Annotated in this window: 60 protein-coding genes (2 of these 60 running past the window's edge); 30 read left to right on the forward strand and 30 right to left on the reverse strand. The window is 55.8% G+C overall.

The window, feature by feature from the left end; translation table 11 throughout:
• The 6 genes from AC0L7R_RS17100 to AC0L7R_RS17125 form a co-directional block, all read left to right on the forward strand.
• Positions 1-350 carry the 3' portion of a substrate-binding domain-containing protein gene (locus AC0L7R_RS17100; RefSeq protein WP_473658053.1) on the forward strand. It extends 589 nt beyond the left edge of the window, so only the last 350 of its 939 coding nucleotides appear in the window; its start codon lies off the left edge, out of view; it ends in the stop codon at positions 348-350.
• A 100-nt stretch (positions 351-450) separates the two neighbouring features.
• Positions 451-1,533 (forward strand): ABC transporter permease subunit, encoded by a 1,083-nt coding sequence (locus AC0L7R_RS17105; protein ID WP_473658054.1) that lies wholly within the window; start codon positions 451-453, stop codon positions 1,531-1,533.
• Positions 1,534-1,551: 18 nt separating this feature from the next.
• Positions 1,552-2,325: an ATP-binding cassette domain-containing protein gene (locus AC0L7R_RS17110; RefSeq protein ID WP_247128598.1), complete on the forward strand. Its 774-nt coding sequence runs from the start codon at positions 1,552-1,554 to the stop codon at positions 2,323-2,325.
• Complete coding sequence (locus AC0L7R_RS17115; RefSeq protein ID WP_247128599.1) at positions 2,325-2,546, forward strand: hypothetical protein; 222 nt, start codon at positions 2,325-2,327, stop codon at positions 2,544-2,546. The genes AC0L7R_RS17110 and AC0L7R_RS17115 overlap by 1 nt, the downstream gene beginning before the upstream one ends.
• Positions 2,547-2,566: 20 nt before the next feature.
• Positions 2,567-3,568: a substrate-binding domain-containing protein gene (locus tag AC0L7R_RS17120; RefSeq protein ID WP_473658056.1), complete on the forward strand. Its 1,002-nt coding sequence runs from the start codon at positions 2,567-2,569 to the stop codon at positions 3,566-3,568.
• Between the two features lie 89 nt (positions 3,569-3,657).
• Positions 3,658-3,918 carry a hypothetical protein gene (locus tag AC0L7R_RS17125; RefSeq protein WP_473658057.1) on the forward strand — a complete coding sequence of 87 codons (261 nt, stop codon included), beginning with the start codon at positions 3,658-3,660 and terminating at the stop codon, positions 3,916-3,918.
• Positions 3,919-4,018: 100 nt separating this feature from the next.
• Here AC0L7R_RS17125 and AC0L7R_RS17130 read toward each other — a convergent pair whose 3' ends face one another.
• The 3 genes from AC0L7R_RS17130 to AC0L7R_RS17140 all read right to left on the reverse strand — a co-directional run bounded on the left by AC0L7R_RS17130 (position 4,019) and on the right by AC0L7R_RS17140 (position 7,263).
• Positions 4,019-5,176 carry a Gfo/Idh/MocA family protein gene (locus AC0L7R_RS17130; RefSeq protein WP_473658058.1) on the reverse strand — a complete coding sequence of 386 codons (1,158 nt, stop codon included), beginning with the start codon at positions 5,174-5,176 and terminating at the stop codon, positions 4,019-4,021.
• Between the two features lie 78 nt (positions 5,177-5,254).
• Positions 5,255-6,145 carry a TIM barrel protein gene (locus tag AC0L7R_RS17135; RefSeq protein ID WP_473658059.1) on the reverse strand — a complete coding sequence of 297 codons (891 nt, stop codon included), beginning with the start codon at positions 6,143-6,145 and terminating at the stop codon, positions 5,255-5,257.
• Positions 6,146-6,159: 14 nt separating this feature from the next.
• Entirely contained in the window at positions 6,160-7,263 is a 1,104-nt protein-coding gene (locus tag AC0L7R_RS17140; RefSeq protein WP_473658060.1) for a Gfo/Idh/MocA family protein, read from the reverse strand.
• An 83-nt stretch (positions 7,264-7,346) separates the two neighbouring features.
• Between AC0L7R_RS17140 and iolD the strand changes: the two genes are divergently transcribed.
• The 8 genes from iolD to AC0L7R_RS17180 all read left to right on the forward strand — a co-directional run bounded on the left by iolD (position 7,347) and on the right by AC0L7R_RS17180 (position 16,116).
• Complete coding sequence (gene iolD / locus AC0L7R_RS17145; RefSeq protein ID WP_473658061.1) at positions 7,347-9,209, forward strand: 3D-(3,5/4)-trihydroxycyclohexane-1,2-dione acylhydrolase (decyclizing); 1,863 nt, start codon at positions 7,347-7,349, stop codon at positions 9,207-9,209.
• A complete protein-coding gene (locus tag AC0L7R_RS17150; RefSeq protein ID WP_473658062.1) occupies positions 9,209-10,048 on the forward strand; it encodes a phytanoyl-CoA dioxygenase family protein in 840 nt (279 codons plus the stop codon). Before iolD ends, AC0L7R_RS17150 begins: the two co-directional genes overlap by 1 nt.
• Positions 10,045-11,043, forward strand: a complete 999-nt coding sequence (gene iolC / locus AC0L7R_RS17155; protein WP_473658063.1) for a 5-dehydro-2-deoxygluconokinase — start codon at positions 10,045-10,047, stop codon at positions 11,041-11,043. The genes AC0L7R_RS17150 and iolC overlap by 4 nt, the downstream gene beginning before the upstream one ends.
• 3 nt (positions 11,044-11,046) lie before the next feature.
• Positions 11,047-11,889 (forward strand): 5-deoxy-glucuronate isomerase, encoded by an 843-nt coding sequence (locus AC0L7R_RS17160; protein WP_473658064.1) that lies wholly within the window; start codon positions 11,047-11,049, stop codon positions 11,887-11,889.
• Between the two features lie 87 nt (positions 11,890-11,976).
• Positions 11,977-12,819, forward strand: coding sequence for a class II fructose-bisphosphate aldolase (locus AC0L7R_RS17165; protein WP_473658065.1), 843 nt, complete (start codon positions 11,977-11,979; stop codon positions 12,817-12,819).
• A gap of 4 nt (positions 12,820-12,823) precedes the next feature.
• Positions 12,824-13,810, forward strand: a complete 987-nt coding sequence (iolG, locus tag AC0L7R_RS17170; RefSeq protein ID WP_473658067.1) for an inositol 2-dehydrogenase — start codon at positions 12,824-12,826, stop codon at positions 13,808-13,810.
• Positions 13,811-13,879: 69 nt separating this feature from the next.
• Entirely contained in the window at positions 13,880-14,602 is a 723-nt protein-coding gene (locus AC0L7R_RS17175; protein WP_473658068.1) for a sterol desaturase family protein, read from the forward strand.
• 110 nt (positions 14,603-14,712) lie between these two features.
• Positions 14,713-16,116 (forward strand): protein kinase domain-containing protein, encoded by a 1,404-nt coding sequence (locus tag AC0L7R_RS17180; protein ID WP_473658069.1) that lies wholly within the window; start codon positions 14,713-14,715, stop codon positions 16,114-16,116.
• Between the two features lie 12 nt (positions 16,117-16,128).
• On the opposite strand, the gene AC0L7R_RS17185 is transcribed toward AC0L7R_RS17180, so the two are convergent.
• The 4 genes from AC0L7R_RS17185 to AC0L7R_RS17200 all read right to left on the reverse strand — a co-directional run bounded on the left by AC0L7R_RS17185 (position 16,129) and on the right by AC0L7R_RS17200 (position 20,293).
• Positions 16,129-16,908 (reverse strand): IclR family transcriptional regulator, encoded by a 780-nt coding sequence (locus AC0L7R_RS17185; protein WP_348394138.1) that lies wholly within the window; start codon positions 16,906-16,908, stop codon positions 16,129-16,131.
• Between the two features lie 14 nt (positions 16,909-16,922).
• Positions 16,923-18,278, reverse strand: a complete 1,356-nt coding sequence (locus AC0L7R_RS17190) for a TRAP transporter large permease (protein ID WP_247128614.1) — start codon at positions 18,276-18,278, stop codon at positions 16,923-16,925.
• On the reverse strand, positions 18,278-18,946 hold the full coding sequence (locus tag AC0L7R_RS17195; RefSeq protein WP_247128615.1) for a TRAP transporter small permease: 669 nt from the start codon (positions 18,944-18,946) through the stop codon (positions 18,278-18,280). Before AC0L7R_RS17195 ends, AC0L7R_RS17190 begins: the two co-directional genes overlap by 1 nt.
• Positions 18,947-19,060: 114 nt before the next feature.
• On the reverse strand, positions 19,061-20,293 hold the full coding sequence (locus AC0L7R_RS17200) for a TRAP transporter substrate-binding protein (protein WP_247128616.1): 1,233 nt from the start codon (positions 20,291-20,293) through the stop codon (positions 19,061-19,063).
• A 116-nt stretch (positions 20,294-20,409) separates the two neighbouring features.
• On the opposite strand from AC0L7R_RS17200, the gene AC0L7R_RS17205 reads away from it, so the two are divergent.
• Positions 20,410-22,005, forward strand: coding sequence for a choline dehydrogenase (locus AC0L7R_RS17205; RefSeq protein WP_473658071.1), 1,596 nt, complete (start codon positions 20,410-20,412; stop codon positions 22,003-22,005).
• Between the two features lie 90 nt (positions 22,006-22,095).
• Here the strand turns inward: AC0L7R_RS17205 and AC0L7R_RS17210 are convergent, their stop codons facing one another.
• Positions 22,096-22,713 carry a TetR family transcriptional regulator gene (locus AC0L7R_RS17210; protein ID WP_473658073.1) on the reverse strand — a complete coding sequence of 206 codons (618 nt, stop codon included), beginning with the start codon at positions 22,711-22,713 and terminating at the stop codon, positions 22,096-22,098.
• A gap of 70 nt (positions 22,714-22,783) precedes the next feature.
• Between AC0L7R_RS17210 and AC0L7R_RS17215 the strand changes: the two genes are divergently transcribed.
• The 3 genes from AC0L7R_RS17215 to AC0L7R_RS17225 are packed head-to-tail and all read left to right on the forward strand — an operon-like array spanning position 22,784 to position 24,302.
• Positions 22,784-23,320 carry a redoxin domain-containing protein gene (locus AC0L7R_RS17215; RefSeq protein WP_473658075.1) on the forward strand — a complete coding sequence of 179 codons (537 nt, stop codon included), beginning with the start codon at positions 22,784-22,786 and terminating at the stop codon, positions 23,318-23,320.
• Between the two features lie 56 nt (positions 23,321-23,376).
• Complete coding sequence (locus AC0L7R_RS17220; RefSeq protein WP_473658076.1) at positions 23,377-23,844, forward strand: nuclear transport factor 2 family protein; 468 nt, start codon at positions 23,377-23,379, stop codon at positions 23,842-23,844.
• Between the two features lie 50 nt (positions 23,845-23,894).
• Positions 23,895-24,302 carry a hypothetical protein gene (locus tag AC0L7R_RS17225; protein ID WP_473658077.1) on the forward strand — a complete coding sequence of 136 codons (408 nt, stop codon included), beginning with the start codon at positions 23,895-23,897 and terminating at the stop codon, positions 24,300-24,302.
• Positions 24,303-24,396: 94 nt separating this feature from the next.
• Here AC0L7R_RS17225 and AC0L7R_RS17230 read toward each other — a convergent pair whose 3' ends face one another.
• The gene (locus AC0L7R_RS17230; RefSeq protein WP_247128622.1) at positions 24,397-24,855 is read right to left on the reverse strand and encodes an Lrp/AsnC family transcriptional regulator; all 459 of its coding nucleotides are present in this window, start codon (positions 24,853-24,855) and stop codon (positions 24,397-24,399) included.
• 137 nt (positions 24,856-24,992) lie between these two features.
• Between AC0L7R_RS17230 and ald the strand changes: the two genes are divergently transcribed.
• A complete protein-coding gene (gene ald / locus AC0L7R_RS17235; RefSeq protein ID WP_473658079.1) occupies positions 24,993-26,111 on the forward strand; it encodes an alanine dehydrogenase in 1,119 nt (372 codons plus the stop codon).
• A 55-nt stretch (positions 26,112-26,166) separates the two neighbouring features.
• Here the strand turns inward: ald and mscL are convergent, their stop codons facing one another.
• Positions 26,167-26,580, reverse strand: a complete 414-nt coding sequence (gene mscL, locus AC0L7R_RS17240; RefSeq protein WP_473658080.1) for a large conductance mechanosensitive channel protein MscL — start codon at positions 26,578-26,580, stop codon at positions 26,167-26,169.
• A gap of 157 nt (positions 26,581-26,737) precedes the next feature.
• Between mscL and AC0L7R_RS17245 the strand changes: the two genes are divergently transcribed.
• Positions 26,738-27,436 carry a glutathione S-transferase N-terminal domain-containing protein gene (locus tag AC0L7R_RS17245; RefSeq protein ID WP_473658081.1) on the forward strand — a complete coding sequence of 233 codons (699 nt, stop codon included), beginning with the start codon at positions 26,738-26,740 and terminating at the stop codon, positions 27,434-27,436.
• Here AC0L7R_RS17245 and AC0L7R_RS17250 read toward each other — a convergent pair.
• From AC0L7R_RS17250 to speB, 8 genes are all read right to left on the reverse strand, one after another.
• On the reverse strand, positions 27,433-27,876 hold the full coding sequence (locus AC0L7R_RS17250) for a YtoQ family protein (RefSeq protein WP_348107910.1): 444 nt from the start codon (positions 27,874-27,876) through the stop codon (positions 27,433-27,435). The genes AC0L7R_RS17245 and AC0L7R_RS17250 overlap by 4 nt on opposite strands.
• A 71-nt stretch (positions 27,877-27,947) precedes the next feature.
• The gene (pheT, locus tag AC0L7R_RS17255; RefSeq protein WP_473658082.1) at positions 27,948-30,341 is read right to left on the reverse strand and encodes a phenylalanine--tRNA ligase subunit beta; all 2,394 of its coding nucleotides are present in this window, start codon (positions 30,339-30,341) and stop codon (positions 27,948-27,950) included.
• A 69-nt stretch (positions 30,342-30,410) separates the two neighbouring features.
• Positions 30,411-31,226: a CE1 family esterase gene (locus AC0L7R_RS17260; RefSeq protein WP_473658084.1), complete on the reverse strand. Its 816-nt coding sequence runs from the start codon at positions 31,224-31,226 to the stop codon at positions 30,411-30,413.
• 150 nt (positions 31,227-31,376) lie between these two features.
• Positions 31,377-31,802, reverse strand: a complete 426-nt coding sequence (locus AC0L7R_RS17265; RefSeq protein WP_473658086.1) for an ASCH domain-containing protein — start codon at positions 31,800-31,802, stop codon at positions 31,377-31,379.
• Positions 31,795-32,085 carry a YrhK family protein gene (locus AC0L7R_RS17270; RefSeq protein ID WP_473658087.1) on the reverse strand — a complete coding sequence of 97 codons (291 nt, stop codon included), beginning with the start codon at positions 32,083-32,085 and terminating at the stop codon, positions 31,795-31,797. Before AC0L7R_RS17270 ends, AC0L7R_RS17265 begins: the two co-directional genes overlap by 8 nt.
• A 45-nt stretch (positions 32,086-32,130) precedes the next feature.
• Entirely contained in the window at positions 32,131-32,313 is a 183-nt protein-coding gene (locus AC0L7R_RS17275) for a hypothetical protein (RefSeq protein ID WP_473658089.1), read from the reverse strand.
• 377 nt (positions 32,314-32,690) lie between these two features.
• On the reverse strand, positions 32,691-33,764 hold the full coding sequence (gene pheS, locus AC0L7R_RS17280; RefSeq protein WP_473658090.1) for a phenylalanine--tRNA ligase subunit alpha: 1,074 nt from the start codon (positions 33,762-33,764) through the stop codon (positions 32,691-32,693).
• 174 nt (positions 33,765-33,938) lie between these two features.
• Positions 33,939-34,895 (reverse strand): agmatinase, encoded by a 957-nt coding sequence (speB, locus tag AC0L7R_RS17285; protein ID WP_473658091.1) that lies wholly within the window; start codon positions 34,893-34,895, stop codon positions 33,939-33,941.
• 260 nt (positions 34,896-35,155) lie between these two features.
• Here speB and AC0L7R_RS17290 point away from each other — a divergent pair, with 260 nt between their 5' ends.
• The 3 genes from AC0L7R_RS17290 (at position 35,156) to AC0L7R_RS17300 (ending at position 37,850) form a co-directional block, all read left to right on the forward strand.
• Positions 35,156-35,797, forward strand: coding sequence for a hypothetical protein (locus AC0L7R_RS17290; RefSeq protein WP_348107900.1), 642 nt, complete (start codon positions 35,156-35,158; stop codon positions 35,795-35,797).
• A 262-nt stretch (positions 35,798-36,059) separates the two neighbouring features.
• Complete coding sequence (locus AC0L7R_RS17295; RefSeq protein ID WP_473658092.1) at positions 36,060-36,803, forward strand: HupA family protein; 744 nt, start codon at positions 36,060-36,062, stop codon at positions 36,801-36,803.
• A 279-nt stretch (positions 36,804-37,082) separates the two neighbouring features.
• On the forward strand, positions 37,083-37,850 hold the full coding sequence (locus tag AC0L7R_RS17300; RefSeq protein WP_473658093.1) for a HupA family protein: 768 nt from the start codon (positions 37,083-37,085) through the stop codon (positions 37,848-37,850).
• Between the two features lie 56 nt (positions 37,851-37,906).
• Here AC0L7R_RS17300 and rplT read toward each other — a convergent pair whose 3' ends face one another.
• The 4 genes from rplT to pyk form a co-directional block, all read right to left on the reverse strand.
• Positions 37,907-38,269, reverse strand: a complete 363-nt coding sequence (rplT, locus tag AC0L7R_RS17305; RefSeq protein WP_247128634.1) for a 50S ribosomal protein L20 — start codon at positions 38,267-38,269, stop codon at positions 37,907-37,909.
• 17 nt (positions 38,270-38,286) lie between these two features.
• Complete coding sequence (gene rpmI, locus AC0L7R_RS17310) at positions 38,287-38,487, reverse strand: 50S ribosomal protein L35 (protein ID WP_247128635.1); 201 nt, start codon at positions 38,485-38,487, stop codon at positions 38,287-38,289.
• A 140-nt stretch (positions 38,488-38,627) separates the two neighbouring features.
• Positions 38,628-38,852 carry a hypothetical protein gene (locus AC0L7R_RS17315; RefSeq protein ID WP_247128636.1) on the reverse strand — a complete coding sequence of 75 codons (225 nt, stop codon included), beginning with the start codon at positions 38,850-38,852 and terminating at the stop codon, positions 38,628-38,630.
• 35 nt (positions 38,853-38,887) lie between these two features.
• Positions 38,888-40,336, reverse strand: coding sequence for a pyruvate kinase (gene pyk, locus AC0L7R_RS17320; protein WP_247128637.1), 1,449 nt, complete (start codon positions 40,334-40,336; stop codon positions 38,888-38,890).
• 124 nt (positions 40,337-40,460) lie between these two features.
• Here pyk and AC0L7R_RS17325 point away from each other — a divergent pair, with 124 nt between their 5' ends.
• The 3 genes from AC0L7R_RS17325 (at position 40,461) to AC0L7R_RS17335 (ending at position 43,107) form a co-directional block, all read left to right on the forward strand.
• Positions 40,461-41,198: an N-formylglutamate amidohydrolase gene (locus AC0L7R_RS17325; protein WP_473658095.1), complete on the forward strand. Its 738-nt coding sequence runs from the start codon at positions 40,461-40,463 to the stop codon at positions 41,196-41,198.
• Positions 41,199-41,210: 12 nt separating this feature from the next.
• Positions 41,211-41,510 carry a DUF1244 domain-containing protein gene (locus AC0L7R_RS17330; protein ID WP_473658096.1) on the forward strand — a complete coding sequence of 100 codons (300 nt, stop codon included), beginning with the start codon at positions 41,211-41,213 and terminating at the stop codon, positions 41,508-41,510.
• 169 nt (positions 41,511-41,679) lie between these two features.
• A complete protein-coding gene (locus AC0L7R_RS17335; RefSeq protein ID WP_473658098.1) occupies positions 41,680-43,107 on the forward strand; it encodes a calcium-binding protein in 1,428 nt (475 codons plus the stop codon).
• 66 nt (positions 43,108-43,173) lie between these two features.
• Here AC0L7R_RS17335 and AC0L7R_RS17340 read toward each other — a convergent pair whose 3' ends face one another.
• From AC0L7R_RS17340 to AC0L7R_RS17360, 5 genes are all read right to left on the reverse strand, one after another.
• The gene (locus tag AC0L7R_RS17340) at positions 43,174-44,034 is read right to left on the reverse strand and encodes a D-amino-acid transaminase (protein ID WP_473658099.1); all 861 of its coding nucleotides are present in this window, start codon (positions 44,032-44,034) and stop codon (positions 43,174-43,176) included.
• A 4-nt stretch (positions 44,035-44,038) separates the two neighbouring features.
• The gene (gene dgcA, locus AC0L7R_RS17345) at positions 44,039-45,004 is read right to left on the reverse strand and encodes an N-acetyl-D-Glu racemase DgcA (protein ID WP_473658100.1); all 966 of its coding nucleotides are present in this window, start codon (positions 45,002-45,004) and stop codon (positions 44,039-44,041) included.
• Positions 45,005-45,098: 94 nt separating this feature from the next.
• Positions 45,099-46,100, reverse strand: a complete 1,002-nt coding sequence (gene dgcN, locus AC0L7R_RS17350; protein WP_473658101.1) for an N-acetyltransferase DgcN — start codon at positions 46,098-46,100, stop codon at positions 45,099-45,101.
• Positions 46,101-46,353: 253 nt separating this feature from the next.
• Entirely contained in the window at positions 46,354-47,667 is a 1,314-nt protein-coding gene (locus tag AC0L7R_RS17355; RefSeq protein ID WP_473658102.1) for an ammonium transporter, read from the reverse strand.
• A gap of 13 nt (positions 47,668-47,680) precedes the next feature.
• Positions 47,681-48,019 carry a P-II family nitrogen regulator gene (locus AC0L7R_RS17360; RefSeq protein ID WP_247128645.1) on the reverse strand — a complete coding sequence of 113 codons (339 nt, stop codon included), beginning with the start codon at positions 48,017-48,019 and terminating at the stop codon, positions 47,681-47,683.
• A gap of 263 nt (positions 48,020-48,282) precedes the next feature.
• On the opposite strand from AC0L7R_RS17360, the gene AC0L7R_RS17365 reads away from it, so the two are divergent.
• Positions 48,283-50,463, forward strand: a complete 2,181-nt coding sequence (locus AC0L7R_RS17365) for a transglycosylase domain-containing protein (RefSeq protein WP_473658103.1) — start codon at positions 48,283-48,285, stop codon at positions 50,461-50,463.
• A 9-nt stretch (positions 50,464-50,472) separates the two neighbouring features.
• On the opposite strand, the gene AC0L7R_RS17370 is transcribed toward AC0L7R_RS17365, so the two are convergent.
• From AC0L7R_RS17370 to AC0L7R_RS17380, 3 genes are read right to left on the reverse strand one after another with little or no spacing between them, the layout of a single operon-like run.
• Entirely contained in the window at positions 50,473-50,820 is a 348-nt protein-coding gene (locus tag AC0L7R_RS17370) for a hypothetical protein (protein WP_473658104.1), read from the reverse strand.
• Positions 50,820-51,407: an ABC transporter substrate-binding protein gene (locus AC0L7R_RS17375; protein WP_473658106.1), complete on the reverse strand. Its 588-nt coding sequence runs from the start codon at positions 51,405-51,407 to the stop codon at positions 50,820-50,822. The genes AC0L7R_RS17370 and AC0L7R_RS17375 overlap by 1 nt, the downstream gene beginning before the upstream one ends.
• Entirely contained in the window at positions 51,407-52,129 is a 723-nt protein-coding gene (locus tag AC0L7R_RS17380) for an MlaA family lipoprotein (protein WP_473658108.1), read from the reverse strand. The genes AC0L7R_RS17375 and AC0L7R_RS17380 overlap by 1 nt, the downstream gene beginning before the upstream one ends.
• Positions 52,130-52,284: 155 nt before the next feature.
• Here AC0L7R_RS17380 and AC0L7R_RS17385 point away from each other — a divergent pair, with 155 nt between their 5' ends.
• The 3 genes from AC0L7R_RS17385 to AC0L7R_RS17395 all read left to right on the forward strand — a co-directional run.
• Positions 52,285-54,024 (forward strand): type I secretion system permease/ATPase, encoded by a 1,740-nt coding sequence (locus tag AC0L7R_RS17385; RefSeq protein WP_473658109.1) that lies wholly within the window; start codon positions 52,285-52,287, stop codon positions 54,022-54,024.
• Positions 54,021-55,328 carry an HlyD family type I secretion periplasmic adaptor subunit gene (locus AC0L7R_RS17390; RefSeq protein WP_473658111.1) on the forward strand — a complete coding sequence of 436 codons (1,308 nt, stop codon included), beginning with the start codon at positions 54,021-54,023 and terminating at the stop codon, positions 55,326-55,328. The genes AC0L7R_RS17385 and AC0L7R_RS17390 overlap by 4 nt, the downstream gene beginning before the upstream one ends.
• 69 nt (positions 55,329-55,397) lie before the next feature.
• Positions 55,398-55,825 carry the 5' portion of a RidA family protein gene (locus AC0L7R_RS17395; protein ID WP_247128652.1) on the forward strand. 37 nt of this gene lie beyond the right edge of the window, so 428 of the gene's 465 nt are visible here — the first part of the coding sequence; the start codon lies at positions 55,398-55,400; its stop codon lies beyond the right edge, outside the window.

Genomic DNA, 55,825 nt, shown 5'->3' on the forward strand with positions numbered 1-55,825 from the left:
GGTCCCGCGACGAAGCGAATGACCTGATGACAAACTGGATATCATCCGGTGATGAGTTTGACGCTGTCTTCGGCAACAACGATGAAATGGCACTTGGTGCTATTCAGGCAATGAAAGCCGCCGGCATTTCCATGGACGACGTTGTCGTTGGTGGTGTTGACGCGACTTCCGACGCGCTGCTGGCGATGTCCGCTGGCGACATGGACGTTACAGTATTCCAAGACCTTGCAGGTCAAGGCGCTGGTTCCATCGAAACAGCTATGGCGCTGGCCAACGGCGAAGATGTCGACAAGACAGTCTTCATCCCATTCAAGCTGGTGACACCTGAAAACCTGGCTGACTTCCAGTAAGTCTAATCGACTTACAACGGACAGAATGACCATGTGGGGCGGCCCAGCGCTGCCCCACATCAAACGACCACCCACCTACATTTTTAAGGGGAGCTGACAGATGTCAGACAATAGCGACGGGACAGGCGGCCTGACCTTCGACAAATCCAAACGGCAATGGCCTAACGAACTGAACGTCTTTGGCGCGTTGATCCTCATTATCATTATCTTCGAAGTGCTGGGCCAAGTTCTCCCTTATATGAACGGTCAAAGCCTGTTGTTTGATACACGCGACCGTTTTGACACCATTTTCAACGAACAACGCTTGCGGATCATCATCGTCCAAGTGGCCATCATTGGCATTATCGCCCTTGGTGTGACTCAAGTGATCATCACGGCTGGCATTGATCTGTCATCCGGATCTGTCGTTGGTGCAACGGCCATGATCGCGATGAGCTTCGCACAAGTCGCCGAAGTCAACGGCGCACCAAACCCAAAGGCGATTTTTGGCGAATGGGCGCTTGATCTCCCTTGGCTGATCCCCGTCATCGTGGGGCTTGGTGTCGGGCTGATTGCGGGATGCATCAACGGCCTTCTCGTGGCCTTTGCCCGCATCCCCCCATTCATCGCAACGCTTGGCATGATGCTGTTCGCACGCGGCGTGGCGCAGTGGTGGTCACGCGGTAACCCTGTGTCTTTCCCGACGGAAAGCTATGCGAAGATCGGCGCGGGCATGATGCCCGTGATTATCTTCCTATCGCTGGCTGTGCTGTTCCACTTCATCATGAACTACACCGTCTACGGCAAACACACCTACGCGATTGGATCAAACGAACAAGCCGCACGCATGTCCGGCATCAATGTCCCACGCCATCTGGTGCTGGTTTACATCATCGCTGGTATGTTGGCTGGTTTGGCCGCTGTCATCCTGACATCCAAGAACCTGACAGCGCAATCCGGCATGGGTCTAACCTATGAACTCGAAGCGATCGCCATGGCCGTGATCGGTGGCGTGTCCCTGTTTGGGGGACGCGGGTCGATCATCGGGACGGTGATTGGTGCGCTGATCATTGGTGTGATTACATCGGGCTTCACGTTCCTCAAACTCGGCGCGTTTTACCAAGAAATGGTACTGGGTATCATCATCGTCAGTGCGGTTGCACTGGACCAATGGCAACAACAACGCGCCGCGTCGCGGGCATAAGACGGGAGGACCTGAACAATGTCAGATTACATTCTGGAAACCAAAGGGCTGACCAAACACTACGGTGGTGTGCACGCCTTGGAAGACGCCGATTTTCAACTGAAACGCGGTGAACACGTGGCGATCATGGGCGACAACGGGGCGGGCAAATCCACCTTCGTGCGTCAGATCACTGGGGTTGAACAACGCACGCGCGGGGAAGTCATCTTTGACGGCCAACCCGTCAGCTTTGCTGGACCTCTTGATGCCCGTGAAGCAGGGATCGAAACCGTGTTCCAAACATTGGCTTTGGCCGATGACCTGAACGTGCCGGACAACCTGTTCCTTGGCCGTGAAAAGACGAAGTTCGACTGGCTCGGCCCGTTCCGTCTGCTGGACTACAAAGCGATGAAAGAAGACACGATGAAAGGGCTGGTGAAAACCGGCGTAAAGATTCCCAACATCAAGAACACCATCGCCAACATGTCCGGTGGTCAGCGTCAATGTGTGGCGATTGCCCGCACAGCGACGTTCGCATCCAAGCTGACGATCATGGACGAACCTACGGCTGCCTTGGGTGTGCAAGAGACCGCACAGGTGGAAAACATCGTGCGCACGCTCAAGGAACAGGGCGAAAGCCTGATCCTTGTGTCGCACAACATGCGGCAGGTGTTTGACCTTGTGGACCGGATCATCGTATTCCGCCGTGGCCGCATCTGCGCCAACCTGAACGTCAAAGAGACGGACGGCAATGATGTGGTGTCCTATATCACGGGTGCTAAAACCGGCGCCGAATACGAAGGCGTCGCCTGATGAAACTTTTTGATCTCGCCCACCCGTTTTTCAAACCTGTTTGGATACGGGTGGCCGTGGTCATCGTGTGTTTTGTCTGGGGGCTGGTCGAGATCGCAGGCGGGAATACCTTTTGGGCGATATTCTTTATCGGACTTTCCGTGATCTGCGGCCAGCGATTTGCAACAATCGACTATGCGGCCATCGCAGACCCCGCTAAAGAACCTCGTCAGAACGATTAAGTGGTTAAAGGGGGTTCCAAATGGCAGTCACGCTGAAAGACGTCGCAGAACGCGCCGGTGTTTCACGCTCTGCCGTGTCACGGACCTATACCGAAGGCGCGTCGGTTTCCCCCAAGACCCGCAAGAAGATCGAAAAGGCCGCCGCCGATTTGGGGTATAGCCCCAATGCGCTGGCCTCTTCATTGACCACCGGACGGACCAAGATGATTGGTCTGGTGTCCAACAACTTTCACAACCCCATCTTTCTAGAGGTGTTCGACCTGTTCACCCGCGGCCTGCAGGATCGCGGTTTGCGCCCCTTGCTGGTGAACCTGACCGATGAAACCGACGCTGAAAATTCCGTGCGGATGTTGCGCCAATATTCGGTAGACGGTGTGATCGTCGCGTCCTCCACCCTGCCCGCGTCCTTTGCTGAAGCGTTCCGCGCCGCTGGCGTTCCCGTCGTCCATTCCTTTGGTCGCCACGCGGTCAGCCCGAAGGTTAATGTCATTGGAATCAACAACATTTCTGCGGGCCGATTGGCGGCAAAGACATTGGTCGCGCGCGGCTACAAACGTGTTGGTTTCTTAGGCGGTCCACGGTCCGCCACATCGACGCAAGACCGCGAAAAAGGCTTTGTCACCGAACTAGCCACCGCGTCCGATGTGGCTGTCACAACAAGCGCAGCAACAGCTTATTCTTTTGACGCAGGTCGGGCCGAAATGCAGCGTTTGCTGGCAGAAGGCTCCCCGGCCGAGGCATATTTTTGCGGCGATGACGTGCTGTCGATTGGGGCCTTATCCGCAATCGAAGACGCTGGATTACGGGTGCCCGAAGATATCGGCATCATCGGTCTGAATGACATGGAAATGGCCAGTTGGGAAAACATTAACCTGACGACGATCCACAACCCGTTGAAAGACATCATCGCCAAGTCAATCGAACTTGTCGCCGCCATAGTGGACGACACGACGATGACGCCAAAGGCCCATTTGTTTGACTGCTCTGTGATCGAACGCGGGACCCTGCGTCCTTTGCCATAAGGCGAAACCGCGCCGATAGACCCGATCCGCGGTTGATTTGGCCCTACCAGTTGGGTCTAACAGGTCCGAACAATTTGATAGGCTTTAAGATGTTGAAAACACGTATCCTTGCGACTGTCGCCGTTGTCGTAATCTCTGCCAACCAAGCGTTGGCATGCACACCTGCGGACGTTCAGGCAAAGCAGGGCGATCTGATTGCTGCTGTGCAAACGTTGATGGCGGTGGATCCAGGCAAGGCCCAAGCGCTTGTCGCGCAAATGCAAACAGAACTGGAAGCCGCAGCAGCGGCCGGGGATGAAGCCGCCGTATGCGAAATGATGGATCGGCTGACGACTGAAGCAGCGGGATAACGAATTTTCCAGAAAATTCGATATGGGGGCCAGCCCCCAAACCCCCGGGATATTTATGACCAAAAGAAAGAGGGCCCGTCATTTGCACGGGCCCTTTTGTTTAGCGGAACATCGGCGGGCGTGCGTCGAGCCATTGGCCATCTGCTTTGCCTGATTCCGCGACGGCGACAACGGCTGCCATCGACCGCAGACCGTCTTCGGCGCGGGGGTACAGATTTGCCGCTGCATCCATCACACGTCCCTCTTTACGCGCGCTGATTGCCTCGGCCAAGTCTTTGTAAATATTGGCGAAAGCAAGTGGCATGCCTTCGGCGTGACCGATTGTGACGCGGGTTGTGCGATCTGCCTCTGGCGACAGGTTTGCTTCACCCCGTTCGATGATTTGCAGGCGTTCGCCAAGCGGCATGTAGTACAGTTGGTTCGGCTGTTCTTGTGACCAACGCAATCCGCCAGTTTCGCCGAAGACCTGAATGCCAAGCCCGTGCTGACGACCAATCGCGATGGAGCTGGTCCAAAGACGGCCTACTGCACCGCCATCCATGCGGAAGTTGACCATAGCGTCATCTTCGAGTGTCCGCACAGGAATCGCGGATACGATATCGGCCGAGAGTTTCGTGACCTCCTGCCCTGTCACAAACGACGCCATGTGCATGGCGTGGATGCCGCAATCTGCGAATTGTGCGGAAACGCCTGCTTGTGCCGGATCATACCGCCAGCGTACGCGGGGGTTATCGGCGTCCGTCGCATCAGCATGGTGCCCATGTGCAAATTCCGCGTTAACGACCCGCACCGCACCGATGTCGCCGCGTGCGATCATGGCTTTCATGTGCCGCACGAGTGAGTAGCCGGAGTAGCCGTAGTTCACCGCACAGATGTTGCCGGTTTTGCTGGCGATTTCGACAATGGCTTCGCCTTCTTCGACCGTCATTGTCATTGGTTTTTCGCAAAGAACGTGAAACCCGCCTTCGAGGTAAGCCTTTGTAATCTCGTAATGAGTCGCATTTGGCGTTGCCACTGTCACAAGATCAACGCGGTCATCGCCGCGCTTTTTCTCGCCTTCTAACATGTCCTGCCACGACCCGTAGGCGCGATCACCCAGACCAAGGCGTTTACCGTAATCGATGCCTTCGTCAGGCCGGTGATCAAGTGCGCCAGCCGTAAAGTCGAACAGCCCGTCGAGCCCCGCGCCAAGCCGGTGTGCTGGTCCGATTTGCGACCCTTCGCCGCCGCCGATCATGCCCCATTTGAGTTTTGTCATCTGTGTATTCCTTACCAAAGATCAGCTTGTGACTTGCGTGCACAAGGCGTGCACAACCCGTGCACTGCCGTTGCAGCCCTAGAAGCCAATGGATTCGAGATATTTGCGATTGGATTCGGCGTCCTCTAGCGGGGTGCCGGGCATGGATGGATCGCAGTCTTGTTCGACTGTGCACCAACCGGTGAAGCCGTTGTCGAGAAGCACCTGACGCACGGCTGGGAAATCGACGTCGCCTTCGCCCAAGTTGCAGAAAATGCCCTGACCGCAGGCTTTGTAAAAATCGGTGCGGTTCTTGACGACGTCAGCCTTTACCACGGGGTCGATGTCTTTGAAGTGCATGTAGCTGATGCGGTTGATGTGTTTCTTCATGAACGCAACCGGATCAAAACCAGCATAGGAATGGTGGCCCGTGTCGAAGCAGATTTTGAGGATGCTTTCGTCCACTTCGGACAGCAGGCGTTCCAGTTCTGGTTCAAAATCGATGAAGCCGCCCGCGTGTGCGTGGATGCCGACGGTCAGGCCGTATTCCTCGGCCCCCATTTTTGCCACCGCGACGATCCGGTCACGGAAAGCGGCCCATTCGGCATCGTCCATTTGTTCGGCTTCGTCAGCACGACCTGCTGTGGGGGCCCGACGTGGTGAGATGCTGTCGATCAAAACGAGGTGTTTTGCGCCGTGTGCTTTCAACGCTTCGCAGGTTCGGCGCGCTGCATCCATGACCACGTCCCATTTGTCCGCGTCATGGAACGGCTGGAACACAACGCCGCCGATGATGCTGAGGCCCCGTTTTGCGAGGGCTGGCGCCAAGACTGTCGGGTCTTCCGGCATGTAGCCGATTGGCCCGAGTTCGATGCCTGTGTAGCCCGCTGCTGCACATTGGTCCAAAACCGATTCCCATGTGGGGTACGCCGGATCAGACGGAAATTCGATGCCCCAAGAACAGGGCGCGTTGCCGATGGTGATTGTCATGACAGGTGCTTTCTTCAGAAGTCGTTGACGTTGAGCCATGTCTTGGCCTGCGAGGATGCAAGCGACGCAGCTACGATTTGATTGACCTCCATCCCGTCGCGGAATGTGGGCCAGATGTTTTCGCCAGTGTGGATTGCCGTCAGGAAATCCTTGGCTTCGATAATGATTTGATCTTGATAGCCCGTCCCGTGACCGGGTCCGAGGCAAAAGGGTTTGTAGTCGGGGTGCGCGGGACCTGTCAGAATTTTGGTAAACCCGCGTTGCGCGTCAGGTCCGTCCATTTTGTAGAGGTGGATCGCGTTCTGATCTTCGCCGTCGAAATAGATCGCGCCTTTGGTTCCTGTGATTTCGTACTTGTACCCCATCTTGCGGCCCGTCGCCGTGCGGCTGACGTAGATATTACCAAGCACACCGGATGCGAATCGGCACATGATTTGCGCGTGGTCGTCGTTGGTCACGGTGCCCCCGGGACGGGTTGGGATCACGGTTTCGACCTCAGCGATCAGTTTTTCGATCGGACCCATCAGGCGCAGCGCGCAATTGATCGGATGCGGGGATAGATCCCCCATACAACCGTTTGCGATGCCGTCCGTCCGCCATGTCGCGGGTTCCTGCGGGTCGGCCATGAAATCTTCGGTATGTTCACCCCGAAAACTAGTGATGTCGCCGATGACACCTTCGTCCAGCAATTGCTTGGCGTATTGGCTGGCTGGGGTGCGGATGTAGTTGAAACCGCTCATGTTAATCGCCCGCGCCTTTTCGGCGGCGGCTACCATCGCGCGGCTATCTGCGACGTCGCGGCCCAGCGGCTTTTCGCAGAACACGGGCTTGCCGACGCTGAAGGCCAGTTCAGCGATTTCGCGGTGCGTGGACTGGGGGGAGGCAATCACGATTGCCTCTACCTTTTCGTCCAGCACAAGCGTCTTCCAATCGGACGTACCGCGCTGAAATCCATAAGCATTTCTGTATTTCTCGGCGGATGCATCATTGGTCGCACAGACCATTTCGAGCCGTGGGCGCAGTGCCGTATTGAACAAAGCGCCAACGGCAGAATGCGCCACAGCATGCGCTTTGCCCATGTAGCCGCCGCCGACAATGCCTATCCCAATCTGTTTCATATCGCATCCATCCAAAAAGCGGTTTGCAACCGGTTGCAAAATGAGTAACCTAAGATTCGAATGACCGTCAATGGGCGAAACGCATGACCACCGAAAACAACACTGTGACACTGACCACAGCCCAAGCCATCATCCGCTGGCTTGCGAACCAATATATTGAAATTGATGGGGTTGAGACCCGTGTTTGTGGCGGGGGCTTTGGTATTTTTGGCCATGGCAACGTCACCTGTCTGGGTGAGGCGTTGTATAATCATCGCGACGAACTGCCCGTATATCGTGGTCAGAACGAACAAGGGATGGGATTCGCGGCGGCGGCTTATGCGAAGTATCACAAGCGGCGTCGGTTTATGTTTGCGTCAGCTTCGGCTGGGCCGGGTACCGCGAACCTGTTGACCTCTGCTGCATTGGCTCATGCGAACCGTCTGCCGATGTTGATGTTGTGCGGCGATGCGTTTTTGACCCGCCTGCCCGATCCGGTTCTCCAGCAGTTGGAGCATTTCGGGAACCCGACGTTTGGTGTGAACGATGCTTTCAAGGCCGTATCGCGATTCTGGGATCGGATTACGCATCCTGCGCAAGTGATCCAGTCGCTGCCTGCCGCGTTGAACACAATGCTGGACCCTGCGGATTGTGGCCCTGCGTTCATCGGTCTGCCGCAGGACGTGCAGGGGTGGACGTATGATTACCCACTGTCGTTCTTTGACAAACGCGTACACCGCATTCGCCGCCAAGCCCCTGATATGGAGGAGGTTGTCGATGCGATGACCTTGCTGAAGACGGCTAAACGTCCGATGATTATCGCGGGCGGTGGTGTGCAATATTCTGGTGCTGTGGCAGAGCTGACTGCCTTTGCGGAGGCCACAGGCATCCCTGTGGTTGAGACCATCGCGGGCCGCGCGAATATGACCAACGATCACCCGCTGAACTGCGGGCCGATTGGAGTCACGGGGTCGGATTCGGCGAATAGTATTGCTGAGAAGGCTGATGTGATCCTCGCCGTTGGGACTCGTTTACAGGATTTCACCACCGGATCGTGGACGGCGTTTGCCCATGACGCCAAGATCGTGGGGATCAACGTTGGTCGCCATGATGCCGCAAAGCATATGTCGCTGACTGTGGTTGGCGATGCCGCGATTTGCCTCGCGTCGATGGATACCGATTATAAGGCCCCTGCGGATTGGACCGCCTTTGCCCAAGACGAGCGCAAAAAGTGGGACGCCTATGTCGCCGAGAACTGCAAACCGGGGAACCGCCCGAATTCTTACGCCCAAGCCATTGGCGTCGTGAATGATCTGATGGACCCGCGTGACCGCGTTGTTGCGGCCGCCGGTGGACTTCCAGCGGAAGTCACGGCGAACTGGAAAACGCTGGATATCGGGACAGTCGACGTTGAATTCGGCTTTTCCTGTATGGGCTACGAGATCGCAGGTGGCTGGGGTGCACGCATCGCGCAGGCCGAGAATGAACCAGACGCAGACACCGTCGTCTTTACCGGTGACGGATCATATATGCTGATGAATTCGGACATCTATTCCGCCGTGCTGACTGGCAAAAAGATGATCATTTGCGTGCTGGATAACGGCGGTTTTGCCGTCATCAACAAGCTGCAAAACAACACTGGCAACGAGAGTTTCAACAACTTGATCGCGGATACACCGACGGCTGTGAACCAAGTTGGGGTGGATTTTGAAGCGCACGCCCGCGCGATGGGTGCCAATGCGGAAACCGTGTCTAACGCGGCCGAATTGGGCGAAGCATTCAAACGCGCGAAAGAGGCGACAAACACCAGCGTCATCGTGATGAATGTCGATCCCTACGAAGGCTGGACGACGGAGGGCCACGCGTGGTGGGAAGTCGGCACGCCGCATATCACCACGTCCGACAAAGTGCGTGAGGCCCATGTCGATTGGGAATCCTCGCGTCCGAAACAACGGAAGGGTGTCTGATGCTGCGCTTTACAGCCGAAACCGCCGATCCTGATACGATTGTCGACGCCCTGCTGAATGGCGATGGGGTCGTTGCGATCTCTGGTCTGTTTGACGATGCGGATATTGCGGAAGCCCGCCGGATCATTATGGCGCATTCCGAAAATGACGCCGACAAGACCACGCATTTTCAAGGGGCTGCGGCCGATGATGGCAAACTGAACCTGCAACGTAGGGTTTGGAATTTGCTGGCGAAAGGCGAGGTGTTTTCACGGATGGCCGCCCATCCTGTGTTGATGGATATCCTGCGCAAGTTTCTGGGAACAGAGTTCATCATGGGCTCTATCGCTGCGAACCGCATCCTACCCGGTGGACCGGGACAGGAGCCGCATGTGGATTACCCCTATTGGGACTTTTACAACGCGGACAGCCATCCGATTGGGCTAAACGGGTCTTTCCCGATGAACGCGCAGGTGTCGATTATTCTTGATCCATTCACAGTGGAAAGCGGCGCGACCGGCTATGTGCCCGGATCGCAAAAGGAACTGCGGTATCCGACAGAGGCCGACAATTTTTACGATAAATGCGAGCAGATGACCGGCGACGTCGGTGATGTCGTCTTGTTTTACGGTGTGATGTGGCATTGTGCGATGCCCAATAACGCCGACCATGATCGCAATGCTGTGCTGATCAACTATCTGCCGAAATGGGTCAAACCGCTGGAGGATATGCCCGCTGCTTTGCCGCAGGAGTTCCTCGATGCAGCCAGCCCGGATATGCGCCAACTGCTTGGCATGAATTACCCATACCCTAAGATTTTGGACGCCGATGCAGGCGGGAATGCGGAAGGTCGCAAGTGAACGATGTGATTGAAGGCATTCGGAAAAACGACTTTGTGGTCGTAGGCCGCGTGGGGCTTGATCTGTTTCCGACCGAGGTTGGGATCGGGATCGAAGAGGCCACGTCGTTTACCAAAGACATGGGTGGATCGTCCGCCAATATCGCCGCTGGGATCGTAAAACTGGGCGGCAAAGCTGCGTTGGTCACATCCGTGTCCGATGACGCAGTCGGGCGCACCTGCCAAACGATGCTGCGCGACAAATACGGCGTTAATGATACCTACGTGAAAACAGTCGGCGGGGAAGCACGCAATTCGCTGGCCCTATACGAAAGCCGGATCGCGGGGCATCAGTCGGTGATTTACCGCAATGGCGCGGCTGACTTTGAAATGACCGAGGATGATGTGCGCGCGGTTGATTACCAACGCTTTGGCGCTTTGGTGACGGCCGGCACTGTGTTTGCCGCGGAACCGTCGCGCACGGCGGCCTTTACCGCGTTTGATCTGGCCCGAAAGGCCGGATTGCCGATTATCTTTGACGTGGATTACCGCCCCTATAGCTGGCCATCGCCGCAAGTCGCAGCCGACGTGCTGTCCCGTGCCGGTGCTTTGTCGGACGTGATCGTCGGCAATGACGAAGAATTCGGGTTTATGGCTGGCGGCATTGAAAAAGGGCTGGATAAGGCCCGCGAACTAGCGGCCACCACGGCCAGCATTGTTGTCTACAAGATGGGCGAACATGGCGCCGTGACGATTACCAAAGACGGTGAATTGCGCACGGGCATTTACAACGTCACGGCCCTGAAACCGACAGGGGCCGGTGATAGTTTTATGGCGGGCATGCTGTCGTCCATCGCGGATGGCTACGATCTGGAAGAGGCCGTTTTGCGCGGTTCTGCTTGTGCGGCCATCGTCGTCGGCAAGCCGGGTTGCGCGCCTGCGATGCCTTACCCCGCTGACCTTACGGAATTTTTGAACACTCACCCCGGCGCATCTGTGCCGCGCGACGAAGGATAGACCATGCATATTGCCCCGTTTGATAACCAGAATAATCCAATCGTCGATGTCGATGACGCCACTGTGCCGCTGAACTATTTCAACATCGTAAAACTGAAAAAGGGTCAGGCGTTTGAATACAGCGTGCCCGGTTACGAGACCTGCATCGTGCCTGCGACGGGTACAATTGACGTCGATATCGAAGGGTTCAAGGTCGCCGGATTGGGCCACCGTGTTGTAGATGTTTGGGACGGTGAACCTGAAGGCGTTTATGTCCCAACCGCTGCGAAAGCCACGATCGTCTGCATGTCCGACGAGGCCGAAGTGTTCGTCGCGGGTGCGCGTTACGACAAGGTGCTGGACGCCTTCGCTGTCCGCTCTGATGAGCTGGACAAAGTGCAATACGGGTCCGACGACACGAAAACGCACCGCAAGATCAAACATATCTTGGGCACGAAATACCACGACAAAGTCGGCCGTTTGCTGGTGTCTGAACTGTTCACTGTGGGCGCTGGCGGCTGGTCCGGTTTCCCGTCGCATAAACATGACACGGATCGCCTGCCGCTTGAGACGCGCCATGACGAAACCTACAATTTCCGGTTCAAACCGAACCACGGGTCCGGCGTGCAAATGCTGCAACGCGACGACGGCAAGGCCGGTGATGCGTATCACCTTGTTGATGGATCAACGATCTGTCTCGACAGCGGCTATCATCCTTGTGCCGTTCTTCCGGGTTACGAGATGTATTATTTCACGATCCTTGGTGGTCTGTCGCAACGCAGCCTCGTGCAGTTTTTTCAGCCATCCCACGCGGATCAATTGGAAACGATTCCAGGCATCAAAGACATGATCGCGAAGTTCAAGTAGGGCACCGCGCGCCCCGCTTCTTTTGGTCAAAAATATCCCCCCCGGAGGGTCCGCACTCTCTACAAGCGCTATGCTGAAGGAATACGCATGCCTCTCGTCACACTGAAAGACGTCCTGCAACCCGCCCTGAAAGACGGTTACGCCGTTGGGGGTCTTGTGACCCTTGGCTGGGAAGATATGCGCGCCTATGTCGCCGCAGCCGAAGCGGTGGGGTGTCCTGTGATCCTGCAAGCCGGTCCCGGTTGTCGCGAACATACGCCGCTGCCGATTTTGGGGAAGATGTTCCGCCATTTGGCAGAGCATGCGTCGGTGCCTGTCGTCGCTCATCTCGACCATGGCTACACCTATGATGATTGCTCTGAGGCGCTGGACAGTGGTTTCACATCTTTGATGTTTGATGGGTCGCGCAAGGCGTTGCGCGACAATATCGCCGAGACGAAAAAGATCGCGGATATGGCCCATGCCGCAGGTATTTCCTGCGAAGGCGAGATTGGTTTTGTGGGCTACGACAACGGCGAGGCATCTGCTGGCACTGATCCGGAAGAGGCTGCGATTTTTGCAGCCGAGACCGGCGTCGATGCGATGGCGGTGTCCGTTGGCAACGTCCATTTGCAGCAAGATAAATCCGGCGGATTGGACATGGACCGGATCAAAGCGATTGAGGCTGTGACAACCGTGCCGCTGGTTATTCACGGCGGGTCCGGTGTTCCGATGGATCAACGCACGTTGCTGGCCAAGACGTCAAACGTGTGCAAATTTAACATTGGCACCGAGTTACGCATGGCATTTGGTTCCGCCTTGCGCGATGCCGTAAATGCAGACCCTGATCGTTTTGATCGCAACACGATCCTCAAAGACACACATGCCCCCGTCCAAGCCGCCGCAGAAACTGTTCTGCGCGCTTTTGCGGCCCCCAAGATGAAAGGCTAAAACGATGATCAAACTCGCTTTGTTAGGCGCTGGCCGCATTGGCCAAGTGCATGCCCGTACGATCCGTGGCATGGACAATGCAACGGTCACGGCCGTTTCAGATTTCTTTCCCGAAACGGCCAAAGCGCTTGCTGATACGCTTGGCGCCGAGGTGCGGGATAACGACACGATTATGCGGTCCGAAGACGTGGATGCTGTCGTGATTGGCACCCCAACCGACACGCATTTTGACCTGATCGCCGCTGCCGCGAAGGCGGGCAAAGATATCTTCTGCGAAAAGCCCGTCGATATGTCTGCGGATCGCATTCGCGACCTGATCAAGATCGTCGATGAAACCGGCGTTCAGTTTATGACCGCTTTCAATCGCCGCTTTGATCCGAGCTTTGCCAATGTGCAGGCGCGGATCGCTGCTGGTGAAGTGGGGGACGTCGAGATGGTGACGATCCTCTCCCGCGACCCGTCTCCGCCCCCACTGTCTTATGTAAAATCATCCGGTGGTATCTTCCGCGACATGATGATCCACGATCTGGATATGGCGCGTTTCCTGTTGGGCGAAGACCCGATCGAGGTCGTTGCCTACGGGTCTGCCTTGGTTGATCCCGAGATCGGGAAAGCCGGTGATGTGGATACTGCAGGTGTGATGCTGAAAACGGCGTCCGGCAAAATTTGTCAGATCAGCAATTCGCGTCGTGCCACCTATGGTTATGACCAGCGGATCGAAGTGCATGGTGCGAAGGGGATGCTGCGCGCCGAGAACCATCTTGAGAATACGGTCGAGGTCGCGACAGAGGCTGGTTATCGCCGTGCGCCCACGCTGAATTTCTTCCTTGAGCGGTACGAGAGCGCCTACCGTCGCGAGATGGAGCATTTCGTGGCGTGCCTGAACGAAGGGTCCACCGTCACCCCGACGATCCACGATGGGTTACAGGCACAGCTGCTTGCCGATGCCGCGACGCAAAGCTGCGAGACGGGTCAGCCTGTCGCGATTTAACGCTGTCGTAGCGTCGCGTTTGACAGGTCTGGTGGTCGCGCCAATACTTCCCCCACGCGGGAGGCAAAGATGGCGCGACTAAAGATCATGTTTTCGCATTTAAGCGTCGTTCTGATGGCGCTTGCCGCCGCCATTGGGATTGTCGTGCTCGCCGGTGCCCCTTGGTGGGTTTGGTTGCTTGTCCCGCTTGGGATCGGGGCCCAGATGCTGAACGAATACAACTTGCATCGCTACGTGTTTCACTTGCCGCCGCCGAAGCAACAATGGACCTTTGATCTGCTGTATCAGGCGCATTACGGGCATCATGATTTCCCGACGAACCACGGATTGTTCTTTGTGCCGGTCTGGGTCGCCCTACCCGTTTTGGCGTTCAACTTTGGTCTGGTTTGGGGTGTTGCCGCGATAATCGGACTTCCGTTTGCTTTTGAAATCGCGTTTGCGATTGTTGTCGTGGGTGGGGTTTTGACGTTCTTGGGATACGAATGGTTCCACATGACATCCCACCTGAATATCCCCAAAACGCGGGTCGAACGGTATGTCACAACGCTGCACAACCAGCACCATTTCCGCGATTTTTCGAAATGGTTTCACGTGTCCCCTGGGGGTGAGGTGATTGATCGGGCGATGGGCACGGCCATTGATCGCGACACGCTGCGGTCCCAACAGCGCATTGAATTTATTCGTACTTTGGGATTGCGGCCTGATGATCCGCGCCTTGTTTCGGCCCGCCAGCGCTTCGCCCCGAAATACGGTTTGACCAGTGCCGAGGTCGCGCGCGCAGCTGCAATGTAGCAGGATTCCTCAAATTCGTCTCAAATCCAACACATTCGCGTCGTCAGATGTGCCAACAGTTTTTTTAATGTGAAGGACGCGCCATTTCACGCGCGATGACCGGTGACCGTATGACCGCGATACCAAAGTTGATCGATGATGTCTCTTCTGACGACGTAGGTCTTCCTGACGGCACATTGCTGATGGACGGCGAATTTACCATCACAGGCCAGATTAGCCGTGGTGGTTTCGGGATTACGTATCTCGCCCGCGACAACAGCTTGAACCGGACCGTTGTGATCAAAGAATGCTTCCCAGAGGCATTCTGTAACCGCCGCGACAATTGTAGCGTCATCGTTCGGTCGTCCACACATCAAGACCAGTACAAATCCATCGTGCACATGTTCATGCGCGAAGCCCGCAGTATCGCGAAGATGCGCCACCCCAATATCGTTGGCGTGCACCGCGTTTTCGAAGACAATCACACCGCCTATATGGCGCTCGATCTGATCGAAGGGCGTGATCTGAAAGAGATCATTGAAGATGACAATCGCGACCTGACACCTACCCAAATCCGCGACATGTTGTTCAAGGTCCTAGACGCCATTGAACTGGTGCATGCACACGATTTGCTGCACCGTGACATTTCGCCTGACAATATCCTGCTGGATAAGTGGGGCAATCCGTTCCTGATCGACTTTGGTGCTGCTCGTGAAGAGGCAAGCAAGAAGACCCGCACCGTTTCGACGCTGATGGTTGTGAAAGACGGATATTCTCCGCAGGAATTCTATTTCGCTGGCAGCAATCAGAACGAAAGCAGCGACCTTTATGCGTTGGCCGCCACTTTCTATCACCTGATTTCGGGTGAGGCCCCCGTGAACAGTCAGACCCGCGTTGCCGAAATTGCGGTAAAGAACCCTGATCCTTGCCGTCCGCTGGTCGGATCGTTCCCTGAATATGACGAATTGTTCTTGGCCGCGATCGACAAAGCGATGCAGATCGCACCCAAAGACCGTCTTCAGTCCGCCCGTTCGTGGTTTGAAATGGTTGACCCGCACAACACGCATGTCGACGATTATGTCCGCCCTGTTGTGAACGAAAGTCTTGGGATGACGCTGACCAGTTTGGTGTCCGAGACGAACAAGGAATTGCTGACAATTCCACCAACCCCACTGAAGAAAACCCCGTTGGAATTGCTGCAGGAAAACACGTCAACCGACGTTGCTGACTGGGTCAAAGAATTCAACGAAGAAACCCGCAACGGCGTTGATGATGGTGCAATTGAACTGGACGAAAGGCCGAAATTTGCTGGCCGCTTTGGTCGTCAAAAGACGATCCCGCCGTTCAAACCGATGTCACTGGATCCAACGATTGTTCCACAACCGATGCCGGAATATCATGAGGAAGACCCTGAGCAGACAAAGCGGTCTCGCGGTCTGAACCTGAAGCTGGTCGCTGCTGTCATGGTTGTATTGGCCGCATGTTTTGCCGCGCTGAGCAATGCAGAAGCCGTCGTTCAACTGGCCGGTCTTTAATCGCCCAAAGCTTTAATCGTCCAGAACCAAGTGCGTTAGCTTCGCTGCTGTTTCGTGCATCAACGGAACATGTGCTTTGACGTCGTCGAGGCTCATGCGTTGCGTGGGTGCGTGGATCGACAGTGTTGACACTAAACGCCCGCGCCCATCTAAGATCGGGACGGCACACGCAACCATGTCTTCCATGAATTCGGCGTTGTCGGTCGAATAACCCTGCTCTTTGATCTGCGACAGCCGTTCTGCCAGCTTGACTGGATCGGTGATCGTCTGAGGCGTCATTTCTTCCAGATGCGCCGCCCCAAGGTATTGTTCCAGATGGCTGGGTTGTAGCGACGACAGGTACATCTTACCCGATGCCGTGCAATGAAGCGGGACAGACGTCCCGACAGGCAACTGAATACGCAGTGGCCATTTGGTTTCGACGCGATCCAGATAAATCATCGCATCGCGGTCAGGAGTGGCGACGTTACAGGTTTCGCCGACCTCTGACGCAAGTGCGTTCAGCACGGCGAGCCGCGCGGTCCTGATCCGTAGGCTTGATAGAATATCGACCGACATCTGCCGCAGCCTGCGCCCCGGACTATAGGATCGTCCGTCGATGTCACGTTGCAGGAAACCAGCCTCTTCAAGCGTGGCAAATAGGCGGTGGATCGTCGGCTTGGGCAGGCCAAGCCGACTGTTCACTTCGGTCGGTGTGACAGGCACACCGGTCGCTGCGACCTCTTCGAGCAACAAGAGCAACCGCATGTTGGTTGGGATGTTCTGTTTCTCGTTTAGATCGTCGCGTGCCATTTTCTTATTTCCACTTACTCAGGGAGCAACATCAACGCCAACTCCGGTGTCAGTGCTACAAGGAACCAGACTGAGATCAGCGCGACGAGGTATGGGACCGTGTAACGTAACAATCTGAAGTATGGAACGCCTGTCACTCCTGACGCGACGTACAAATTCAACCCGTACGGCGGTGTAATGAACCCGATGGACGCACCCACAAGGAAGATCACCGAGAAGTGGATTGGATCGACGCCCACAGAGGCCGCGATCGGCGCCAAGATTGGTGCAAGAATGATCGTCACTGGTAGGGATTCAAGGATCATCCCAGTCACGAAAACGATGGCCATGGATGTGAACAGAACTGCATAATAACCGCCCATCCCCGTCACAAAGTCACCGATGTATTCTTTCGCCCCAAGTGAGGACATCACCTGCTGCATCGCCACAGACACCGCGATCAGTGGCACAAGGATACCTGTGATCTGCGCTGAGCGCGACACGATGGATGGCAGTTGCAGCAATGTGAACCCTTCGACCACGAACATGGACAGAACGCTTTTTTCTTCGGCTGGCAAATCCGCGCTGCTGCCCATGATTTTGTTCAATGGGAAGCACAGAAGGCCCACAAGCATACAGAACCCAACGGTCACACCTGCGGCTTCAGTCGGAGAGAACTTGCCAGTGTAGATGCCCCAAAGCACCAGACCGATGGCAAAGAAGCCAAGCCAAGCCCCGATGGCCGTTTTGAAAATGCGGCTTACGGACAAACGGATCAGGTAGCCCCAACCGTTCAGCGTGCAGATGATGAAACACGCGGTCATCATGGCCAAGACCATCAACGCACCCGGAATGATCCCGGCGACGAACAGGTCAGAGATCGGGAGGTTCAGCAAGAAGCCGTAAACGATGAAGATGATTGATGGCGGAATGATAATCCCGACCGTACCACCCGCAGCAGCTGTCGCCGCCGAGAACCGTTCGTCGTAGCCGCCTTTGACCATTTCAGGGTGCAACATGGACCCGATGGTTGCCGTCGTCGCTGAGTTCGACCCAGAGATCGCCGCGAACAGACCACATGCCGCCAGTGACGCCATCGCCAGACCACCGCGCAACCAGCCAAGACAGGAATACGCGAAATCCGATAATCGTCGGGCGATCCCTGATTGGTTAATCAAGTCCCCCGTCAAGATGAACAGCGGCATCGCGAGTAGCGCGAAGCCTTTGTTGAACACGTTCAGCAGTTCGTTGCCTGTGTTGTCGATGGGCAAGTCGATGACAAAGCTACAGCCGATCACCCAATAGAAAATAACCAGAAGCACGGGCGCGCCGAGCATGAAAAGGATCGTCACACCAACAGATATGAGCGTAATCAAAGTACCATCAGTCATCAGACGTCCCCCCCAATAACAGCTTGTTTCAAGATCGGATCACCGGATTTGTAGTTCTTCCAATCCTCGATCCAGTTTCCAAAGACGCGGCCGGACATCAGTCCAAAGGCCACAGGGACGGTGATGTAGAACCACCACTTCATTGTGTTGTCGACGCCATCAACCAACTGGAAATTGTCGGCGGAATACGCGGTGAATTTCAGTGACGTTGTGATCGCGATCCAGCAGAAGCCGAACCAAAGCACAGTGTCCATTGTCAGCGCGGCCATCTGGCCGTTGCGCGACATCTTGTTGCGAAATTCGTTGAAGGACAGGTGGGTCCGCAGGCGGACGTTATACGAACACCCGAACCACGCCATGATCATGAACAGGAACGGCGGCACTGTCGTTGACCCAGACCATTGGCTGGAAAATACGAACCGGTCGATGACGCCCCAGCAGATGATCGCTGCGATCATGATATAAGTCGCAACTGCGATACCGCGTTCAAGGTGGCGATCCATAAACGGCAGGAACCGGAAGAAATAATGCCCCAGAAATCCTGCGGCAATCGTCAAAAAGAAACAGAAGAGCCACATTCCATCTGTATAAAAAGCGTCCCGCATCTCCCAGGCAGAGCCTGAAAAGATGGCTGGCACGACTGCCAAAGCTTCGGTGATAAGTGACATCCGAAGGTCTCCCCCAACTTGATAAACCGCGCCTGCGCGGAATGCGTTCTATGTGAAAGGGCCGGCCGAACAGTTCCTCCCTCGGCCGGCCCTCGCAATGAGTAAAGCGCTAAATTAGCCCTTCCACCAGCGGCGTGGTTCAACATTTTCAGGAAGCGTGTCCGCATCGATTGTGCGCACTTCGTCATAGATTTCCTGATATGTATCCAGACCACCGGACCAGCCGTTAAGCCGCTCGCGCCATTCTTCCCACAGCTGTGGTTGGAATTCTGGTGAACACATTTCTTCGGCTTTGCGAATTTCTTCGGCTGACAAGAACGCGTTGCGAACGTTGTTTTGCGCGAAGATTGTGTTTGGAAGCTGTGGATCGGACTGACCAACAGTTTTCACAAGTGCGGCTTCGTTCGCGGCCTGCACGTGTGTCTGTGCCCAGTAAGACGATTCCATGATCGCATCCTGCAATTCGCCTGTCATGCCATCAAAGATGGATGCTGACATTGCTGTGTGCTCTGTCCCGCAGAAGAAGTTCAGGTGAACGGACTGGGATACAACAGGTGACATGTTCGCATATGCAACCGCAGACGCCCATGTTTCAGCACCATCGATCAGGCCCTGCTTCAGACCATCAAGTGTTTCTTCCCAAGCCACTGGAACTGGGTTCAGGTTCAACGCTTCCATGGCGATACGGCCAAGCTGTGTCCCTGTAACGCGGTTCTTTGTGCCTGCAAGCTGGTCGATGCTTGTGACTGTGTCCTTGTCTTCCCATGCCAGACCCAGCTGGATGCCGCGCAATTCAGCGTGTGAGAACAAGAACTTCAGGCCGTGGCGCTTTTCATATGGATCACGCAGCAATGCCTGAGATTTCGGAGAGTACAAGAAATGGTACTGATCCGCACGGTTACGGAACATATACGCGTAGTCCAGAACGTTAAGGTATGGCGCACCACCCGCAGAGTTCTGTGTGGATGCAGCGTAGATGTCTACGATACCCTGCTGTGTTTTCTCAACGCAGGATGTCTGACCGCAGATTTGGTTGTCGCCGATAAATTCAACACGGATCTCACCGTCAGTACGGGCCTCCAGATCACGTGCAAATTCAAGTGCGCCAGCGCGTTCGATCAGCAAGTTGCGTGCGTTAAAGCCCGCAGCGCCAAATTTTAGCGTATGCTTTGCTTCTTTCGCGAAGCGGCGTTCGTATGTCGATTCAGCAGCGGACGCCAGATTGCCCAGTGACATTGCGCCACCAAACGTACCAGCCGCCATGAGCGTGCTGCTCATCCCGTACTGGCCCGCGAGCTTAAACAGATCACGGCGCGAGATCTGACTTAGCTTGTTTCCAACACTCATTGTAGTTCCTCCCTTTGGCGTCTCGTATTATTGAGACTTTTAGTTTCAAAAAAAGACTAGTATGGGATGAGCGTTCTGCATAGACTTTTTTTCAACAATCGCAGGAAGGGGTCGAAATGCACGCAGATTACATCGTCGTCGGAGCCGGGTCAGCTGGCTGCGTGCTTGCCAATAGGTTGAGCGCCGATCCAACGAACAAGGTCATCCTGCTTGAAGCAGGTGGGCGTGATATCAACCCGTGGATTCATATCCCCGTTGGCTATTTCAAAACGATCCATAACCCCAAAGTCGACTGGTGTTATAAGACGGAACCTGATCCCGGCCTGAATGGCCGGTCGATTGAATGGCCGCGCGGCAAGGTTTTGGGTGGATCGTCGTCCCTGAACGGTTTGCTGTATGTGCGCGGTCAAGCGCAGGACTATGACCGCTGGGCCCAGATGGGGAATATCGGCTGGTCGTGGGACGATGTTTTGCCGCTGTTCAAACGCGCGGAAAACAACGAACGCGGTGCCGATGATTTCCATGGCGACCAAGGGCCGCTGTCCGTTTCCAACATGCGTATTCAGCGCCCGATCACAGATGCATGGGTCGCCGCCGCCGAAGCAGCCGGTTATCCGTTTAATCCCGACTACAACGGCGAAACCCAAGAAGGCGTTGGCTTTTTTCAATTGACCGCCCGAAATGGCCGTCGGTGTTCTGCAGCTGTCGCTTATCTGAATCCTATTAAAGGACGTCCGAACCTCGAGATTCGGACACATGCCCAAGTCGACCGCGTGATCATCGAAGGCAGGCGTGCTGTGGGTGTTGAATACACCGACCGTGCTGGCAAAAAGCAGATCGTCAAAGCGGGCAAAGAAATCGTGTTGTCGGGGGGGGCGATCAACTCTCCACAGATACTGATGCTGTCAGGCGTTGGCGACGCGGAGCAGTTGATCGAGAACGGGATTGAGGTGAAGCAGGAGCTGCGGGCCGTTGGCAAAAACATGCAAGATCACCTGCAAGCACGGCTGGTTTATAAGACCCACGAACCGACACTGAATGACGAGGTGTCATCGCTGTTCGGGCAGGCCAAAATCGGGTTGAAATATATCACCACCCGCACCGGTCCGATGGCCATGGCCGCATCCCTTGCCACCGGTTTTATGAAGACACGGCCAGAGGTCGAAACGCCTGACGTGCAATTCCATGTCCAACCTTTGTCGGCTGAAAATCCGGGTAAAGGGGCTGACAAATTTTCGGCGTTCACGATGTCAGTTTGCCAATTGCGTCCCGAATCAAAGGGAGAGATTCGCCTGAAATCATCCGATCCGCGCGCCTATCCGGCGATCATTCCGAACTACCTGTCGACGAAAACCGACTGCGATACGGTTGTTGCAGGTGTAAATATCGCCCGCACAATTGCACGCAATGCGCCCCTGACTGAAAAAATATCGGAAGAATACCGCCCGAACAAAGACATGCCGATGGATGACTACGATCAAACATTGGATTGGGCACGCAACAACACGGCGTCGATCTACCACCCGACGGGGACCTGCCGGATGGGTGAAGGCGAAAACGCGGTCGTCGATGCGCGATTGCGGGTACACGGGATCAGCGGGCTGCGGGTCGCGGATTGTTCGATCATGCCAGAGATCGTGTCAGGCAATACCAACGCGCCCGCGATCATGATCGGGGAAAAGGCGAGCGATCTGATTTTGGAGGATGGGTGATTTCGGGGGCTCAAAGGCCGGAACGATAAGAACAGGATCCTTACGTCTGCTTTGAGCCCAACTCGCCCGATGCTGCAGCGTTTGTGAAAGTCAGCTTTCGGGTGCTGACAAAACTGCGCGAACGTACTTATCTACGTCACTCTCTAGTCTATCATCAGAGAAACCAGCTCGCGCTCGAAACACCATGCCTTGACGCAAATCAAACATCAGTTTGGCACGCTCAGCGCTTGGGAAATCCTTTGGAAGTGATCCCTTCTCTATTTCTTGATCGAAGCGCGTTTTGATGCGTTCGTCTGTGGCGGTGATCGCGTCACGCAGCATTTCTGCGGTACCGTCAACATGTCCAGCGCTTGTCGCAACGCACGAGACAAGAAAGCACCCTTTCGCGCCGCTAGCATGGTGCGTAGAGTAGTCGACTACTGCGTTGAAAAATGCTCGGACCGCTTCACGAATGTCGGGCACTGTTTCCAGAGCAACCAACGGCGTACAGGCATCATTCGTCGCATAGCTGTTAATGGCTTCAAGGTAGAGGCCATGCTTATCGCCAAACTCTGCATAAAGACTGGGGCTATTGATCCCCATCTCGTCTGTCAGCAGCTTCATTGATGCCCCTTCATATCCCTGCTTCCAGAACACGCCGATTGCCTTGGTAAGGGCCTCGTCGCGGTCGAATGCTTTAGGTCGCCCCACTCTTTTTGTGACGTTCACTACAAAATTCCTTGACGTTTCGCTTTGAGTTTATTTTATAACGATCATAACAAAACACAAGGACTACAAAATGTCATCACATAAAACACCTGCTGGATCACAGTTTCCAGCAATCGAAGTCGCCAAGTTGGGTGGGGGCGAATTGACGATTGGCGTTCCTCAAGAGGGATATGATTGGCAGATGGTAGTTGTCTATCGCGGCAAGCATTGCCCAGTGTGCACCAGCTACCTAAAGGAACTGGAGACACTGCTGCCCGAGTTTCACGCTCTTGGCGTAGATGTTGTGGCGGTTTCCGCTGATCCTGAAGCCAAAGCGACTGATCAGATTGCTCTGGTGCGGCCAAGCTACCCTGTTGGCTTCGGGTTGAGCCTGGATCAAATGCACGCCCTTGGCCTTTACGTTTCTGACCCTCGGTCTGCGAATGAAACAGATCGCCCCTTCGCAGAACCCGGTATATTCGTTGTAAATGCTGATGGTCAGGTGCAGGTCACAGATATTTCGAATGCACCATTTGCCCGTCCCGATTTGAAAACCCTACTTGGGGGTCTTCGGTTCATTCGCAACCCTGAGAACAACTACCCAATCCGAGGGACACGCGCCGCATAAGGCAAGTTCTCTTCTAACTCCCTAAAATCTCTATACGAACTTGAAAGGACAAGCACATGCGCTTGACATCCGCCCTCACTACTATTGCTATCTTTGCCTCTCTGGCACTGCCCGCCTTTGCTGAAATTCAGGCCCAAGCCGACGCGCGCGAAAGCCTGATCGCATTCAACGACCGGTTCAATGAACTGGCCACATCACATGACGCCGACGGGTTGGTCGCTCTCTACGATGAAAATACGTTTTGGATCGCACCTGCGACACCTCCAGCACAGGGTCGTGATGGCGTTCCATTGCAAACCATCGTCTTCATGAGCGAGAACCAAGGCGACTTGTCGCATACGGTCGAAGACCTATTCATCTCAGACGACGGCACACAAGCCGTCATGAAAGGCGTGACACGAGCTTCAGTCGAAGCCCACGATTTTCAGCTCGAAGGGTCGTACATCTACGTCCTTGAACGTGAAAACGAAGATGCACCTTGGCGGATCGTACTGGATATGTTCAGCAACTACGCCACCGAATGACCCAGCAAATCCTGCCTCCTGAAAAGCAAACATCCGAAAGGAAGCCACCAATGGCTATGACCGAAAATCACGCGAATGCAGCCTCCGTCCAAGAAACGTTGGATGGATTGATCCATGGCGTCTCCGGGCACTCGTTCGAGGTACTCGACAACCTCTATCACCGTGACATGCAGACCTATCTTCTGTTGAACGACGGCACGTTGATGCGCAGCGACAAGAGCGGGTTCATGGCGTTCATCAAAGAGAATATGGGTGCTTTGAAAGACGATAATCCATGGGTGAAATATCACCTCGTCGAAGCTGACGACACGCACGGCCACATCGTCGTCAGCCGAAAGAACAAGGCGACAGGGCGCTATCAGCTTATCTCACTTAGTATCGACTTCGTGTTTGAAGATGGCCGGTGGCAGATCACGCGCGAAATCATAATGACACGTGATGACGCCGCAGATGCGTAAGCTCTGAGTGTATTATCCCAGTATAAGTTGAGGAAGCGGCCATTCGAGCACGCGACGATATGGCCTCTTCGTCCCGCAATCCAGCCACTTACACTCAAACTGGCATCGCTGTTGTGTTCCGCACTGTTCGCAGCGCGAATGAAGATTGCATCTGTGCCACCCCCGGGAGCGTTGCGAGGTAGCGGCGGTGGATGCGCGCGAAATCTTCGGTGTCGCCAGCCACGACCTTGAGCAGATAATCCGCCGTCCCCGCCATCAGGTGACATTCCAAAACATCGGGGATGCGTGCGATGGCTTTCTCAAAAGCATCGAGCACTTCGTCGGCCTGTCCTGACAGGGTGATTTCGACAAACACGGTCGTGGGTCGCCCGACCTTGCGCGGGTTCAGCAGCGCCACGTAGTCCCGGATGAAGCCGTCTTTTTCCAAACGCTGTACCCGCCGATGACAGGCAGAGGCCGACAGGTTCACCATTTCCGAAAGGTCCGCATTCGACATCCGGCCCGATTTTTGCAACACCTCCAGGATGCGGCGGTCGATGTGGTCTATTTCCATTTTGCGCACGATCCTTCGAATATTTGCAGCAGACTTGCACAAACTTACGAATGGTTTCGCTAACAAGCAACGGTATTCCATAAGCATTTGCAACCAGAGCGGCAGACTATCGGGCGATAGGGAGAAGGAGAATCACCATGCACATCGGTTGCCCCAAAGAGATTAAACCACAGGAATTCCGCGTTGGCCTGACACCAAACGCCGCCCGCGAAGCCGTAGCTCACGGCCATACCGTCACGATGGAAGCTGGCGCAGGCGTCGGCGCGGGCTTTGCCGACGCCGATTACACGGACGCAGGTGCCCAGATGGTTGGCACCGCCGCCGAAGTATTTGCTGCCGCCGACATGATCGTAAAGGTCAAAGAACCCCAAGCGATTGAGCGTAAAATGCTGCGCGAAGGGCAAATCCTGTTCACGTATCTACACCTCGCCCCTGATCCCGAACAGACGCATGACCTGATCGCATCTGGTGCGACGTGCATTGCTTATGAAACGGTGACCGATGATCGCGGCGGCCTGCCTTTGCTAGCCCCAATGTCCGAAGTTGCTGGCCGTCTTGCGCCCCAAGTTGGTGCGTGGACACTGCAAAAGGCAAACGGTGGACGCGGTGTTTTGATGGGTGGTGTGCCGGGCGTTGGTCCTGCGAAGGTAGTCGTGATCGGTGGCGGTGTTGTTGGGACACATGCCGCGAAAATTGCGGCTGGCATGGGGTCGGACGTGACCGTGCTGGATCGGTCCCTGCCCCGTTTGCGGTATCTCGACGATGTGTTTGGCGGCCAGTTCAAGACATCGTATGCCAGTGCTGGCAACACGATTGAATTGGTCCGCGAGGCTGATCTGGTTGTGGGGGCTGTCCTGATCCCCGGTGCGGCTGCCCCCAAGCTGATTTCACGCGCGCAACTGTCCGAGATGAAACCGGGTGCGGCGCTTGTCGACGTGGCGATTGATCAGGGCGGGTGTTTTGAGACATCAAAAGCCACGACCCACCAAGACCCGATCTACGACGTCGACGGGATCATGCACTATTGTGTCGCCAACATGCCGGGGGCTGTGGCCCGCACGTCTACCATCGCGCTTGGGAACGCAACGATGCCGTTTATGCTGGCTTTGGCCGACAAAGGCTGGCGTCAGGCCTGCGAAGATGATTCGCATTTGTTGAACGGTCTGAACGTTCACGCAGGCAAGCTGACGTATTTCGCCGTCGGCAAGGCGCTGGGAATTGACGTGTTGTCGCCCCAACTGGCTTTGAAAGCCTAAAACGCAAAAGGCCCGCACAATGTGCGGGCCTTTCTCACTTCGCAAAGAATGCGAATTACTTCTTCAACTGTACCAGAATGTCGGCCAACAGTTCTTCTTGTGTTGGGCCTTTTGGCTCTTCTGGTGCTGCATCTTCTTCAGGACCTTTGGCTTTGTTCACTGCTTTCACCAGCATGAACACCACAAACGCGATGATCAGGAAGTTGATGATGGCCATAATGAAACGACCGTATGCGAAGACCGCAGCGCCTGCTTCTTCAGCGGCTGTGATGTTTGCAAACTCGCCGTCGCCCAGAATTGCGAACATGCCGCTAAAGTCCAGACCGCCCATGAAGAGGCTGATGATTGGATTGATAAGGTCGGCCACAAGGCTGCCCACGATTGCCGTGAACGCCGCACCGATGATGATACCAACAGCCATGTCCATGACATTGCCTTTGGCGATAAAATCTTTGAATTCGTTGATCATTGTAGTCCCCACATTTCAGTTCCAAACGCGTCTGATCTGATGCCAGCTGCGCGAATACGCACATCTTTACTGCAGTCGTGATAGATTTCCATGGGTTTTATTCAGGGCCATTCCCCCTAAGTTGGGGATAACGTTTTTTCATTTAAGGCTATGTCGCATGACATCTCTCGCGAACTTCCCGATCACGACACGTTGGGCCCCCAAAGATTCAAGCGTCATCCAGCTGTATTCCTTTCCGACACCAAACGGCGTGAAAGTATCCATTGCGCTTGAGGAAATGGGTCTTGCCTATGAACCACATTTGGTGACGCTATCTGACAGCGACGTCAAAAGCCCCGAATTCCTGTCGCTGAACCCGAACAACAAAATCCCTGCGATCATTGACCCGAATGGCCCGACCGGCCCGATCGGGTTGTGGGAAAGCGGCGCGATCCTGCTGTATTTAGGTGAAAAGTCCGGCAAGTTCATCGGGACCAACGCTGCCGAAAAAGCAGAGATCACGAAATGGGTGATGTTCCAGATGGGTGGCCTTGGGCCGATGTTTGGTCAAATGGGATTTTTCTATAAATTCGCAGGCAAAGAGATCGAAGATCCCCGCCCGCGCGAACGCTACCGCGATGAAGCCAAACGGTTATTGGCCGTGTTGGATGGCGCGCTGGAAGGCAAAGACTGGATCGCCGGTGACTATTCCATCGCAGACATGGCGATCGCGCCTTGGCTGAACGCGTTGAACTTCTACGAAACGCGAGACGCTGTCGGTTTTGACGATCTGAAAAACGTGCCTGCCTATCTGGAACGTTTCATGGCGCGCCCTGCTGTGGGCAAAGCTATGAACATTCCGGCGCGGCCCGTTTAGCCGGGAAGCGATCCTGACAGGACGTATTCCAAAATCTGAACCACTTGCTGCGGCGTTTCCACAACGGCTAACGCCGCAGCATCCACTTCCTTCAGCGCATGCTGATGATCCGCGCCGTGCATCACGATCAGTGATTTACCAAGGGCGGCTGCCATGCCAGCGTCAAATGCCGCATTCCACTGTTTGTACTTTTCGCCAAAACGAACGACCACAACATCAGCGGTTTCAATCCCGTGCCGCGTGCGGATCGCGTTTAGCTTGGCGCCCTTGTTGTCGTGCCAAAACTTGTTCGGCTCCGCACCCATGATCGCAACGCCACAATCATCGGATGCGGCATGATCGGTCACAGGGGCTGCAAAGGTCACGTCAAGCGCGCCAGCACCCGCAATAATTTCATCGCGCCAATCAGTGTGAATTTCACCGGACAGATAAACTTTCATCGGGACGTTCCCTTTCTTTTGGCCTCAAATATCCCGGGGGGTTGGGGGCTGGCCCCCAATCTGGCGCGGCATTAGCCGCGCAACGTACCGCCCGTGGCTTTCGTCACTTTTTCGACGATCTTCGCAGCAACTGCTTCGATCTCTTTGTCTTTCAGCGTCGCATCAACGGGCTGCAAACGTACGGTCATCGCAAGCGATTTTTTACCTTCGCCCAAGGACCCACCGATGAATTCGTCAAAGATACGCACATCCGTGATCAGTGCTTTGTCCGCACCGGTCGCTGCATTGACCAGCGTCAGTGCCTCAACGTCCGCGTCCACCACAAAGGCAAAGTCCCGTTCAACCGCTTGCAGATCGGTTGCCTGCAAAGCAGGTCGCGCCGGTGATTTCTTCTTCGGCACGGGCACTTGTTCAGGGTAAATCACGAAGCCAACAGCAGGACCTTTGATGTCCATTTCGCGCAGGATTTTCGGGTGGATTTCACCGAAGACGCCGAGCACTTTCTTTGGCCCCAGACAAATCCGGCCGTGACGACCGGGATGCCACCACGCTTCACCGCCGCGCAGGATTTGCACCTTTGCGGGCGCACCAATGGCGGACAGGATCGCCTCTGCATCTGCTTTCGCGTCGTACACGTCAACGTCACGCGCTTCGCCCAGCACGTCCTTCGGACCAGTCCGTCCAATCAGGATGCCAGCCACTTGAGTGTGTTGTTCGCCCGGTTCGCCGCCTTGGAAGGCTGTACCAACTTCGAACAGCGCCATATCTGCGAAACCGCGCGCTTGGTTGCGCGATGCTGCCCGCAAAAGGCCCGGAAGAAGGCCCGGACGCATGTGCGACATATCGCTGGAAATCGGGTTTTCCAGCATCGTTGCGTCGTCACCACCGCCAAAAAGGCTCGCCGCTTCTTTGTCGATGAAAGAATAGCTGATGCATTCGTTATAGCCCAAAGCCGCAGCTGTCCGGCGTGCTGCAGAAGACCGCAGTTGCATCTGTGTCAGCACGGGTTTCGGCACACCAGCCATACGCGGCAGTGGTTTGCCTTCCAGTTTGGTCAGCGACGCAATCCGTGCGACTTCTTCGACCAGATCAGCTTCGCCCTGCACGTCAGGCCGCCATGACGGCACATGCGCCATGTCACCTTCAAGACGGAACCCGAGGGCTGTCAGCGTCTGGCGCTGTGTGCTTTCAGGGATGTCCATGCCAACGAGTGAGATCACCCGTTTCGCGTCCAGTTTATACGCACGCGACACGTCCGGCACGGCACCTGCGACGATCATCTCGGACGCTTCACCGCCTGCGTGATCGACGATCATGCGCACGGCGTGTTCTAGACCTTCGGGCGTGAAGGCCGGATCAACGCCCCGTTCAAAGCGGTAGCGCGCGTCTGAATTGATCTTCAGCGCGCGGCCTGCGTAGGCGATCTGCACTGGATCCCAGTACGCGGATTCGACAAAGACGTTGGTTGTTTCTTCGGTGCAGCCCGTATCGAAACCACCCATGATGCCCGCGATGCTTTCCGCGCCATTGTCATCAGAGATGATCATCTGGCCCGTTTGCAATGTGTATTCTTTTTCGTCCAGCGCAGTGATCGTTTCGCCGCCAGCCGCACGGTGCACACGCAGGTTACCCGCAACCTTGTCCGCGTCGAAGACGTGCAAAGGGCGGTTCAGGTCGTAGGTGAAGAAGTTGGTCACATCGACGAGGAACGAAATCGGACGCAGGCCAATCGCCCGCAGCAGGTCTTGCAACCACGCAGGCGACGGTCCGTTTTTCACGCCTTTGATCAGGCGGCCCGTGAACACGGGGCAGCCGTCCAGCGTGTCGTCCGCGATGGTGACGGACAGATCGGATGTGATCGTCGCGGGCACCACATCGACTTCGCGCGGTTTCATTTTGCCAAGGCCACGTGCTGCCAAGTCTCGTGCGATTCCGCGTACGCCAAGCGCATCTGGCCGGTTTGGCGTGATGGCGATCTCGATGACAGGGTCAACTTTGGACGGATCGTTCGCTGCCAACCAATCGGTGTAGCTTTGCCCGACGTCGCCGGATGGCAGTTCAATGATGCCGTCGTGTTCGTCGGACAGTTCCATCTCTTTTTCGGAACACATCATGCCGAAGCTTTCGACGCCACGGATTTTGCCAACACCGATGGTGATATCAAGGCCCGGAACGTAGGTCCCGGGGGAGGCGATGACGACGGTGATGCCTTCGCGGGCATTGGGTGCCCCGCAGATGATCTGCGTTGGCCCGTCTTTAGTCGCGACTTGGCAGATTTTCAGCTTGTCCGCGTCGGGGTGTTTTTCCGCGCTTTCGACGTAGCCGATGGTAAAGGCCTGCAGCTTTTCAATCGGGTTTTCGATGCCTTCGACTTCGAGCCCGAGGTCGGTCAGCGCCTCTGCGATGTCCGCCACAGAAGCGTCGGTGTCGAGGTGGGATTTTAGCCAAGATAGCGTGAATTTCATGAACGTCGTCCGTGCATCAGATGTGTTGATGCTGTCCTAACCCAAAGCTGTGCTGGGGGGAAGTGCGGGTCACGGATAGGTGGGCGTCCGGTCCAGCAGTTCGTCAAGCTGGCGCCCAATCCAGCCGCGCGGGATCAGGTGGCCACCGGGGTGGACGTCGAGCGTGACTTTGTTCGGGCCGCAATCCCATGTTGTGCGCGTGAAGGTGCGCCGCTGGGTGATCGCGTAGTCTGTTTCGTCGGTCGCGTCCCCACAATCGTATTGGTCGCGCCAAAAGATGACAGGGAATGTGGCGTCCCCGTCTGGGCCGTAGGGGAAATCGAGGACGGTGTCGCGCAGCCCGTAGACCTCGCGGAATTCGGTTGGCTGCTGGTCGCAGTGGCCGGAAGACGCGAATGTTGCGCTGATGCTCATCACCGCCAACGCCCGATCACCGCTTTCACAGGCGTAGCGCCATGCCATCAGGCCGCCGTAGGAATAACCCGAGACGTAGATTTGTGACGTGTCGATGGGATAGCGTTTTGCGGCGTCTTCGAGGGCCGCATTGGCGAAGGCGATATCGGGACTGCCGGATTGGCGGAAGTTCCATGTTTTGTTGACGCCTGTTGGGGCGATGAGCAGGACGCCGCGCCTGCGTGTCGCGCCTGAAATACGCCCGTTGTAGACTGGTCCCGCCCCTGTCCGCGCCCAACCGTGGAAATGGAGCAAGACGGGCAGCGGTGACACGCCGTCCCATCCGTCCGGTTCTTTGACGTGGTATTCCCGCCCGTCGAGTTCGCAGGCCGTTTGCCCGTGGCACGGGCTGTCGGGCAGGATTGAATCGGGATTGGTTTGGGCGTTCGCTTGGTTGGAGAACAAGGCGAGGAAAATCAGGATGCGTATCATGTGACTTTTGTAGCTGTGTCGTGGCTGATGTCACATGACGATTTTGTGCGTGGCGTGTGTTGGACGTGCGGGTGCCTCCGGCGGGGATTTGGAAGGACCCAAAGAAGCCGAGGTCCCGCGCGATGATTGCTGTTACGCGGGACGATGGGTTTAGAGGGCGCGTCCGTCGAGGTCTTCGACGAGTTCGAATTCTTCGAAGATCAGCATCATTTCGGGGTCGTAGCCGCCGTTGCGTTTGAAGAAGGCTTTGTGGTCTTTGCGCCAGCCGACAAGCGCTTCGTTTTCGCCTTCTTTGAGTGCGAGTTTTTCGGGGACGTCGCAGAAGCGGATTTTGTGGACGGCTGTTGTGCGGATTACGAGGGCTGGCGTGGTGTCCCAGTTCGCCGCGATGTCGCAGCGGCCGACGACGGGCATGGCTTCGGGTTCGTCTTCGAAATCGCGGGCCGCGCCACAGGTTGCGGTTTTCTTGCCCTTGCGGACGAGGTCGATCAGACGTTGGCACATTTCTTTGCTATCGCCGAACTGGAACGTGCCCGCACCCGGATATGTGTCGTTCAGGTCTTCGGTGTCAGCCATTGTTTTCGTCCTTGTTCAGGTTGTCTGCGACGGCGTCGGCCCGCCCTTTTGCGATCATGTGGATTTCGCGCGTGATCCGGATGGTCGGTTTCAGCGCGAAACAGATCGAGCCGATGACGAACAGCCATGTGCCTGTGTAGGTCCATTCGTCGGAAAAGAACATGACGGAGCCGATGATAAACAGGATGGCCGCCAAGAAATCGACGAAGGTGTAGGCGAGTTCGTAGAGCGCGTAGCGGCGACGTTGATCGGGGTGTTTGTGGTGGGTGTTGTCGAAGAGCATTTGTGGGGCTTTCCAGTCCTTTTTGCCAATTCGAAAATTAGTCAATTAGAGGCAGAAGAGAAAAATAACGCCGGCAGCGACCAGTGTTGCGACAGATGCTATGAAAAAGACTCCTGACAAAACTGCTTCACGTTCAAGTTTGGCAGTTTTTGAAAATGCGAACTTTTGCCAATCAGCCATTGTCCGCGATACTTTTTTCTCATCCCTGAAAACTGAAATCTGACGCATGCTGAAACCGTAGACTCCAACGGATGCAATTAGCAGGAGAATTGAGACGACGACGAGTTTCAATAGATGCTCTGGGCTGGCACAATTACTGCTTGCGATCATTTGCTCAAAGCTAGAGGCACTTAGCCCCAGAAACGCTGAAGCACTCAGGCCTCCAATCAGAGCGGAAGAAACAGCTATGCTTCTTTGTGATCGACGCTGTAATCCATTGATGAGTTCTAGCGACCTATCCAATGGGTTTACCGAAGATTCCGCCGCATTTTCACCGCAAGCAGGGCATTTTTGCGCAAAGTTGTCGCCCCCATCGCAGAACCCTCCATGAACAGCGCATAGATATCTACCCCGATTTACTTCTAGGTAGTGCCATATTCTTTCACTCAACGCGACAAGCCACCATCCAGCGTCGGCACGTCCAATGACCGGAAACCGTAGTGCCGCAGCCAGCGGAGGTCGCTGTCGAAGAAGGCGCGGAGGTCGGGGACTCCGTATTTGAGCATGGCGATGCGGTCGATACCGACGCCGAAGGCGAAGCCTTGGTATTCTGCCGGATCGACGCCTGCGGCTGTCAGCACTTTCGGGTGCACCATGCCGGAGCCGAGGATTTCGAGCCAGTCGTCGCCTTCGCCAACTTTCAGCGTTCCGCCTTCCCATGAGCAGCGGATGTCGACCTCTGCGGATGGTTCGGTGAACGGGAAGTGGGAGGCGCGGAAGCGGAGTTCGACGTCATCGACTTCGAAGAACGCTTTGACGAATTCTTCGAGCACCCATTTCAGGTTGGCCATGGAGATGTCTTTGTCGATGGCGAGACCTTCGACTTGGTTGAACATCGGTGTGTGGGTTTGGTCGTAGTCGGCGCGGTAGACGCGGCCTGGGCAGATGATGCGGATTGGGGCGCCGTTGGCTTCGAGCGACCGGATTTGCACGGGCGATGTGTGCGTGCGCAGGACGTGCGGCGGGCGGTTATCGCCTTCGGCGCGGTGCGTGTAGAACGTGTCCATCTCGGCGCGCGCAGGGTGGTGGCCCGGAATGTTCAGGGCGTCGAAGTTGTACCAATCGGATTCGATCTGCGGCCCTTCGGCGACGGAAAAGCCCATGTCGGCGAAGATCGCGGTGACCTCGTCCGTGACTTGGGAAATCGGGTGGATCGTGCCTGCGGGGCGCTGGCGCGAGGGCAGCGTGACGTCGAGCCATTCGGACCGCAGACGTTCATCAAGCGCTGCGTCTTGCAGGCCGGATTTCTTGGCGGCGAGCGCAGAGTTGATTTCGTTCTTGAGTGCGTTCAACGCAGGGCCAGCTGTCTGGCGTTCCTCTGGCGTCATTTTGCCCAGCTCACGCATCTGCAAGGAAATCTCGCCCTTTTTGCCAAGCGCCTGCACGCGGAGGTCTTCGAGGGTGTTTTCATCGCCAGCATCGGCAATCAGGGTCAGGTATTTGGATTTGAGATCGTCCATGGCGCGCCTCTTGAATGGGTTGATGTGGTGTTAGTGAATGGGGGGATGGGTTGCAAGCGTGGGGGGCGTGTCAATCTCGGGTGAAAATACACGCGATGCCGTGTTCGAAGACACGGTTAACTACGCTGGCCTGATCGGCGGGGCATCGGTCGACGCCCCTGAGATTATCGTCGGTCATTGCCCCCGTGCGTGGAAGATGAAGCCGAGGAAATTCAACAGGACCTGTGCTGCGAGGATCGCTGTGCTGTCGGTTTGATCGTAGGCCGGGGCGACTTCGACCAGATCAATACCGACAACATCGTTCCGGTTGGCGAGGGCCTGTAGCATTTCGAGCACTTCATAATAGAGGAACCCGCCATGACTGGGCGTCCCCGTGCCGGGGGCGATGGACGGGCAAAACCCGTCGATGTCGATTGTGACGTAGACGCGGGCGTCCTTGGGGATACGGTTTATCACCTCATCAGCCCCGAGTTTGCGCATTTGCCGGACCGAGATGATATCCGACCCCATTTTGCGCGCGTCGTCGTAGCCTTCCTTAGCCGTGGACGACACATTGCGGATGCCGACTTGGGTCAGGCCGGTGACATATGACTTTTCCGCCGCGCGGCGCATTGGATTGCCATGCCCGTTGCGTACGCCATGCCGCACGTCGACAAAATCGAGGTGCGCGTCAATTTGCAGGATGTGGATGTCACCTTGGCCCGCGAAGGCATCAATGCAGGGAATGTTGATGGAATGATCACCGCCAATGGTGATGGGCAACGCCCCCGCTTTCAGGATCGCCGCGACCCCCTGTTTGATATTCGCGTGGCTTTTGTCGGTGTCTGTATGGACGATATCCGCGTCGCCGATATCGACGATGCGTACGTCGGACCCGAGATAGGTGGCGTCGTCTTCGTGGTCATACGCCCCGCCGTGACCAAAGCTGAACAGGGTCGATGCCTCGCGCACCGCACGCGGACCAAAGCGAGCGCCCGGGCGGAATTGGGTGCCGAAATCGAAAGGGGCGCCGAGGATAGCCACATCCGCGTCGATGGTAGACCAATTTGAAACGTAAGGCCGCTTGCCGAAGGTCGAGATGCCAACGAAGGGAAGGTTCAAACGACCGGCGTCGTAGTCGTTTTGTGCCATGGTGTGAAATCCTTGCGTTCCGAGTCGCCCCAAAGAAAGCCGTTCAGGCCAGAAACGTCAATTTTTGTTTGAAGTTCGATGCATAGGTGATCACAGTTGGCCTACATAAAGCTTTGATTGGACCCGACGTGCATTCTTTAATTCGTTCACTTGCCCCACTGGGATGTCTTACTTTGGCCGCTTGCGGTTCAACGACAGACGTCCCGTCTTTCACGGTAGATAGTCAAACCATTGCGTTTCAAACAAAAAATAATGACCTTGTGCTCCCACTTAGCGAAGGATTTGATGCAGGGTCGTTCCTAGGCGCGGCGGAATTGGAGGACGGCGAAGGTCAAATCCTCGCGCTGAGCGAAGGCGATGAGACATTTGCTGCAATCTTATTGACCCGCAATGAAGGCGTCGTGGCAGAAACGTTCTTTGGTCGCACCGCACAGTTGGGTGCTCTGCCAACGGGGCGCGCAACATTAGAAGGCAGCTACGTCGGGGTTTTTGAGAATTCCGAAAATGACACGTTCAGAAGCTATATCACAGGCACTGCCGTGTTTGACGTGGACTTGGACGCGATGACGATCAGTGGTGAGGTGACAGAGGCGACAACAGATTTGTTCGAGCTAGGTTTGCCATTCGTGCTAGATGAAGACGCTCGAATTAGCTTTCCTGAAAGCACCATTCTCGCAGACGGGACCTTTGGTACAATTGATGAGCAGACCACCGTGAATGAAGAAGACGGTAGAGAGACTATTGAGACAACTGATTACTCTGGTGTGCTAGGCGGTTCGACAGCGGAAGGCGCCGAACTTGTAGGGACCGTCACCCGATCATTTGTTACGACTCGCGCGCAGAACAACGCTAGCATTACAACAACGGGGCAGCAAACTGGCGTTTTCGCCGCTGGTCACTAACGCATAAGGGCCGCCCAATGGTGGACGGCCCTTTCGTATTCTGACCGACGAGGTGCTTAAGCAGCTATTGCGTCTTTTTCAGTGACAACCAATCGCAGGCCGAGGCAACCGTTCTCGTAGTCATGGTTTGAGCTTTCTATGCGTTTGCCGTGCAAGACGCCGGTGCGATCCGCTGGTCAATTCGAATCTCAAGATAGACCTTTGATTGGTCATTCGATAGTTTTGGGAAAACCGTTTAGCCTAATGAGTAGAGAGACCAAAAATGAAGCTATCGCGTACTTTGCCCTTAACCGGATTCTTGGCATTAGCGGCTTGCGGTGGCGGCGCGTCCGCCGTCTTTCCAGTTGATAATCCGAGCGGTTCTGTACTGTCGTTTAGTGAAACGACGGTCTCAATTGCGAACCAAACCATTGACGTTGCATTGCCGCGTAATTCTACGTTCGATTCTGGCCCTTTTCTGGGTGGTTCAAGATCAACTGTCGAAGGGGAACAAATCCTTGTCAGCAGCGCCACTGATGCAACATACGCGGCGATGCTTATCTCGCCCGATGACGCCTTTGCTGTGGACCTATTTGCCGGACGCTTGGCGCCCACACAGGATTTGCCAACAGGAGCGGTAAGCATGACGGGAACCTACGTTGGCTCAATTCTTTTCGCTGGAAACGACACACCGGGTTCACCGATCGCGGGCACCGTGGCGTTGGACGTGGATTTTGACGATATGCTAATTAGCGGGACAATATCAGAACGCGGTGTCCAATTATTTGATGATGCTGTCGAATTGTCGCTGCGCGACATCACACTAGCCGAGACGTCAATTGAGACTGACGGGGTTTTCAGGGGCGCAAGTGCGCATGCGGGATACGAAGTATCTAACGGCGATTACGCCGGAGCAATCGGAGGTGATGCTGGTGACGAAGTCGTAGGGCAAGTCGTACTTTATGATCGCGATGCTGACGGTACCATCATTTCAGGTGAAGCTGGCATCTTTGCCATCGGTCACTAAACCCTAACGCAAATGGGCCGCCCAATAGTGGACGGCCCTTTCGTATTCTGATCGACGTGTGGCTTAGGCAGCCAGTGGATCTTTTGCACTGCCGACGCAATGGGAGGTCGAGGCGGCCGGTGTCGTAGGTGTTTGGGGGCATGAGGCCGGCTCCTTCGTGTTTGGGATAGAAAACGACCAGACAATCAAAGGGTCAATTCAAAAGTCCGGGTCGACTGACGACTACGCCTCCAATATGTTCGGCCTCATCTCGATGCTTAACCAGTGAAAAGGCTAAACATGCTATTAAGACCTGCCATACTTCCTATTCTTTTGTCGCTAGCCGCTTGTGGTGGATCGACGTCCGTTCCGTTTGAGACCATTTCGGAAAGTACTGTTTCGAACGCGACGCTTGGCTTTGAGGTTGATCTTACCAGCGTCCCCGGCCAGATCAGCTTTGACCCTGATCCCGCTACCGAGTCCTCACTTACATTTGTCCGCGACGTCCGCAGAGATTTAGAAGGGTTCGAAGGGTATGCGACGGAAGACGGTTCGAGCGTTTATCTGCGCAGCGGGAGCGGGAACAGTTCGGTTGCTGTGATCGTCAGTGATCAAACGGTTGCAGAAGGCTATGCAGGTACGATCATCGCACGTAACGCACCCACTGATCTACCGCTGTCGGGGACGGCGCGTTACACAGGGGATTACGTAGCACTTGTGACGAACGAAGCCACGGGCGACCACGTCACTACGATCACAGGCGATGTTGCGCTGATTGCCGAATTCGAAAACCTATCGGTTTCAGGCACTATTCGCGGCAGACAGCTTGAAAGTGGCGAAACCCTGGCTGACTTGACGTTGACCCCAGACGGCCCCCCATTCGTAGATGGCGTGTCTACCGGATTTACCTCAGGGGGTAATCTAGCAGGAACCGAAGCGGTAAGCGGCTTTTTTTCCGCAATGATCGCGGGGCCGACAGCGGATGAAGTCGTGGGGTCTGTCAAATTGAACCATGAAACAACCGATGCGGACCTGATTGAATACGGGGCATTCGCCGTCGGCCATTAACGCAAAAGGGCCGCCCAATTGTGGACGGCCCTTTCGTATTCTGATCGACGTTTGACTTAGGCAGCCAGTGCGTCTTTTGCTTTGCCGACGATTGTCGCAAATGCGTCTGGTTCGTTTACGGCCAGGTCAGCCAGAACCTTACGGTCGACTTCGATGCCAGCCAGAACGAGGCCGTTGATGAACTTGGAGTAGTTCAATGTTTCGTCTACTGAACGTACACCAGCGTTGATCCGCTGGATCCACAACGCGCGGAAGTTCCGCTTGCGGTTGTGACGGTCGCGAGTAGCGTATTGGTTCGCTTTGTCGACGGCCTGTTTCGCGACTTTGAAAGTCTTGGAACGACGGTCGTAATAACCTTTGGCAGCGTCGAGAACTTTTTTGTGACGACGATGAGTGACTGTACCACCTTTAACGCGCATATCCTAAATCCCTCTAATTAACGTGCGTAAGGCATCATTGATTTAACGATACCTTCGTCTGCTTTGCTCAAAGTGGTTGTGCCACGAGCGTTACGAAGGAATTTGTTTGTGCGCTTGATCATGCCGTGCTGCTTGCCCGCTTGGGCTGCGACGACACGGCCTGACGCCGTCGTCTTGAACCGCTTTTTGCAGCTCGATTTTGTCTTCATCTTAGGCATTTCCGTCTCCTCTTGAGTTCGGTTGAACGCACGACTCGGCATGCCAGATTGGCCGGTCGCGCGGGTGGAAGCGCTTCTTTAGGTCTGAGTCCTTTGGAAAGCAAGCGATAAGTGGGCAAAACATGCCTACTTGAGGCCTTTTAGTTCAGGACTTTGCCGATCACCCGAACAAAGACGTCCGGCAAAGTATCAAAGTTATAGGCGCCGGGCCGTTCGTTGATCGCATAACCGATCATCAAGGCCCCGATCAGGACAACAATTGCAGGCACCCGAGGCGACCGATTGTCGGAGAACGCAGACACGATTGCCGGAATGGACAGCACCGCAATGATGAAGCCCACAACAAATAAGACGTCTGAATCCATGCCCGTTTCCTGCGATTGTTTCGCGTTAGGAAACCTTAATCAGCATCTGCTGTGAAAATCAACTTTTCTGCACATGGGGCAACCCGCAAGATGTTCGTCGTACCCGGTGTGTTGAAGGGCACACCAGCCGTCACAACGATCATGTCGGATTCGTCGACCAAGTCTTCAGCCTTTGCCGCACGCACAGCCGCGATCACCGCATCCTTAAACCGGTGAACGTCGCCCGTGACCACGCAGTTGGTGCCCCACGTCAGGCACAAACGCCGCGCGATTTCAGGTGAGCTGGTCATCGCAACGATTGGCACCCGCGGGCGTTCGCGTGCAACCAAGGATGCTGTTGTCCCAGATTGGGAGAAACAGCAGATTGCTTTGACGTCTGTGGTTTCCGCAATTTCACGCGCCGCAGAAACGATCCCGTCGGCCACAGTTTTACCCGTGGAATTGCGGGATGCTTCGATGATGTCGGTGTAGGTTGGGTCAGCTTCGACTTCGGCGGCCACGTTGGACATCGTTGTCACGGCTTCAACCGGATAAGACCCTGCCGCAGATTCCGCAGACAGCATGATCGCGTCCGTGCCTTCGTAGATGGCGGTTGCGACGTCGGAGACTTCGGCACGTGTCGGCATCGGGCTGTCGATCATGGATTCGAGCATCTGTGTCGCCACGATCACCGGCTTGGCCGCCGCACGGCATTTACGGATCAGGCTTTTCTGGATTGGCGGGACGTTCTGAACAGGCAGTTCAACACCCAGATCGCCACGCGCAACCATGATACCGTCGGACACCGCGAGGATTTCTTCGAACGCCTTCACCGCGTTTGGCTTTTCAATCTTGGACAAGATCGCCGCACGCCCGTTGCACAGTTTGCGGGCTTGTTCGACGTCAGCGGCACGCTGCACGAAGGACAGCGCCAGCCAGTCCACGCCCAATTCGCACACGAATTCGAGGTCTTTCAGATCTTTCGGGGACAGCGCGGCCAACGGCAGTGTCACGTCAGGCACGTTCACGCCTTTACGGTTGGAAATCACGCCACCAACGATGACTTCGCAATTCGCGAAAGTCGCACCGCAGTCTTTGACACGCAGCTTGATCTTACCGTCGTTCACCAGCAGGTGCGCGCCCGGTTCAAGTGCGTCGAAGATTTCAGTGTGTGGCAGCTGAACGCGGGTCAGATCACCCGGCGCGTCGTCAAGGTCGAGACGAAAATCTGCGCCCGGCACCAATTCTTCACCGTCGTCGTTTGCAAACACACCCACACGCAGTTTTGGCCCCTGAAGGTCGGCCAGAATACCGATCGGGCTGTTGAGGTCTTTTTCAACTTGGCGAATGATTTCGTGACGCACTTTGATTTCGGAATGATCACCGTGGGACATATTCAGACGGAACACGTCAGCACCGGCTTCAACCAACTTACGGATCATGTCGTAGTCGTTAGATGCTGGTCCTAGTGTTGCGACGATTTTGACATTGCGGTGACGTCTCATACGGGTGATCCTTATACTTCAACTGCGTGAGGTGCCTTCGTTAGCGATAACACCTTTTGGCGCCCTTATTGCTTATAACCCCGGACGTCACAACTGCACTCAACCCTATTTTGATGAAACACGTATGACTGTTGAATATTTCACCACTCTTGAGCCCAAAAGCCCGTCACGCTGGTTAATTACGAGCGATCACGCGTCAAATCACGTGCCGGAATGGGTGAATGGGGGCGATCTTGGCCTGCCTGCGGCGGACATGGAACGCCACATTGCCTATGATATTGGCGCCGCTGGGGTGACCCACGGGCTTGCAACTGCCCTAGGGGCAACTGCGATTCTATCCAACTTCTCGCGGTTGGTGATTGATCCGAACCGTGGTGAACGTGACCCGACCCTGCTGATGCGTCTTTCCGATGGCACAATCATTCCCGCCAACCACCACGCGGATACAGCTGAAAAGGAACGTCGGCTTGACCGGTTGCACCGCCCATATCACGCCGCACTTGCTGATCTGGCTGCTCGGCGGGATGACACTGTGATTTGTTCTGTTCATTCGTTTACGCCACAAATGCGAGGACGCCCGCCGCGCCCGTGGGAGATCGGTGTGCTTTATGCGGATGATGACCGTCTGGCGCGTCCGCTGATTGCCGCCTGTGAAGCCATGGGGTGGTGCGTCGGCGACAACGCCCCCTATGTCGGCTATTTCCCTGACGATGCGATTGATCGTCATGCAACAGCGCACAATCGCCCGAATGTTCTGATCGAATTGCGCAATGATTTGATCGCGGATGCTGCCGGACAGGCCTTGTGGGCTGGCAGGCTCGCCCCGATATTAGACAAAGTTCTGGCCGATACCGGCCTGTGAAAGGATAAGACCATGGACGACCAAACCCGCATCGAAATCGAAGCCGCCGCTTTCCGCCGCCTGCAAAAGCATTTGATGGAAGATCGGCCCGACGCCCAAAACATCGATATGATGAACCTTGCAGGGTTTTGCCGGAATTGCCTGAGCCGCTGGTACCAAGAAGCCGCCAATGAACGCGGCATTGAGATGGACAAAGACGCAGGGCGTGAAGCGTTCTACGGAATGCCGTTTGCCGAATGGCGCGACAAACACCAGACAGACGCGTCCGATGCGGCCAAAGCCGCATTCGCGGAAAGTCATCCAGAGAAGTAATCCGAAACGGAAACAATGCGAGCCATGACATCACATTGATCCGCAACAAGAAACACCCTCAACCTAACTGCTTGACCATACAGCCTGAACGGGTCCTATTGGGGTCATTATAAGCGCTGCACGCCGATCAACGGGTGCAGCGTAAAAGTCATTTCGATGGGGGTCGAATATGGAATTTGTTTTACCAGTACTGATTTTGCTTGGCTTATCGGGCCTTTTGTTTAGCGACAGCGGCAGTTCATCTGCCGGTGACGTCGCGGGCGATAGCGGCTCTAGTGATGACGCGGATCAGCCGGACACACCAACGGCGGCCACGGCCCCGGTCACAAACTTTCTGGATCTGACCGCAGGCGATGACACGGAAGAAGGCACCGAAGGCGACGACCTGATCCGCGCATTCGACGGCGATGATACAGTCACGGGCGGTGCCGGCGATGACCGCGTATTTCTGGGGGAGGGGAATGATTTCTCTGCCGGAAATAACGAAGGCGATGATCTGACACGTGGTGGTGATGGCGACGATGCGATCATGGACGACGCCGGAGCGGACACGATCTATGGCGATCTTGGCGCAGACCTGATCATGGCGCTTGATGCGGGAACCGGTGACGATGAAGCCGACACGCTATTCGGCGGCTTCGGCAATGACATCCTGATTGGTGACGAAGGCGACGAAATTTCAGGTGGGGGTGGCAACGACGCCTTTGCCGTGCGGTGGGATAACGAAGGCGAACCCACAACCATCACCGATTATGAGGCCCGTGAACGGATCGAACTGGAAATTCCTGCGATCTTTGACGGCAGCGAACTGACGATCACGCCTGATGAAGCGGGTGAAAATACGTTGATCAACGTAGGCGACCAAACCGCGATTATCCTTGAAGGCGTAACCGACCCCGAAACCGTGAACATCAGCCTGTTCGGTCGGGAAATCGTGCAAACCGCCGACGAAGAATCTGATCTTATTGCGGGTACCGATGGCGATGAAACGATTGATACGGGTCTGGGTCAGGACATCGCCTATGGCGGCGCAGGCGACGATACGATTGACGGCGGGCGCGAGACCGATGTGCTGTATGGCGGGTCCGGCGATGATGTGATCGCAGGTAATAGCGGTGACGACCTGATCCGTGGCGGTGCAGGCGATGACCTGATCAAGGCGGGTGCGGGCAACGATATTGTCGTTGATCGTGACGGCAATGACACCGTGCGCGCCGGGTCCGAGAACGATATCGTCGATGTCCGCGATCTGGCCAGCGATGGTGCGGACGAGGTGACGCTTGGCACAGGCGATGACGTGGTGCTGGCCGATGACGGTGATCTTTTGAAACTGGGTGCAGGAAATGATCTGGCCGTAGTCAGCGTCGAAGACGTGACTGATGATCCCGTGACGATCAAGGATTTCGACCCTGCTGAGGATATCCTGAACATCGCGGTAGGTGACGGCACGGGTGCCATCACGCTTGGCCCTGTGAACAACGGCGCGGACACGCTTGTCACCGTTGACGGGCAAGAGGTCGCGACCCTCGCACGGATCAGCCTGACCACAGCGGCGAACATCAATGTTGTGGCATTGATCCCCGAAGCCACATCCTAATAAATCAAACAAAAGGGGCGTCCTTTTCGCAAAGGACGCCCCTTTTTTTGTGCGTGGTGATCTGGCTTAGATCGCCATCTTACGGCTTTCTTCGAGGTAGATTTCACGCAGACGCGGCGCGATGGACCCCGGTGTGCCGTCACCGATTGGCTTTTCGTCAATCTCAACCACTGGCATCACAAAAGTCGACGCAGAGGTGATAAACGCCTCGTCCGCCTCTTGGGCTTCTGCGATGGTAAAGCTGCGTTCCTCGACCTGCATCTGGGCTTCGCGGGCGAAGCGTAGAACGGCGGCGCGGGTGATCCCGTGCAGGATTTCGTTGCCTAAGTGACGCGTGATGATCGTGTTACCTTTGACGATGTAGGCGTTGTTGGATGACCCTTCGGTGACCATGCCATCTTCGACCATCCATGCATCATCAGCGCCAGCTGCTTTCGCTGCCATCTTCGCCATGGACGGGTACAGCAGCTGAACGGTCTTGATGTCGCGACGGGCCCAGCGCTGATCTTCGATGGAGATCACTTTCATCCCCTTCTTGGCAGCCGGGCTATCGGCCAGACCCGGCTTGTTCTGCGTGAACAGAACGACGGTCGGCTTTACCGTTTCGGGATCAGGGTAGACAAAATCACGGTCATCTGGTGCGCCGCGCGTGATTTGCAGATAGATCATGCCTTCGTTGATGTCGTTCAACTTCACCAGCTCACGGTGAATTTCCAGCAGATCGTCAAAGCAATCAGGCTTTTGCATGCCAAGTTCGTTCAACGACCGTTCCAGACGTTTCGCGTGACCGTCAAAGTCGATCAACTTGCCGTCCAAGACTGACGTCACTTCATACACGCCATCCGCCATCAGGAAGCCGCGATCAAAGATCGACACCTGCGCTTCGTTTTCTGGTACGTAGTTGCCGTTCAAATAGACTGTGCGCATCGCGTTATCCCCATAGTCCGGCGGTAGGTGCGTGCACGCCCGCCTCGTCAAATATCAAAGGTTCATCGCGGTCTTCGGCCAACAGAAGCGGGCCGTCAAGGTCCGTGAACGCCACACCTTGGGCTAAAAGTACCGCTGGGGCCATGGCAAGCGATGATCCGACCATGCAGCCGACCATGACATCGTAGCCCGCAGCAATAGCATCTTGCTTGAGCAACAGCGCCTCTGTCAGGCCGCCGGTTTTATCCAGCTTGATGTTCACCATATCGTATTTGCCCTTCAGTTTGGGCAACGACGTGCGATCATGGCAGGCCTCATCGGCGCAAACAGGCAGCGGGCGTGCGATCTCAGACAGCATGTCGTCGTCACCCGCAGGCAACGGCTGTTCTACCATCTGCACGCCAAGGCGTAAGAGATGTGGGGCGAGTTCGGCGTAGACCTCAGCAGTCCAGCCTTCATTAGCATCGACAATGATCCGAGACGCAGGCGCACCGCGCCGCACGGCTTCTAACCGGGCCATATCGTCCGGCGTGCCAAGTTTAATCTTCAACAACGGACGATGCGCATTCAGCGCCGCCTGCTCTTGCATCTTTTCTGGGGTGTCTAGCGACAGGGTATATGCGGTGATTTCCGGCTTTGGCGCAGGAACACCCAACATATCCCAAACGCGCTTGCCCGCCTGCTTCGCCTCCAAATCCCACAACGCGCAATCAACGGCATTGCGGGCGGCACCGGCCGGCAACAAATCTTGCAGCGCTTGACGTGTCAGATCCGCAGGCAGCCCCATAATCTCGGCCGTGACGCTATCAAGGCTCTCGCCATAGCGTGCATAGGGCACACATTCACCCATACCGACGTGATCGCCGTCCGCAACCCGCACCGTCAATACCTCGGCCTGCGTCCGCGACCCACGGCTGATGGTAAATACCTGCGCCAGTTGAAACACGTCGCGCGTTACTTGGATGTCCATGCGGCCCACCTTCTTTGGGTTTCTCTATATCCCGGGGGTACGGGGGCTGGCCCCCGCCGAATTTTCACGAAAATTCGCCCCCGTTTGCAGATGTTTAGATCGCTTCGAGAGCGTCCACCAGCTTTGCCGCACCATAGCGGAACGGGTCGGTGGTTGGCAGATCCATGCGGTCTTCAATTTCCGCGACACAGGCTTTTGCTTCTTCATCCGACAGATGCTGCGTGTTCACGGAAATACCGACGATCTGGCAATCGGGGTTCGCCACACGCGCAATCGGCAGGACCATATCGCGCAACGCCTCGAGCGATGGTAGGTCATAGGTCGGCAAACCGCGCATATGCGTCCGTGTTGGTTCGTGCGCCAGAACGATCGCATCGGGCTGGCCGCCGTGAATCAGCGCCATTGTCACGCCGGAATAAGACACGTGGAACAGGCTGCCCTGCCCTTCGATGTGGTCCCAGTGATCCGCGTCGTTGTCAGGTGTCAGATATTCGACCGCACCTGCCATAAAATCGGCGATGACCGCGTCCAAAGGCACACCGCCACCGGTGATCAGGATACCGGTCTGGCCGGTTGGCCGGAATGTCGTCTTCATCCCGCGTTTCTGCATTTCGGCGTCCATGCACAGGCCAGTGTACATCTTGCCTACAGAACAATCGGTCCCGACGGCCAAGCACCGCTTACCTGTCCGCTTCACACCGTTCGCGATTGGGTAGGCGACAGACGGGATACGCACGTCGAACAATGTCCGGCCATTCACACGGGCCGCTGCCATCAGTTCGTTTTCGTCGCGCAGCAGGTTATGCAAACCGGACGCAATGTCGTAGCCCATGTTCAGCGCCTGAACGAGCACCTCTTTCCACGCATCGGAAATAACGCCGCCGCGGTTGGCCACGCCGATGACCAATGTCTTGGCGCCAGCGGCAAGGCCTTCTTCCAAAGTCATCTCAGTGATTCCAAGGTCAGCCCCGCAACCCGCCATGCGGAATTGACCGACAGCATTTTCTGGACGCCAGTCTTTGATGCCGATGGCAACTTTCGCGGCAAGTTGGTCAGGCGCGTCGCCCAAGAACAGAAGGTATGGTGTCTGGATCATCGGTGGCACTCCGCAGATAGAAGGATTCGTGGTTGATGGGAGAATGGCCCAGAAATTGCGCAAGGTTTTCCGTTTATTGGCACCAATCGAACCGTGATTAGAAGAATTACTCGAATTATTCGTAGAACAAGCAAGATCATCCCGTATTGCGGCAAGGACTGTTGGAATTCCTCCTGTTGGAACGAAAAAACCCGGCCACATGATGCGGCCGGGTTTAAGTTTGCTAGTCCCCTAGGAAGGAAGGAGGAGGGGCTTAGCCTTTGTTGAACTCTGGGTAAGCTTCCATGCCCAGCTCAGCCATGTCGAGACCGTTGATCTCGGCTTCTTCGCTGACGCGGATACCTACTGTTGCTTTCAGGATGAACCAAATCACACCAGCGATGACGAATGTGAAGACACCGTAAGCTACGATACCAGTGATCTGTGCGCCCCAGTTGCCTGTGTAGAAGGCCACTGCGAGTGTACCCCAGATACCTGCCAGCAGGTGAACAGGGATCGCACCAACAACGTCGTCGATTTTCAGCTTGTCGAGCAGTGGAACTGCGAAGACCACGATCACACCACCTACAGCACCTGTCAGCAATGCGCCGAGCAGTGATGGAGCAAGCGGTTCAGCTGTGATGGATACCAGACCAGCAAGCGCGCCGTTCAGAACCATCGTCAGGTCGACCTTTTTGTACATGATTTGCGTCAGGATCAGCGCGGCTACTGCGCCGGATGCTGCTGCCATGTTTGTGTTCGCAAAGATACGGCCGATGTCAGTGATGTCGCCAACAGTACCCGCAGCAAGCTGTGAACCACCGTTAAAGCCGAACCAACCGAGCCACAGGATGAATGTACCCAGTGTTGCAAGTGCAAGGTTTGAACCCGGCATTGGAACAGTACGGCCATCCTTGTATTTGCCCAAACGTGGCCCAAGGATGATCGCACCGGCCAAAGCAGCCCAGCCACCGACAGAGTGTACGATTGTAGAACCGGCGAAGTCAGAGAAGCCCATTTCGGACAACCAACCGCCGCCCCACTGCCAAGAACCCGAGATTGGGTACATCAGGCCTGTCAGGATTGCGACGAAGATCAGGAACGGCCACAGTTTGATGCGCTCAGCAAGAGCACCAGAAACGATGGACGCGGTTGCTGCAACAAACATCAGCTGGAAGAAGAAGTCGGATGCAACGGATGCGTAATCAAGTGCTGCGTCAGCCGCATCAAGACCAACTGGTTCGAGCCATGTTGTTGTGCCGAAGATTGGGCCAAGGTAGCCGTTGAATTCGCCCGGGTACATCAGGTTGAAGCCAACCAGCCAGTACATGATGGACGCGATAGAGAACAAAGCGATGTTTTTGGTCAGCTGCATGGCAACGTTTTTGCCGCGCACAAGGCCAGCTTCGAGCATTGCAAAGCCTGCGGCCATGAAAAACACGAGGAAGCCTGCAACCAAGAACAAGAAGGTTGTCATGATGTAAGGGCCGATTTCATCGAACCCCGGTGCGGCTGCCTCTTGGGCAAAGGCGAAGCTTGGCAATGCTGCCAGTGCTGCCCCCGCAAAAAGTGTATTGGTGAGTTTCATCTGTCCGGGTCCCTTAGATAGCGTCGTCGTTTAGTTCGCCGGTGCGGACGCGCATCGCGCCTTCCACATCAAGCGTAAAGATTTTGCCGTCGCCGATTTTATCGGTCTTGGCTGTAGTGGCGATTGTGGAAACCACTTGTTCTGCCATGCTGTCCTGCACGACGATCTCAAGCTTCACTTTCGGCACGAAATTCACGGCGTATTCTGCGCCACGGTAGATTTCTGTGTGCCCGGATTGTGCGCCGAAGCCTTTAATTTCAGATACCATCATCCCACGCACACCGATGCCGGTCAGCGCTTCGCGGACCTCTTCCAGCTTGAATGGTTTGATTGTTGCAATGATCAGTTTCACGAGGGGTCCCCTTGTCGTTCTGCCCAAATGCCGCGACCGTGCGGCTGTGGGCCTAAGTGGCGGTATCTCGCCGAGGGGAACAACGATTCTGGAGGCGCTTTTTGGGCATACCCGACGCAATTTGCACATTTTTTGCACAAATTAATCGTTTTGCCTAAAAATTAGACGAAACATAAAAGCGCCGCTGGACCATCTGGGTTCTCTACATTCGTAGTTGCAGCGCGTATGATGACCCAAAGATACCGGAACGGTGCAGGCGAGACATGAGCGGAAATGGTAAGAAACGCAGCCCATTGGTTGCTGAAAAACGGTATGCTGCGGACGCACCAAAAAAGCCCGCACCCAAGAAACCCGCGCGTGCGCGCAAGGCCGCAAAACGCGCGCCAGCCAAACGCCGCGGCCCTATCGGGCTGTTAACCGCGTTCATCGGCGGCATTTTTCGCGCCGTCTGGCGGTTGATCTGGGGCGGCACCGCAATTGTCTGCATTATGGTTGGCCTTGGGGTGTTCTACTTCGCTTCGCAAATGCCGCCTGCAAATAGCGTCATTGATGGCCGCGCCCGTGGTTCGGTGACATTGCAGGACCGCTTTGGCGATACATTTGCTTGGCGTGGCGATCAGTTTGGCGGGATGATCACGACCGAAACGGTTAGCCCCCATTTGGTGAACGCCGTCGTCGCATCCGAAGACAAACGGTTCTACCGTCATCTTGGCATTTCGCCGCGCGGTGTCGCCTCTGCGGTTCGGATCAATCTTCGCGCTGGCCGTGGTCCACTGTCCGGCAACGGCGGGTCTACGATCACGCAACAGGTCGCCAAGCTGCTGTGCCTTGGCACACCGTTTGATCCGAACCAATGGGATTCAGAAGCCGCCTATGAGGCCGATTGCCGCCGCACCACTTTGTGGCGGAAGGTGAAAGAAGCCGTTTACGCGATGGGCATGGAAGTCGCGTACACAAAGGACGAAATTCTGACGATCTACCTGAACCGTGCCTATTTGGGTGCGGGATCGCGTGGGTTTGCGGCTGCATCTGAACGCTACTTTGGCAAATCAGCCAGTGACCTGCGCCCTGCGGAAGCCGCGATGCTGTCGAGTTTGCTACCCGCCCCATCGTCGCGCGCGCCGACCCGCAATCTGGAAGCTGCCCAACAACGCGCGAACGTCGTCATTGGCTTGATGGAAGTGCAGGAACGTTTGTCGCCCCAACTGGCCGCTGATGCCCGCGCGAACCCAGCGACGTTGTCGTCTGCTGCGAAACAAGACACCGGCGGATATTTCGCCGATTGGGTGATGGCGTCCGGCCCTGAATTTTTCACGCGCAACACCACAGAAGACGTGAACATTCACACGACCTTCGATCAAGACATTCAGGCCAGCGCCGAAGACGCCCTGACATGGGTCTTTGAAAACAAGGTAAAAGCTGGATCGGAAGCCGAAGCCGCGATTGTTGTGATGTCTGCAGACGGCGCTGTACGGGCGATGGTTGGTGGGCGGTCTGCCCCGAACCCAGGTGATTTCAACCGCGCTATTCAGGCCCGCCGCCAACCCGGATCGGCGTTCAAACCGTTCATCTTTGCGGCTGCGTTGGAAATGGATTTCTCGCCCAACGATTACGTCAACGATACCGACATGTGCTGGTCCACGCCCGGATCGGGCGAATGGTGTCCGCAAAACTATGACCGCCAGTTCAAAGGTCCGGTGACGCTGACGGAATCCCTTGTCGAAAGCCGGAATATTCCAGCGGTGATCCTGTCAGAAAACGTGGGCCGCGATATTGTGCGGCTTGTCGCAGAAGGTTTCGGGATCGAAAGCGATCTGGCCGATGGTCCGGCGCTGGCGCTTGGCGTATCCGAAAGCACATTGATCGAAATGACCGGTGCTTATGCGGGTATCCTGAACGGTGGCTCCGCTGTTGATCCCTACGGATTTGTTGAACTTGAAGTCGCCGCCACGAACGAGATTTTTCCGGCCCTTGCTGGCGGGATCAAGGAACGTGTGATCCGTGAACGGTCCGCCCGCGAACTAACATGGATGATGAGCCAAGTGGTCGAACGCGGCACTGGTGCGCGTGCGAAGATTGATGGCTGGCAGATTGCAGGCAAGACCGGCACGACTCAATCCGCGCGGGATGCGTGGTTTATCGGCTTTACCGGCGATTACGTGACTGGCGTTTGGATGGGCTATGACGACAACAGCCCGCTGTCCGGTGTGACTGGTGGGGGTCTGCCTGCTGATATCTGGCGCGAGACGATGACGCGTGTGCTTGACGGTCAACAGCCAGTGCCGCTGCCGATGCAAGGTCCAGGCAATCAGTTGCGTCGCAGTGATCCGAATTTCCAGCCGGGTGTCGCTGCACCACAAGCCCCCGCACCCGCGGCACCGGAATCACCAAATGACGGTGCCATTCTGGATGTGTTGAATAACATCCTGAACAACGCAAACTAGCAGTCGGGATTATTCAGGTTCGCAGGCCGAATAGGCAAACGCGTAACCGTTCCAAATCATGATGATGCCGTCGTCGTCTGCCGCGTCCATCAGCATCGCGCGTTCTGTCCAGACTTCGTCGTCGTTGGAGCATTGCATCGTGTAGAGCGTCGCATCCATTTGCAGCACGTCCACCGGACGCGTCATGCGGCATTGCACGTCTACGCCAAAGAAAATGCCTTCTTCGATCTTCAGCGCACCACCATCAACGCCGACGTTCGCGCAATCCGCGTTGGCGACCTGTTTGTACGTCCCATCGTAAGGACCTGCCGCAGCAAGCGTCGGCATCAGAGCCAATATCGCGGCGAGCCTACGCATCAGGCTGCCCCGATTTCGGCTGTCAGCGCATCAAGGTTGCGGCCTTGCCGATCAAGAAGCGCCCCGATTTCCGCCCGTTCGGTCAACAGCATATTCACGCCTTCGATGATGAAGTTGAAGAACTTGTGCGATCCGGACCGATCTGAGACGTGGAAATCCATCCGGAGCGGGGAACGTCCGCGCAGTTTCACGGTTGTCTCAACTTCGATCCAGCTTTTGACGGGTGCCGCGCCTTCAACGACGATTTCACCGCCCACGAATTCACGGAAGCGGCGGCCATATTTGCTGGCGATGTAGCTGCGGAAGGCAACGGTGTAGGACTGCATCTGGGCCGCGCTTGCGCTGCGGGCGTCTGCGCCAAGGCAGTACCGCGCGATCGTTGGCACATCGGAATAGCGATCAAACAGAACCTCGAAATCGCGGATCATGGCGGCTTCGGATTTGCCGGATGCGATGACCGCGTTCACTTCGGTCACAAGGGCCGTGACGATGGCTTGCGACTGCTGCACGGACAAGGCGGCTGCAGATTGCGGGATGAGAACTGCAGCACTTGTGGCTGCGATCATTTGACGACGGTTCAGGATCATTACGGGTCTCCGTATAGGTCGGCGTAGGGGTCGGCGACTTCAGCCGCTTCGGCCCCGATTTCAAAACGGCGGTTCTGTTGGTAGATCAGCTGTGCCTGTGTATAGCTGTCCGCGCTTTCGTTCAGAACATCACCAATGGTATCGCCCACTTGGTCAATTTTCGCGACGCGTCCGGCCAGCGACCCTACTGAAGCGACAAGCAATTGGTCTTCGTTCAAGAACGTACCCAGCGGATCAATGAGGACATCCACAATCATACCCGCAGTGTCGCGTTCGGTTGACGGGCCAATGAGCGGTAATTCGAGATACGCGCCTTCTGGTGCGCCCCAAACAGATAGCGTTTGACCAAAATCGGCATCAATTTCTTCAAGCCCGATGATATCGGACGGATCAAATACGCCAAAAAGACCGAAAACAGAATTGATCATGAACCGCAGGGTATTGGACCCAGCAGCACCCAGATCGCCCTGCAATGTGTTATTCAGGATCACACCCGGCAAAGCGACGTTATCGGCGAAATCAATCACACGTTCCGAAATGGGCGCGGGAATGCGCGGGCCGCTGCTTTCGCCACTGCCCAAGCCACCTGTGAGGTTTTTGTTGAATGCGTGGACAGACCGATTGCGGGCCTCGTAGGGGTCATGGACCGAAACCCCTTCGGGGGCGACGCTACATGCGCCAAGCAAGGATAGGGTCAAGCAAATGGCAAAAGGTGACTTCATGAATTCAACAGTTTCGATCTTTAAAAGAGGTGATTGTGATGTGACGCTTGTCCGTAAAAATTGCAACAACCTTAGTTTGCAGTGGCGTTGTTGTCTTTATCGGGTAATTGATACCCCAAGTAGTAACAAAAAATAAATAGAGCGATGAACCGCCAATGGCAGACGAATTGACAGCACAAGGTCGCGCTGAATTAATCAATGCGCGCAAACAAAGCCGGGGCCTGTATTGGATGGTCGCCGTGTTCAGTTTCTTCGTGAACATGCTGATGCTGACCGGCCCGCTTTACATGTTGAATGTATATGATCGGGTTTTGGGGTCGCGTAGCTTAGAGACGTTGATCGCCTTGTCTGTTTTGGTCGCCTTCCTTTACGGGATGATGGGGATCATGGATTACGTGCGTGGTCGGATCATGGGCCGCGTCGGCGCACGTTTTCAGGCAACAATGGACCGCCGCGTTTTTGCAGCTGTGTTGAAAGCGTCCACGATTAACAAAGCCACGAAACAGGCCGCAACGGGTTTGCGTGATCTGGAAAGCGTCCAACGTTTGATTACATCGCCTGCCCTGATGGCTGTGTTTGATTTGCCTTGGACGCCGCTATTCTTTCTTGGCATCTTTATCTTTCACCCGTTGATGGGCCTGCTTGGCCTTGTTGGCGGCGTGATCCTGATTGGCGTTGCGATCACAAACCAGTTGACCACCCGCAAGCCGCTGCAAAAGGCGAATGCGGCGACGTTCCAATCCGAAACGATGGGCGCACAGATCCGACAGGAATCCGAAATGGTGCATGCACTTGGCATGCGCGATGCCGCGTTTAGCAGGTGGCAAATTGCTCGTGGCGAAAGCCTAGATGCGACGATTGCGGCTGCAGATGGCGCGGGCACCTTTAGCGCGATGACCAAGACGTTCCGGTTGTTTTTGCAATCCGCGATGCTGGGGCTTGGTGCATATCTGGTGCTACAAGGCGAACTGACGCCGGGTGCTATGATTGCCGGTTCCATCCTGCTGGGCCGTGCTTTGGCACCGATTGAATTGATTGTCGGGCAGTTTGCGACGTTCCAAAAGGGCCGTGAAGGCTGGCGCAATCTGTCAACGCTTTTGGGTAATGTGCCTGCCGATGATGATAGGACAACCCTGCCGCAACCCGCTGCCCGCATTGTCGCGGATCAGGTCACTGTGATCCCGCCAGGGGAACAGACCGCGTCACTGCGTATGATCAGCTTTGCCGTCCAACCTGGACAAGCGGTTGGGGTGATCGGCACATCGGGTGCGGGCAAGACGACATTGGCGCGGGCATTGACCGGCATCTGGCGTCCTGCGGGTGGGAAAATCCGGCTCGATGGGGCTGCGTTGGACCAGTATAACCCTGACGTTCTGGGCCAACATATTGGGTATCTGCCGCAGCGCGTGCAGTTGTTTGATGGCACTATCAAAGAAAACATCGCCCGCATGTCGATGCAGCCGAATGATGCCGCCGTGGTGGAAGCTGCGAAAAAGGCGGCGGCGCATGAGATGATCCTCAAGCTACCCGATGGCTACGACACCCGCGTGGCGTCCAATGGCGGTCGTCTTTCTGGCGGTCAAATCCAGCGGATCGGGCTGGCCCGTGCGATGTATGGCAACCCTGTTGTGCTGGTGCTGGATGAACCAAATTCGAACCTTGATAACGAAGGATCAAATGCGCTGAACAACGCGATCAAACTGACCAAAGAGGAAGGCAAAATCGTGTTTATCATGGCGCATCGTCCTGCTGCTATTCAGGAATGCGATCTGTTGTTGGTGATTGAAAACGGGGCACGGCGTGCCTTTGGCCCGAAGGATCAGGTTCTGCAGGAGATGGTCAAAAATGCCGATCAAATCAAAAAGACAACCGGCCAAGGCGGGGGCGTATCATGAGCGAGCAAAACCCGAATAAACGGTGGTCTGTCGCCAAGCCGATGATCATTGGACTGCTGGCGATGCTGGTGCTTGTCGGCGGCTTTGGTACGTGGGCCGTCATGGCGCAGATCACAGGGGCTGTGATCGCATCCGGCCAAATCGAAGTCGACCGCAACCGCCAAGTGATCCAGCATCCTGACGGCGGTGTCGTCGAAGCGATCCTCGTGGATGAGGGCGATGTTGTTGAAGCGGGCGATCTGTTGATTCAGCTGGATTCGAATGCGTTGAAATCCGAATTGGTGATCGTCGAAGGTCAGTTGTTCGAAATCCTTGCGCGTCGTGGCCGATTGGAAGCCGAACGCGATGGAAGTGACACGATTACCTTCCCCGAAAAACTGCTCGCCTTTGATCGCCCCGAAATCGATAGCCTGATCGCAGGTCAGGAACGCTTGTTTCAGGCGCGGCTGGAATCGGCGGCCAAGACCAAGGAACAGTTAGGCCAACGGCGTGCCCAAATCGTGAGCCAGATCGCAGGCATCAAGGCCCAACAAGAAGCGTTGGAAAGTCAGAAGTCGCTGATCGTTCAGGAACTGGCTGACCAGCAAAGCCTGCTGGATCGCGGCCTTGCCCAAGCCAGCCGCGTGTCCGCGTTGCAGCGTGAACAGGCTGATATGCTCGGGCGTGTTGGCGAATTGGCAGCGCTTGAAGCCCAAGCTGCAGAGCAGATCACCGAGATCGAAATCGAGGTGCTAAGCCTTGATACCACCCGTCGCGAGGAAGCCATCACGCGTCTGCGCGATCTGCAGTTCAACGAACTGGAACTGTCCGAACGTCAACGCACGTTGACCGAACAGCTTGACCGGTTGGATATTCGTGCGCCTTTGTCCGGCATCGTGTACGGCCTGACCGTGTTTGCCGAACGATCCGTTATTCGCGCTGCTGATCCGGTGATGTTTCTTGTCCCGCAAGACCGCCCGCTGGTGATCGCCGCCCAAGTGCAACTGACCGATGTGGACCAGATTTATGTGGGCCAAGAAGCGACGATGCGCTTTTCCGCGTTTGATCAACGCCGCACGCCGGAATTATTTGGCACTGTGACGCTGATTTCGGCGGATGCGTTTCAGGACGAAAACACCTCTGCTTCATTCTACCGTGTCGAATTGCGACTTAACGAAGGTGAAATCAATCGCTTGCCCGAGGACATGACGCTGATCCCCGGCATGCCGGTGGAATCTTTCGTCCGGACCGCAGATCGCAGCCCGATGGATTACCTGATCAAACCGCTGGCTGACTACTTTGCCAAGGCATTCCGCGAGACGTGATCGCGGAGTGCATTGCGCCTGATCACGGCCAAGGATAGCGTTCCTTTAAGTTCATTAAAGGAGCACGCAATGACATCTGCGATTGAAACCAAACTTGCCGAACTCGGTGTGACGTTGCCCGAAGCCCCTGCTGCGGCGGGCAATTATGTGCCCTACGTGATTGCGGGCGACATGGTGTTTGTATCCGGCCAGATTTCGATGGATGTGACTGGGCCACTGACGGGTAAGTTGGGTGATGATTACACGGTTGATCAAGGCATGGCTGCGGCCAAAACCTGCGCGATCAACCTGCTGACCCAATTGAAAGCCGCATGTGACGGCGATCTGGATCGCCTTGTTCGCGTTGTGAAGCTGGGTGGTTTTGTGAATTCGACCCCTGATTTCACGGATCAGCCCAAGGTCATCAACGGCGCATCTGATTTTCTGGTCGAAGCATTGGGCGACATCGGCCGTCATGCACGTGCCGCAGTCAGCGCACCAAGCCTGCCATTGGGTGT

Source organism: Yoonia sp. D2-7 (assembly GCF_055809435.1).

Coding starts and splice junctions, on each gene's coding strand:
- AC0L7R_RS17105 (WP_473658054.1), top strand. CDS start 451: ATGTCAGACAATAGCGACGGGACAGGCGGCCTGACCTTCGACAAATCC.
- AC0L7R_RS17110 (WP_247128598.1), top strand. CDS start 1,552: ATGTCAGATTACATTCTGGAAACCAAAGGGCTGACCAAACACTACGGT.
- AC0L7R_RS17115 (WP_247128599.1), top strand. CDS start 2,325: ATGAAACTTTTTGATCTCGCCCACCCGTTTTTCAAACCTGTTTGGATA.
- AC0L7R_RS17120 (WP_473658056.1), top strand. CDS start 2,567: ATGGCAGTCACGCTGAAAGACGTCGCAGAACGCGCCGGTGTTTCACGC.
- AC0L7R_RS17125 (WP_473658057.1), top strand. CDS start 3,658: ATGTTGAAAACACGTATCCTTGCGACTGTCGCCGTTGTCGTAATCTCT.
- AC0L7R_RS17130 (WP_473658058.1), bottom strand. CDS start 5,176: ATGACAAAACTCAAATGGGGCATGATCGGCGGCGGCGAAGGGTCGCAA.
- AC0L7R_RS17135 (WP_473658059.1), bottom strand. CDS start 6,145: ATGACAATCACCATCGGCAACGCGCCCTGTTCTTGGGGCATCGAATTT.
- AC0L7R_RS17140 (WP_473658060.1), bottom strand. CDS start 7,263: ATGAAACAGATTGGGATAGGCATTGTCGGCGGCGGCTACATGGGCAAA.
- iolD (WP_473658061.1), top strand. CDS start 7,347: ATGACCACCGAAAACAACACTGTGACACTGACCACAGCCCAAGCCATC.
- AC0L7R_RS17150 (WP_473658062.1), top strand. CDS start 9,209: ATGCTGCGCTTTACAGCCGAAACCGCCGATCCTGATACGATTGTCGAC.
- AC0L7R_RS17160 (WP_473658064.1), top strand. CDS start 11,047: ATGCATATTGCCCCGTTTGATAACCAGAATAATCCAATCGTCGATGTC.
- AC0L7R_RS17165 (WP_473658065.1), top strand. CDS start 11,977: ATGCCTCTCGTCACACTGAAAGACGTCCTGCAACCCGCCCTGAAAGAC.
- iolG (WP_473658067.1), top strand. CDS start 12,824: ATGATCAAACTCGCTTTGTTAGGCGCTGGCCGCATTGGCCAAGTGCAT.
- AC0L7R_RS17175 (WP_473658068.1), top strand. CDS start 13,880: ATGGCGCGACTAAAGATCATGTTTTCGCATTTAAGCGTCGTTCTGATG.
- AC0L7R_RS17180 (WP_473658069.1), top strand. CDS start 14,713: ATGACCGCGATACCAAAGTTGATCGATGATGTCTCTTCTGACGACGTA.
- AC0L7R_RS17185 (WP_348394138.1), bottom strand. CDS start 16,908: ATGGCACGCGACGATCTAAACGAGAAACAGAACATCCCAACCAACATG.
- AC0L7R_RS17190 (WP_247128614.1), bottom strand. CDS start 18,278: ATGACTGATGGTACTTTGATTACGCTCATATCTGTTGGTGTGACGATC.
- AC0L7R_RS17195 (WP_247128615.1), bottom strand. CDS start 18,946: ATGTCACTTATCACCGAAGCTTTGGCAGTCGTGCCAGCCATCTTTTCA.
- AC0L7R_RS17200 (WP_247128616.1), bottom strand. CDS start 20,293: ATGAGTGTTGGAAACAAGCTAAGTCAGATCTCGCGCCGTGATCTGTTT.
- AC0L7R_RS17205 (WP_473658071.1), top strand. CDS start 20,410: ATGCACGCAGATTACATCGTCGTCGGAGCCGGGTCAGCTGGCTGCGTG.
- AC0L7R_RS17215 (WP_473658075.1), top strand. CDS start 22,784: ATGTCATCACATAAAACACCTGCTGGATCACAGTTTCCAGCAATCGAA.
- AC0L7R_RS17220 (WP_473658076.1), top strand. CDS start 23,377: ATGCGCTTGACATCCGCCCTCACTACTATTGCTATCTTTGCCTCTCTG.
- AC0L7R_RS17225 (WP_473658077.1), top strand. CDS start 23,895: ATGGCTATGACCGAAAATCACGCGAATGCAGCCTCCGTCCAAGAAACG.
- AC0L7R_RS17230 (WP_247128622.1), bottom strand. CDS start 24,855: ATGGAAATAGACCACATCGACCGCCGCATCCTGGAGGTGTTGCAAAAA.
- ald (WP_473658079.1), top strand. CDS start 24,993: ATGCACATCGGTTGCCCCAAAGAGATTAAACCACAGGAATTCCGCGTT.
- mscL (WP_473658080.1), bottom strand. CDS start 26,580: ATGATCAACGAATTCAAAGATTTTATCGCCAAAGGCAATGTCATGGAC.
- AC0L7R_RS17245 (WP_473658081.1), top strand. CDS start 26,738: ATGACATCTCTCGCGAACTTCCCGATCACGACACGTTGGGCCCCCAAA.
- AC0L7R_RS17250 (WP_348107910.1), bottom strand. CDS start 27,876: ATGAAAGTTTATCTGTCCGGTGAAATTCACACTGATTGGCGCGATGAA.
- pheT (WP_473658082.1), bottom strand. CDS start 30,341: ATGAAATTCACGCTATCTTGGCTAAAATCCCACCTCGACACCGACGCT.
- AC0L7R_RS17260 (WP_473658084.1), bottom strand. CDS start 31,226: ATGATACGCATCCTGATTTTCCTCGCCTTGTTCTCCAACCAAGCGAAC.
- AC0L7R_RS17265 (WP_473658086.1), bottom strand. CDS start 31,802: ATGGCTGACACCGAAGACCTGAACGACACATATCCGGGTGCGGGCACG.
- AC0L7R_RS17270 (WP_473658087.1), bottom strand. CDS start 32,085: ATGCTCTTCGACAACACCCACCACAAACACCCCGATCAACGTCGCCGC.
- AC0L7R_RS17275 (WP_473658089.1), bottom strand. CDS start 32,313: ATGCGTCAGATTTCAGTTTTCAGGGATGAGAAAAAAGTATCGCGGACA.
- pheS (WP_473658090.1), bottom strand. CDS start 33,764: ATGGACGATCTCAAATCCAAATACCTGACCCTGATTGCCGATGCTGGC.
- speB (WP_473658091.1), bottom strand. CDS start 34,895: ATGGCACAAAACGACTACGACGCCGGTCGTTTGAACCTTCCCTTCGTT.
- AC0L7R_RS17295 (WP_473658092.1), top strand. CDS start 36,060: ATGAAGCTATCGCGTACTTTGCCCTTAACCGGATTCTTGGCATTAGCG.
- AC0L7R_RS17300 (WP_473658093.1), top strand. CDS start 37,083: ATGCTATTAAGACCTGCCATACTTCCTATTCTTTTGTCGCTAGCCGCT.
- rplT (WP_247128634.1), bottom strand. CDS start 38,269: ATGCGCGTTAAAGGTGGTACAGTCACTCATCGTCGTCACAAAAAAGTT.
- rpmI (WP_247128635.1), bottom strand. CDS start 38,487: ATGCCTAAGATGAAGACAAAATCGAGCTGCAAAAAGCGGTTCAAGACG.
- AC0L7R_RS17315 (WP_247128636.1), bottom strand. CDS start 38,852: ATGGATTCAGACGTCTTATTTGTTGTGGGCTTCATCATTGCGGTGCTG.
- pyk (WP_247128637.1), bottom strand. CDS start 40,336: ATGAGACGTCACCGCAATGTCAAAATCGTCGCAACACTAGGACCAGCA.
- AC0L7R_RS17325 (WP_473658095.1), top strand. CDS start 40,461: ATGACTGTTGAATATTTCACCACTCTTGAGCCCAAAAGCCCGTCACGC.
- AC0L7R_RS17330 (WP_473658096.1), top strand. CDS start 41,211: ATGGACGACCAAACCCGCATCGAAATCGAAGCCGCCGCTTTCCGCCGC.
- AC0L7R_RS17335 (WP_473658098.1), top strand. CDS start 41,680: ATGGAATTTGTTTTACCAGTACTGATTTTGCTTGGCTTATCGGGCCTT.
- AC0L7R_RS17340 (WP_473658099.1), bottom strand. CDS start 44,034: ATGCGCACAGTCTATTTGAACGGCAACTACGTACCAGAAAACGAAGCG.
- dgcA (WP_473658100.1), bottom strand. CDS start 45,004: ATGGACATCCAAGTAACGCGCGACGTGTTTCAACTGGCGCAGGTATTT.
- dgcN (WP_473658101.1), bottom strand. CDS start 46,100: ATGATCCAGACACCATACCTTCTGTTCTTGGGCGACGCGCCTGACCAA.
- AC0L7R_RS17355 (WP_473658102.1), bottom strand. CDS start 47,667: ATGAAACTCACCAATACACTTTTTGCGGGGGCAGCACTGGCAGCATTG.
- AC0L7R_RS17365 (WP_473658103.1), top strand. CDS start 48,283: ATGAGCGGAAATGGTAAGAAACGCAGCCCATTGGTTGCTGAAAAACGG.
- AC0L7R_RS17370 (WP_473658104.1), bottom strand. CDS start 50,820: ATGCGTAGGCTCGCCGCGATATTGGCTCTGATGCCGACGCTTGCTGCG.
- AC0L7R_RS17375 (WP_473658106.1), bottom strand. CDS start 51,407: ATGATCCTGAACCGTCGTCAAATGATCGCAGCCACAAGTGCTGCAGTT.
- AC0L7R_RS17380 (WP_473658108.1), bottom strand. CDS start 52,129: ATGAAGTCACCTTTTGCCATTTGCTTGACCCTATCCTTGCTTGGCGCA.
- AC0L7R_RS17385 (WP_473658109.1), top strand. CDS start 52,285: ATGGCAGACGAATTGACAGCACAAGGTCGCGCTGAATTAATCAATGCG.
- AC0L7R_RS17390 (WP_473658111.1), top strand. CDS start 54,021: ATGAGCGAGCAAAACCCGAATAAACGGTGGTCTGTCGCCAAGCCGATG.